The sequence below is a fragment of the Amycolatopsis viridis genome (genome assembly GCF_011758765.1).
GTDB lineage: Bacteria > Actinomycetota > Actinomycetes > Mycobacteriales > Pseudonocardiaceae > Amycolatopsis_E > Amycolatopsis_E viridis.
Window position 1 is genome coordinate 2,807,416 of sequence record NZ_JAANOU010000001.1, and the last position, 54,792, is coordinate 2,862,207.

Here is a 54,792-nt window from a genome sequence, read left to right on the forward strand (position 1 = left end):
ACGAGCGTGCCGACGGTGGAGCCGCCGACCCAGTACTCCCGCCGCCCGGGGTGCGCGGCCGCGTGCACGATGGCCTTCGCCGGGATCTCCGGCTGGTAGATGGGCGGCACCGGCTGGGCGCGGCGGGGCAGCCGGGACAGCACCCAGTCGAACTGCGGGGTGTTCACCCCGGGCATCTGCACCATCGTGATGCGCACGTTCGACTTGTCGTGCAGCAGCTCGCACCGCACCGATTCGGTGAAGCCCTGGATGGCGTGCTTGGCGCCGCAGTAGGCGCTCTGCAGCGGGATGCCCCGGTACGCCAGCGCGGACCCGACCTGGACGATCGCGCCTCGATCGCGCGGCAGCATCCGCTTCAGCGCCGTGCGGGTGCCGTTGACGTACCCCAGGTAGGTCACCGCGGTGACCCGGCGGAACTCCTCCGGCTCGATGTCGGTGAACCGGGCGAACACGCTGGTGAACGCGTCGTTGACCCACACGTCGATGGGGCCGAACGCCTGCTCGACCTGATCGGCTGCGGCGTCGAGGGCCTGGTGGTCGGCGACGTCGACGGGCAGCGGGAGCGCCTGCCCTCCCGCCCGTTCGACCTCGGCGGCAGCCGCCTTCAGGCCGTTGTCCCCGCGCGCGATCAGGGCGACCCGGTCGCCGCGCTCGCCGAACGCCCGCGCCGCCGCCCGGCCGATGCCGCCACTGGCCCCGGTCACGACCACCACTCGTCCCTGATCCACTGCCGGCTCCCTCCTGGGTCTCTTCCGCACCGGTCCTGGTGGTACCCGCGGACGGCTGCCGGCATGCCTGATCCGCACGTCCGGCGGCGTGTGCCGGACTTGTCCACTGTGGAGCGCTGCTCCGGGCTGCGACAATCGCGCCATGCAGCTCAGTGATATCGTGCTTCCCCGCAGTTCCGCGTGTTCGGCCGCCCTGGAGGTGGCGACCACGTACGCCTCGCCGGCTCTGGTGAACCACTCGTTGCGCTCCTACGTCTGGGCCGCGGCCTACGGCGACGCGCACGGGCTCGACCACGATCCCGAATTGCTGTTCGTCGCCGCGGTGCTGCACGACATCGGGCTGGTGGCGGAGTTCGACAGCCACACCGTGCCGTTCGAGGTGGCCGGGGGGAGCGTCGCGTGGGTGTTCGCCGCGGGAGCGGGCTGGGCGCGGGACCGGCGGCAGCGGGTGGCCGAGGTGATCATCCGGCACATGTGGGACGAGGTGGATCCCGGTGCGGACCCCGAGGGCTTCCTCCTGTGCCGCGCCACGGGCGTGGACATCTCCGGCCGCAACGCCGGGGACTTCCCGGACGAGTTCCGGGCCGAGGTGCTGCGGCGGTATCCGCGGCTGGACCTGGCCGAGGAGTTCGTGCGGTGCTTCGAGGACCAGGCGAAACGCAAGCCGGACAGCACGGCCGCGGCCATGGCCCGCAGCGGCCTCGCCGCCCGCATGGCCCGCAACCCGCTGGAACCGCAGGCCCCCGAGGAGTAGACACCGGAGCAGCAACGCACGCGCGAGGCCACCCGGCCGCCCGGGCCGGCCCGGGCGGTGCGGACCACACCTGACCGCGGTTTGGTCCGCCCGCCCACGGGAACGCTGCCCGGGCCGGGAGCGGGAGGAGACACGATGGCTGGATCCGGGACGGGCGCCGCGCGCCCGCGGCGCCTCTGGCTGCGCATGTTCGGCACAGGCCTGGGGTTGTGGCTGCTGACCGTGGTGGTCATCTTCCTCACCGGCAACCCGAACCTGATCCCGACCCTGGTGCTGCTGGGCAGCTTCCTGGTGCCGGTGACGTTCGTGGCGTGGGCGTTCTCCCGGCGGCACAGCGGGGAGCTGACGGCCGAGCTGGTGCTGTCCACCTTCGTCACCGGCGGGGTGCTCGGCGTCCTGGCGGCCTCCGTGCTGGAGACCTACCTGCTGCACCCGTCACCGTGGTTGTTCCTGGGTGTCGGGCTGATCGAGGAGGCCGTGAAACTCGCCGCGCTGGCGGTGCTCACCCGGCGGCTGGCGCACAAGGACGTCCGCGACGGCCTTGTCCTCGGCGCCGCGGTCGGGTTCGGGTTCGCCGCGTTCGAGTCCGCCGGGTACGCGTTCACGGCGCTGTTCACCGAGCGCGGGCTGTCCGTGGCCGACCTGGTGGAAACCGAGCTCCTCCGCGGGCTGCTCGCGCCGGTCGGGCACGGCCTGTGGACCGCGATCCTCGGTGGCGTGTTGTTCTCCTCCAGCGTGCGCGAGCACTTCGCGCTGACCGGGCGGCTGGTGGTCTCCTACCTCGGGGTGTCGGTGCTGCACGCGTTGTGGGACTCCATGCACGGCATCGCGTTGCTGCTGACCCTGGTCCTGACCGGGACGCCGGCGCAGGACCAGCTCCTGGCGCAGGGCTACCAGCCCCAGCCGACGCCCCTGCAGGCCCACCTGTTCACGCTCCTGAGCTGGGGCGGGCTGGCGGTGGTGGCGTTGCTGGGCCTGGTGTGGCTGCATGCGGTGCGGCGGCACGCGGACCGGGTGGACACCTCGCGCGTCTGGTGGCGTATCCCCACACCCGGGCCGCGGTGACACCGGTACGGCCGCCGTCCGGCGGGTATGCCCCCGGAGGTGAGTCGACGCACTCCCGGGAAGGAGCAGGGGCGATGGCGACGAACGGCGCGATCGAGGTCCGCATCGGGGAACCGGGCAAGGTTCTGGTCATCGAGATGGGCCGGGTGACCATCGACGTCCCGCGCTCGGTCGGGTTCTTCGGCGGCCTCGCCGCGGCCGTCGGTCTCGGGCTGATCGAGCCGCCGCTGGCCGTGTTCGTCGCGGCGGTGCCGGCGTTCAAGGCACTGACCGACACCGCGCTGCCGATGGCGGTCCGGGCGGTCGGTGAGGTGCTGGAAGGCGCGGCCAAACCGGTCGGCAGCGACGCCGACGGCGTCGTCGCCCTGGCGGATCAGCACCGCCGCGCCGGCGTCGTCGACCTCGGGCACCGGCGGTGACCGCGCGCCGGTGAACTACCCGGGCCGGTGCGCCACGGCCATCGCGATGAGCATGCCGAGGCGCTGACCCGGGTCGGCGAGGTCCAGGCCCGGCGCCGCGGTGGTGATGCGGCGCAGGCGGTTGCGCACCGTGTTCTGGTGCACCGCCAGTGCCGCGGCGGCCCGGGCCAGGTCGCCCTGCGATTCCAGCCAGGCGCGCAACGTGGGGACGAACTCGGTGCCGTGCGTGGCGTCGTGCTCGGCCAGGCGGGCCACCGGGCCGCGGGCGGGGATGCGGCCCGCGGCCGCTGCGGAACGCAGGCGCTGGAGAAGCACCTCGGGCCAGGCGTCGTCGTAGCAGACGGCGCCGTCGCGCCCCAGGGTGAGGCATTCGTCGGACTCGCGCCGGCCGGTGGGCAGGTCGGCGACCGAGCACTCGCCCGAGATGCCCGCCACGATCCGCAGGTGCCGCGGCAGACCCTGGACCAGCCCGCTCACCCAGCGCACCGCCGGCGCCGGATCCGCCGCGGGGAGCACCGTGTAGACGGTGTTGCCGAACAGGGTGCTCCGGCCCACCCGGGACCAGCCGAACCCGGTGGTGGCGCGCTCGAAGGCGAGCAGCAGGCCGGCGTTGCGCTCGGCGTCGGCGTGGGCCTGCACCGCGACGACCCGCAAGCCCGAGCCCGGCAGGCCCAGCTTCCCGGCGGTGGCGTCGGCGTCCGCGTCGCCCTCCAGGAGCTGGATCACCAGCTCGGACTCCACCTGCCGTTCCAGATCGGCGCTGACCCGCCAGCGCAGCAGGTGCAGCGCCACGGTGCGCGCCCCGTCGGCGAGAATGCGTGCCCGGGCGGCGTCCAGCGGCGCGCGGCGCGACACCCACAGCGACCCGAGCAGCTCCCGGCCGGCGCGCACCGCCACCACGGAGCGGCCCTGCAACCCGTGCTCGGCCGAGGCGGGAACGTACACCGGCTCGTCGGAGCGGGCGAGGTGGGTGAACACGCCCCGCTGTTCGAGCAGGGCCCGCACCCGGTCTGGCACCCGCCGGCCGAGGATGGTGTCCTGCCGTGCCCGGTCGGCCTCGTGCTGCTGGCTCGAATACGCCATCACCCGGGACAGCTGGTCCTCGATGGTCACCGGCCCGCCGACCGCCGCGGCGATCGTGTCGGCGAGCGCGGACAGGTCCGCCGGGCCGCGGCCGGACTCGGTTTCCCGGCCCTCCAGCACCAGGCCGTACACCACCCCGGCCACCTGGCTCCAGGACACGCTCGGCTCGACCACCAGCAGTGCGACACCGGCAGCGGCACGCAGCAGTTCGGCCGACGGGGTCTCCGTGGTGCGCGCGACGAGCACCCGGGCCCCGGCCTCCCGGGCCAGGCGGACGGCGTCGGCCAGGGTGGGGACCCCGACCGCGAGGAACACCTCGCCTGCCCCGGACCCGGGCCGGACCGGATCGTGCAACGCGACGCTGCGCAGCTCGGCCTCGCGATCCGCGGCGGGACCGAGCAGCCGGGCGCCGTAGGTGCCCAGGATGGTGATCAGCCGGTCGAGCTTGATCATGTCCGCGCCCCGCTCCCACGCTGCTCACCGGGTTGTGCTGATCCTACAAGCACCGTGGCCGAGATTGTCCGGTTTCCACACGCCCGGCCGCCCGGAACTCGGCGATGCTCGGTGGCAACAGGGGCTGCCGAGGAGGATGAGCATGAGCGAGGCCGGTCAGGACGCGGGTCCGCGCACCGCGGTGGTGGTCGGTGCCGGGATCGTGGGCTTGTCGACGGCGTGGTTCCTGCAGGAGCACGGCGTCCGGGTCACGGTGCTGGACCGCGACGCCGTCGCGGCCGGGGCGTCGTGGGGCAACGCCGGGTGGTTGTCCCCGGCGCTCGCGATTCCGCTGAACGAACCGTCGGTGCTGCGCACCGCGCCGGCCGCGCTGGTCCGGCCGGACGCGCCGCTGCACGTGCCGTTGACCGCCGACCGGGCGCTGTGGTCGTTCCTGCTGCGCTTCGCCGCCCACTGCACCTGGCCCGCGTGGCGCCGGGTCGTGCGCGGCAACCTGGCGCTCAACCGTGAATGCCTCGACACCTTCGACACGCTCACCCGCGGCGGTGTCGCGGCGGGCACCGTCGAAGCGCCGATCACGGCCGTGTTCGGATCGGCAGGGCAGGCCGGGCACCTGCTGGCCGAGCTCCGGCGGTTCACCGCGGCGGGCGCGGAGGCCGCGCACACGGTCCTGACCGGGGCCGAGGTCCGCGACCGCCTGCCGCAGCTGTCCGCCGCGGCCGGTGCCGGGATGGAGCTGGCCGGTCAGCGGTACGTGGATCCGGGCCGGTTCGTCCAGGCGCTGGCCGACTCGGTGCGCCGGCGCGGCGGCACGATCCGGACCGGCTTCGACGTCCGCTCGATCCGTCCGCAGCGGTACGCGGTGACGGTCGTCTCGCGGGAGAACGTCAGCTTCTCCGCCAACGTCGCCGTGCTCGCGACCGGAGCCTGGATGGGTTCGCTCGCCCGTGGGCTGGGGGTCCGGGTCCCGGTGCGGGCCGGGCGCGGGTACTCGTTCACGGTTCCGGTCGCCGAGCCGCCGCGGCAGCCGGTGTACCTGCCGGGCATCCGCGTGGCCTGCACGCCGTACCAGGACGGGATGCGCGTCGCCGGGACCATGGAGTTCCGCGGGCCGGACGACCCGGCCGACGAGCGGCGGGTGCGGGCGATCGTGCGGTCGGCGGCCCCGTATTTCGACGGCGTGGACTGGGCGGCGCGCACCGATGTGTGGGTGGGGCCGCGGCCGGTGAGCAGCGACGGGCTGCCCATCATCGGCGCGACCGCGGAACCGGGCGTGTTCGTCGCGGGCGGTCACGGCATGTGGGGTCTCACCCAGGGGCCGGTCACCGGGAAGCTGCTCGCCGAACACATCGTCACCGGAAAACAGCCGGATGCCCTGCGCCCCTTCGACCCGTTGAGGTGAGCCGTGGACTCCACCATGGACTCGGAGCTGGAGTTCCTCCGCGCCGAGAACGCGCTGCTGCGCACCGAACGGGACGTCCTGCTGCGGGTCGCGGCCGGGTTCGCCGAGGACGCGAACGCGACCCTGCTCCGGCGGCGGCGTCCCACCCCACCCGACGAACGAGGATCTGTTGTGGACACCAGGGACAGTGTGGACAGTGTGGACAGGGTGGGCCGTGTCGATGCGGTGTGGCTGACCGAGGAAGCCTACGCGCGGCTGCGCGACGAGCTCGGCGAGCTTCGGGTCGCGGACGAGGCGGGCGGTGACGAGCCGGACCGCGTCCTGGAGCTGCGCCGGCGGCAGGCGCGGATCGGGGAGCTGGAGGACCTGTTGCGTCGTGCGGTGGTCGGGTGGATCCCCCCGGACGACGGGGTCGCCGAACCCGGCATGGTCCTGACCGTGCGGTTCGACGGCGAGGAGGTGACCGAGACGTTCCTGCTCGGCGTGCGCGACGGGGCGGGCAGCGACGACCTGGAGGTGTTCTCGCCCGATTCGCCGCTGGGCCGCGCGGTGGCCGGTGCCCGCCAGGGTGAGTCGCGGACCTACACGGTGCCCAGCGGTGCGACCGTGCGGGTGACGCTCGTGGCCGCAGTGCCCTACGGCCGGCACCTGTCGCAGCAGCGGTAGCGCGGCCGCCGCGCTGCTAGGGGGACAGGCCCGCCAGTCGCGTGTGGACCGCCGGCCAGGCGGCGCTGTCCGGGTCGATCAGCTCGAAGTGCCCGGTCCCCGGCAGCGTGACCAGCTCCGCCGCGGGGTGGGCCGCCGCGTAGGACCGGCTCAGCGCGGCGGGAACCACGGTGTCGGCCTCGCCGTGGAGCAGGACGACGGGGGTGTCGGGGGAGTGGAGCAGTCGCGGGTCCAGGTCGCGGTGGTCTGAGGGCGGGCCGCCGAGGAAGTCCACGACCGCGTCGTCGTCCAGGCGTGCCTCGTGCGCCATCGCCAGGTCCGCCACCGGGGCGAGGGCGAGCGTGCCCAGCAGCCCGGGCGGCGGACAGGTGGCGGCCGCCCACAGGGCGAGGTGACCACCGGCGGAATGTCCGATGAGGATGGTCGCGGTGGCGGACAGGCGTGCCGGCAGGACCGACACCGCGGCCCGGACGTCCGCGATGGTGTGCCCGGGCCGCCCGGGCGTGCGGCGGTACTCGGGTGCGACGACCGGCCTGCCCGCGTCCCGCAGCGCGCGGCAGAGGATGCGGGTGTGCGTGCGGTCGTACCCGGGCCGCCAGAAGCCGCCGTGGAGGAGCACCAGCAACGGTTTCCCGGCCGTCGCCGGTCGCCACACGTCCGCGGCCTGGTGGCCGTGGTGCAGCTCCGCGTCCGGCTCGGGTGCGGGGCGGGTGAGGATGGATCGGTCCACGGTTTCCCTCCGCACCGGCGTCTCAGCGTGGACGGACGGTGCGCCGGCAGCCGGGGAGCCGCCAGCCGCTTCCCGGCGTCCGGGCCCGCACGGCTGTCGCGCAGCACCCGGCCCCACTGTCGCGTCGGGACGGCGAAGCCGCACAGCCGGAACCGACCCGGCCGAGTCCGGCCCGACGGCGCCTCCCCGTCGCCGGCCCCGGCGCGGGCGCCAGGATAACCCGCGCCCGGCAGCCCCTCAAGGGGCGAGGGAATCGCCGCCGGCGGGCGGGCGACGGGCATTTCACGGCGGCCCGACTCCGGACGCCGTAGCCTCACCGTATCGGTGACGCCGAGCGGAACGGGGACGACGATGACGACGACTCGGGAGTTCGCGGAACGGCAGACCTCCGGTGCGGTCCGGTGCTCGGACGCCGAACGCGACCGCGTGGGCGCGCGATTGCAGGAGGCGGCGGGCGAAGGGCGGTTGTCGCTGGGCGAGGTCGAGGACCGGATGGCGAAGGTGTACGCCGCGCGGTACCGGCACGAACTGGACGATCTGGTCGCCGACCTGCCACCGGTGGCCGGCGCCGCCACCGGCTGGGGCGGCGTGCTGGCCGCCGCGCGCCAGCAGCTCGCCGCCGACTGGGCGGCCATGCGCCAGGGTGGTCTGGCCACGCGCCGCACCCTGGCGTACGCGGCGGTGGTCCTGACCCTGGTGGCGCTGGCGATGATCGCGTTCGTGCTGGTTCTGCACGGCATCAGCGGAGGTCCGGAACCGCACCACCACTTCGGGCGGCACTGACCGGCCCGGCGGACCGGGCCGTCTTGCGCGGACGGTCGTCGCGGACGCCGAGCAACGCGGCGGCACCGAGCAGCGGGCCGGCGGCGAGCAGGGCGAAGGCCGAGTAGAACGAGCCGGTGGCGTGGAAGACGGGCCCGACCGCGGCGGGCACGAGGACGCTGCCGAGCTGCCACACCGCGTTGACGCCACCCGCCGCGGATCCGGCGAGCCGCCCACCGGCCAGGACGGGGATCATCGCCGCGGTCAGTGGGCTGTAGGCGTAGGCGGCGATACCGAGCACCGGCGCGACCGCGAGGAACGCGCCGTAGCTGCGCATCGCGCCGAACACCAGCAGGGACGCGGTGAACAGCACCAGGATCACCATGATCGGCAGGCGCATGCCGAGCCCGAGCCGGTCGGTGACCCAGCCGACCAGCGGCTTCACCGCGACGGCGACCCCGGAGAAGATCACCACGACGACTCCGGCATCCACCGGCGAGATGTGGCTGCCCTTGATCATCAGGGTGTTGGACCATGTGACGAAACCGTAGGTCCCCCACAGGCCGCCGAACCCGGCGAGACCGAGCAGCAGCAGGTCCTTGTTCCGCAGCAGCGGACGCACGTCGGGCAGGGCCCGCCGGGTCCCCGCGGTGCGGACGGCGCCGTTGCGCAGGAACGCCACGCACAGCACGGCGAGCACCACCGTGACGCCGCCGAACAGGTGGTAGGAGGCGCCCCAGCCGGCGTGCTGGACGAACGTCGGCACCACGGCGTTGGCGATGACGGTGCCGAGCGAGGTGGCGGTCATGAAGACGCCGCTGCCCAAGCCGATCTCGCGCGGGGGCAGCCAGGTGGTGATCAGCTTCATCCCGGCGGAGAACTCGACACCGGCGAAGAGCCCCACGAGGCCCTGTACGGCGAGGCCGAGCGGGACGGAGGTGGTCGAGCCGAACACGATCATCAGCGTGCCCGCGGCGAGCAGGCTGATGCCGAGCACGAGGCGGCTGCCCAGCCAGTCGGTGAGGAACCCGCCCGCCGCGTTGGAGATCACGTAGCCGATGTAGTAGCAGGTGGCGAAGATCCCGAGGGCCGCCAGCGGGACGTGCCAGGAGTCGCTGACCGCGGCGGAGGCGGGGCCCCAGGTCGAGCGGTCGACCGAGGTCATGGTGAAGCTGGCCCAGCACAGCAGCAGCACGACCCACCGGTAGCGGGAGGGCGCGGGGGAACTCATCGTCGAGACTCCGATCGGGAAACGGGGGGTCACAGGATCGCATCCTGGCGCAGCAGCTGCGCCCGGATGGCGGAGACGTCGTGCCGGGTGCCCGCGGCGTACTGCGCCGCGGCCACGCCGGCCGCGTGGCCGGTGGCGAAGGCGGTGCCCATGACGCGCACCGACGCGTAGGCCTCGGCATCGGAGCTGGTCAGCCGACCGACACCCCACAGGTTGTGCGTGTCCGCCGAGCGGATCGCGTCGTAGGGCACGTCGTACCAGCCGCGGCCGGCAATGGGGACGTAGCGGGTCACGCCCGGGCCGGCGTGGTCTTCGACCGGCCAGCCGCAGCGGGCGATCGAGGTGTCCGGCCGCTTGCGCGCGCCGAGCACGTCGGCGCCGGTGACGGTGTCCCGGCCGGCGAGGTGCCTGCCCTCCCGGATGCCCAGCTGCGGGCCGGTCTCGATCAGGTACGCCCCGGCCCAGCCGGGCAGGTGCTTGCGCAGCGCGTCGAGGTAGCGCCACGCCTGGCGGCGTGCGCTCGCCTCGTGCCGGCTGAACGCGGCCGCGTCGAGCACGTCGGCCTGTTCGTCGACCAGCAGCGCGATGACCTCCCTGGTCAGCGGGAGGTGGACGGCGATGCCGTAGTCGCGGGGGAGGTCGGCGCCGGTGGCGCGGTGGTAGGCGGCGACGGCGGCCCGCAGGCCGTCCCGGGACAGGTCGGCGTCCTCGGTGACCCCGCCGAAGCGGCACACCAGTGTGCTGGTCTGGCGCCGCTCGACCGGCTCCACGCGGACAGCGGCGCCCGCCTCGGCCAGCAGCGCTCCGTCGCCGCTGGCGTCCACGAAGGCCGCGGCGGTGATGTGCTCGCGGCCGCCGCGGTGGTGCAGTTCGACCTCGGTGACCTCGTCGTCGCGGCGGCGCGCCCCGATCAGCGTGGTGTGCAGCCGGACGTCGACCCCGGCTTCGGCGGTGACGGTGTCGCAGGCGAGCTTGGTGGCCTCGGTGTCCAGCAGGACGATCCGGTTGCCGGTCCAGCCCATCACCTTCTCCTCGTACGCACCGAGGTCGCGCAGCTGCCGCAGCACCCGCTCGCCGACCCCGGCCACGACGCGCTCGCCGCGCTGGTCGAAGAAGCCGCAGTAGGTCAGGACCGAACTGATCGTCGCGGCGCCGCCCAGGAACGGGTACTGCTCCACCAGCAGCACCCGCGCCCCGGACCACGCGGCGCCCACCGCGGCGCCGATGCCCCCGGCGCCACCGCCGACGACCACGACGTCGTAGGAGTTGCTCATCGCCTGCCTCTCTCTCGGGTGGAGCCAGTACACGATGGGCGGCGGCGATGCGGCCAATATCATTCGGGCACCCGGGGCATAACGAAAAGGTATGGGGCAATGGAGCTGCGGCAGCTGCGGTACTTCGTCGCGATCTTCGAGCGGCGGTCGATCTCGCGCGCGGCGGAGCACCTGCGGATCTCGCAGCCCGCGCTCACCCGGCAGCTGCACCAGCTCGAGCGGTACGTCGGCACGCCGCTGTTCGACCGCGTCCCCGGCGGCGTCAGCCCTACCCCGGCGGCGACGGCGTTGCACGAGCACGCCCGGCTGGTGCTGCGCCTCGCCGACGCCAGCCGGGAAGTTGCCCGCTCCGCGGGTCCGGTCCGCGAGGCGGTCCGCGTCGGCCTGCCGCCCGGGGTGCCCGCGAGCTGGATCGAGCGGGTGATCGGCGCGGTGGCACGGGAGGTGCCCGGTGCGGCGCTGACGGTCACCGACGCCAGCAGCGTCGACCAGGTGCGGTTGCTCCGGGAAGGCCATCTGGACCTCGGCCTGATCCACCAGCGGCCGCCGGCGCCGTTCGCCGCCCGGCTGGTGCTCGAACAGCAGCTCGGGCTGGCGGTGCGGCCCGGTCACGAGCTGGCCCGGCGGCGCCGCTGCGACCTGGCCGACCTCGACGGGCTGCGGATCCTCGCGCACAGCCGGGACCAGGTGACCGCCGAGCACGACCGGGTGCTCGCCGAGGCGGAAGCCCAGGACATCCACCCGGAGTGGGTGTTCGCCTGGTTCACCGAAAACGCCTACGCCTGCGTCCTGGCCGGGGACGCGGCCGCCGCGCTGCTGACCCGCCCGAGCGCGGAACGCCTGCTGCCCGGGTGGCGCTGGATCCCGTTCGGCCCGACGGGTTTCGCCCTCCCGCTGTGGCTGGCCCAGCACCCCCAGACCCGGACGGTGGTGGCGGCGGTGGCCGACGTCGTCGCCGCGACTCCCGCCGGCGACCCGGGCTGACCGTCCATTCGGGACAGTCGTGTCCGTGGTCCCGGTGTGGTGTCAGGGGCGCGGGTTTCCGGCTTGCCAGCCTGGGTCGCGGCCGATGAAGGCGATCAGCTTGTCCTGTGCGGACGCATCCTCGGCGACCGGCACGGCCGGCCCGAACTGCCCGCTGCCGCGCAGGATTTCCTCCATCGGCCGCATCGCCTCGAGCGCGGCGGCGCAGCGCTCCTGGCCCAGGTCCGGTTCGCGGCCGAGCGCCTTGGCCAGGTCCCAGGTGTGCATCCACACGTCACCGGTGTAGAACTGGTCGACGGCCTGGTCCACCGGTTTGTCCCCGGTGTGCGGGTTGCTGAGCACGCGCCCGGCCGGGTCGTCGAGGATGGCCTGGATGTCGGCGGCGTGCTGCTTCCACGCGGCGCGCGGGTCGGCCCCGACGTCGAGCGCGGGAAGTTCGATCCCGGCTCCCCGGAGGAAGGCCCGGGACCACTCGACCAGGTGCTTCACCACGTCGAGCGCGGTCCACCCCGCCACCGGGGCGGGCCGCGCCCAGTCGCCGGCCGAGGCGGACTCGACCAGCTCGGTGAACCGGCCCGCGTCGTGCGCGTGCTGCTCGGCGGGACTGTTCGGCGTCATCTCAGGCACCCTTCGCGAGCAGCTCGTCGAGCTTGTCGTAGCCCTCGGTGACCCCGGTCTCCATGCCGCTGGCCAGCATGCCGTCCCGGGTTTCGAAGTCCTGCACCACGCTGAGCACCCGCAGCCGGGTACGGCCGCCGTCGAGCGTCTCGAACGTCACCGTCTCCAGTGCGACTCCGTCCGGCTCGCCGGCGTAGGTGAACGTCCACACGATCCGCTCGTGCGGGCGCACCTCGTGGAAGCTGCCGAAGAACGCGGCGATCTCCTCGCCGTCGCGGTCGTTGGCGAACGCCCACGCGCCCCCGGTGCGGGCGTCCCACTGGGTGATCCGCGTGGTGAGCGAGCGCGGGCCGACCCACTGCGCGTAGAGCTCGGGGTCGACGTGGGCGCGGAACACCTGCTCGGGTGGCGCGTCGAACTCGCGGATGATCTCGATGGTGGGGACCTTCTCGGCCGCCACGATCCGGGTTTCCCGCTGTTGTGTGGTCATGATGCGTCCTCGCGTGTGTGTCGATGGTCCTCGGTCATGCGGTCCAGCAGGTCGTCCAGGCGCCGGTAGCGTTCCTCGGCCGTGCGCCGGTAACGCTCGATCCACTTCGTCATCAGGTCGAGCACCTCCGCGTCCAGGTGGACGGGCCGCCGCTGGGCGACCTTGCTGCGTGTCACCAGCCCGGCTTCCTCCAGCACCTTTACGTGTTTGGAGATCGCCTGGAGGCTCATGGCGTACGGCTCGGCGAGCTCGCCCACGGTCGCGTCCGCCGCGGCGAGCCGGGCGACCAGGTCCCGCCGGGTCGGGTCGGCCAGTGCCGCGAACACCCGGTTCAGCTGCTCGGTGTTCTCGTTCACCCTGCTTCCTCAACTACTTGGTTGAGAACCACCGTAGGAGCCGCCACCGGTGTTGTCAACCTGTCGGTTGAGAACCTCGGTGCCGCGCCGCGACACCCCCTGTGCGGGTGAGTCCGCGCCGTGCCCGGCACGGCCGGACCCCGCGTGAGCTGCGAAAACCTCTTGTGTAACACCTGCCACACCAGAACCGTCCGTTTACATGCGTCACGCATGTCACGCACACTGCGCTGGTGCTGGAGGGGGTGGCTGCGGTGGGGCGGATCGTGACGCGGTTGTTCGTGGGGCTGGTCGTGCTGGTCCTGTGCGCCGCGCCGCAGGCGTCCGCGGAGCCCGCGCCGGTGCCGGGGATGGACGTGTCCGGACACCAGGGCGAGGTGAACTGGCCGGCGGCCTGGGCCGCGGGTGCCCGCTTCGCCTACGTGAAGGCCACCGAGGGCACCGGGTACCGCAACCCGTACTTCGCGCAGCAGTACAACGGGTCCTACCAGGTCGGGATGATCCGCGGCGCCTACCACTTCGCGCGGCCGGACATCTCCGGCGGTCCCGCCCAGGCGGACTTCTTCGTGGCGCACGGCGGCGCCTGGTCCCCGGACGGCAGGACCCTGCCGCCGATGCTGGACATCGAGTACAACCCGTACGGCCCGGTCTGCTACGGGCTCTCCCGGGACGGGATGGTCGAGTGGATCCGGTCGTTCTCGGCGCAGGTGCACGCCCGCACCAGCCGGTGGCCCATGCTCTACACCACCACCGACTGGTGGAAGACCTGCACCGGTGACTCCGCGGCGTTCGGGGACACGCATCCGCTGTTCATCGCCCGCTACGCCAGCAGCCCGGGCGCGCTGCCCAGCGGCTGGCGGTACTACACCATGTGGCAGTACTCGGATTCCGGTGCGCTGCCCGGCGACCAGGACACCTTCAACGGCTCGATGGACCAGCTGATCAAGCTCGCCGGCGGCGACCCGGCCCGCGGCGCCGTGGACCCGGCCCCCGCGCCGCCCACCACGACCACCGCGCCCAAGACCACCACCCCGACCACCACAACAACCCCGCGCACGACGACTGTGCCGACCACAACCCCGGTGCCGCCCACAACCCGGGTGCCGACCACAACCACGGTGCCGCCCACCACGACGACCACCGCCGCGCCACCGCACTCCGGCGCGGCGAGCAGCAGCGCGTGGGCCGACGCCACGACGCGGACGGAAACCACCGCCACTTCGGTGTCCGCAGCCCCGCCGGGCACCGCGGCGGTCGTCCCGCCGTCCGCCGGTGCGGAGCAGCCGGCGGAACCGATCAGCGGACTGGTCTGGGCGGGCGGCCGTGGCGGGACCCCGCCGGCGTCCCTGCGGGACGGCCACCACGCCGAGGAGCTCGTCGCGCGCGTCGACCCCGGTGCCGCGCCGGACAGCAGCCTGGCGCCCGCGGAGTCCCGTGCGCTCGCGAGCACCGGCACGAGCCCCGCGCGGGGGATCGTCTTCGGCGGCGCGCTCGTCCTGCTCGGTGTGATCCTCACGGTCCTGGCCCGCGCCGTCGCGCCCCGCTGACCCACCCCACCGCCCGCAGCAGCAAACACACCGCCCGCAACGGCAAACACGCCGCCCCGAGCGGCGAACACACCGCCCCGAGCGGCAAACACACCGCCCCGAGCGGCAAATACGCCGCGGATCGGCGAACACGCCGCGCGCAACGGCGAACACGCCGCCCCGATCAGCAAACACACCGCCCGCAACGGCAAACACGCCGCCCGGAGCGGCGAACACGCCGCGCGGAGCGGCAAACACGCCGGCGGGAGCGGCTCAATCGGGCGTGTTTGCCCGCTAGCGCGCCGTGTTTGCCGGTGAGCGCGCCGTGTTTGCTCTTCGGGTCCCGGTCACGTCCAGCTGTCCATGATCTCGCGTCCCTGCGGGATGACGAGGTCGAGCAGGCCGGGGAACCGGGCGTCGAGATCGTCGCGGCGGAGCCGGTTCAGCCGCCTGGTCCCTTCGTCGCGCTGGTGGATCACGCCTGCCTCGCGCAGGGTCCGGAAGTGGCCGCTCTGCGTGGACTTGCTGACCGGGAGCGCGAAGGTCGTGCAGGCCAGTTCGCCTTCGGGCTCGACGGTGGCCAGCCGGGCGACGATCGCCAGCCGGACCGGATCGCTCAGCGCGGTCATCACGGTGGGGAACTCCAGCTCGTCCCGCGCGGGGTGCACGAGCTGGGTTGCGGTGCGACTCGCCATGACGTCCATCCTAACGAACATGTTCGGTTCCTGCGAACATCTGCTATGTTCGGGTCACTCGAACATGACGGCGGAGGTACGACATGCCGAACGACACACCACTTCTGGGAGCACCGGCCGGGTCAGGGGCCCAGCGAGACTCGTCCGGGCGCGGCTCACGAACCGGCCGGCCGAGCGCGTGGCGGTTCTGGGCCACGGCCTACACCCTGCTGATCCTGCTCACCGGGACGAACCTGCCGACACCGCTGTACCGCGGCTACGAGGCGAAGTTCGGCTTCTCGCCGTTCGTCGTCACGCTGATCTTCGCCGTGTACGTGGCCGTGCTCATCCCGTCCCTGCTGGTGGCCGGCCCGCTCTCGGACGCACTCGGCAGGCGCCGGGTTCTGCTGCCTGCGGTGGTGCTGGCCGTTGCGGGGTCGCTGGGCTTCGTGTTCGCCACCAGCACGGGGTGGCTGTTCGCCGCCCGGGTCCTGCAGGGTCTCGCGGTCGGCGCGGCATCCGGGGCGTTGACCGCTGCGCTGAGCGAACTCGAACCGTCTGGCAACCCGCGGAAAGCGGCGCTGGTCTCGACCGTGGCGTCGGTCGGCGGACTGGGTCTCGGCCCGGTGCTGGCCGGATTGCTCGCCCAGTACGCACCGGCGCCCGATGTGGTGCCGTTCGTCGTCGAGATCGTGCTGCTGATCCCGGCCGCCGTCACCGTCATCTCGATGCCGTCTGCGCAACCGAGGACGCGCTGGCGGCCGCGCCGGCCGCAGATCCCGCCCACGATGCGAGCGGTGTTCGCGACCAGCGGGACCGCGAGTTTCCTGGCCTTCGCCGTGATCGGGCTGTTCCTCACCCTCATCCCGGCCTACGTGGCCGCACTGACGAACAGCACGAACCTCCTGCTCGGCGGGGGAACCGTCGCTCTGACGCTGGCCTTCTCGGCGGTCGTCCAGGTCCTCGCCCACGGACGCCCGTCCCGCCGGCTGCAGCTCGCGGGCCTGCCGATCCTGGCCCTGGGGCTGGGTCTGCTGGTGCTCGTCGGGCGTGTACCGTCGCTGGTCCTTCTGCTGACCGCTACCGCGCTCGCCGGTACCGGTCACGGGCTGGTGTTCCTCGGCGGACTCACCGCGGTCAACAAGGCGGCGCCGGACGGCAGCCGCGGCGAAGTGCTCTCCAGCTTCTACGTCATCCTCTACGCCGGCGTCGGGTTTCCCGTCCTCGGCGTCGGCATCCTCGCCACCGCGGTCGGTCTCGCCACCGCCGTGAGCTGGTTCGCCGCCGTCGTCGCCGTGCTGTGCCTGCTCGTGCTGCTCGCGCTCGGTCGCCGCCAGGCACCCGCCGACGCGGGCAACTGACTCCGCCCGGACCCGAGGAGATCCCATGGACACCACCGGATTCGACGCCGCCTACCGCAGCCTGCTCACCGCTGCCGCGTCGATCGCGGACCCGGCCGCTCACCCGGGACCGGCGCGGGAGGACATCGACTGGACGCTGAGTCACCTCGCGCTCAGCGACCCGATCCTCACCGCCGCGGCCCGTGACGTCCTCGACGGCCGCCCCGCGGTCGTCGACAACCGGGACGCGATGGACGCGAGGGCGCTCGCGGAACTCACCGCCTCGACCAGTCATCAGGACCGCGTTGCGATGGTCCGCGCCCATGCCCAGGAGCTCGGCGCGGTGCTCCGGGCCATTCCCGGACACGCCGCTGCTACGCCGGTGATCATGCGCTTGTGCACGCGCGACGGGCACTCCCTTCCCGAACAGATGGTGCCCTGGCGGGACCTGATCGAGCTCCGCGTGCACAACCACCTGCCCGGCCACACCGCACGGCTCGCGGCCCACGCCCTGGCCCCCGCCGATGGTGCGCGGCCCACGCGGTCAACCCGCTGATCGACACGGGCGAGGGGGCCTGCCACGGCCCGCGGGCGTTGCCCGCGCCGGGGACCCCGTCGTCCAGCATCCGGGCGGTGCTCGCCGCACTGTCCGATGTGGCCCACCGGGGTGCCCGCATCGTGGGAGCGCTTTCCGCGGCCCGGTGCCGTCCCGCACGATCGGGGCAGGTTATCCGGCATCCGGCACTGGGGTGGTTCACGGTGACACGACTCTTCCGCACGATCGGCCGCGCGCTCGGCAGCCTCGGCCACGCGATGGTGCCGGTCAGCGCGCCCTACGACCTCGGGTTCGCACTGCCCCGGCCGGACCACCCGCCGGCCGGGTACCCGGGCGACCGGCTGAGCGTCCCGCTCTCGCCGCGGGAGCGGGACGCGTTCCACGTCCTCACCGCGGACCTGGCGCTGTGACCGGTCACCGTCGCCGGCGCCGGGCCGGGGTCACAGCGCGGGCAGGCGCTGCGGCAGGCCGATGAGCGGTGCGAGCGGGTCGCCGGTGCGGTGCACCCGGTCGAGGACGGTGCGCAGCGTCCACCGGTCCGGCCGCAGGTCCGGGTCGTCGAGTTCGTCCCAGGTGACCGGCACCGAGACCGGCGCGCCGGGGGCCGGGCGCGGGCTGAACGGGGCGACCAGGGTCTTGTTGATGGCGTTCTGGGTGTAGTCGAGGCGGGCGCGGCCCTCGCGCTCCTTCTTGTACCACCGCCAGCTGACCAGGTCGGGCAGGACGCGGCCGACGACGCGGGACAGTTTCTCCACCCAGGCGCGGGTGTCGGCGAAGCTGTAACCTGCCGCGACGGGCACCCAGATCTGGATGCCGCGCTGCCCGGTGACCTTGGGCATGCCGGCCAGGCCGAGGTGGTCCAGCGCGGTGCGGTAGAGCCGGGCCAGCGTGAGCACGTCGTCGAACGCGGTGGTGGGGCCCGGGTCGATGTCGATCAGCGCCCAGGTGGGCTGGTGGACGTCGGGCAACCGCGAGGTCCACGGGTGCAGTTCGACGGCGCCGAAGTTGGCCATCCACACCAGGGCGGGCACGCTGTCCAGCACCGGGTAGCACTGGGTCTCGTCCTCGTCGGCCTCGGTGTTGTGCCAGCGGGTGAGCCAGGCCGGGGCGTGGCCGGGCACCTCCTTGTGCCAGAAGCCGGGCCGGTGCACGCCGTCGGGGTAGCGGTGCGCGTTGACCGGCCGCCCGGCGAGGTAGGGCAGCATGACGGGGGCGATCTGCGCGAAATAGCGGACGAGGTCGCGTTTGGTCACCGGGGGTTCGTCGCCGCTGCCGGGGAACAGCACCTTGTCGAGGTTGGTGAGCTTGAGCCGGCGGCCGGCCAGCGACCAGGTGCCGGAGGTGCCGATCCGGTCGAGCGCGGCGAGCTCCCCGGCCGTGGGCGGGTCCCAGTGCGGGAGCGGGGGAGCCAGCGGCACCTCGGCCTCGGCGGCCGGCGCGTCGCTGCGCCACATCGCCGCGGGCGCCGCGGCCACCTCGTCGTTGGTGCGCCCGGACTTCACCGACCGCGGCAGGTCCTCGGGATCCCAGCCCGGCTGGGCGGCCTCGTCGTGCTTGTGGATCAGCAGCCACTGTTCCTTGCCCCGCCGCTCGGTGCGGACGAGCGCGAACCGGCCGGCCAGCTTCTCGCCGTGCAGGTCGAAGTGCAGCTCGCCGTCCTCGATCGCCCGGGCCGGGTCGAGGCCGTCGGCGGGTTGCCAGGTGCCCCGGTCCCACACGATCACGTCCCCGCCGCCGTACTGGCCCTTCGGGATCACGCCTTCGAAGTCGGCGTACTCCAGCGGGTGGTCCTCGACGTGGACGGCCAGCTGCCGCACGTCCGGGTCCAGCGTGGGGCCCTTGGGCACCGCCCAGCTGGCGAGCACGCCGTCCACCTCGAGCCGGAAGTCGTAGTGCAGGCGGCGGGCGCGGTGCCGCTGCACGACGAACCGGCCCCCGGCCGCCTCCGCCGTCGCCGAGCCGGCCGGCTCCGCGGTCACCGAGAAGTCCCGCTTGGCCCGGTAGGACTCGAGCCGGTCCGGATTCCGCCGTCGTGCGCTCACCGCCCGGGACTACCCCTGACCGGCATCGCCCATACCGCCGTGGGAACGCCGCGAGGTCAGTCGCCTTGAACACACCGGACGGGTCGGGAGTGGGCATGCATCACGGCGAGGACACCGGCGGCGACGGGGTGAGCGTGTGGGTGCCGCCGGATGAGCGGCCGCCGCCGCTGGTGCGCCTCCGCCGATGGCGGCGGAGGCGCTTGCCGACCTGGGCGAGGACCACCTGGTGGCCGTGCAGCTGGTCGGGACCGAGCTGGTGACCAGCGCCTCCGGTGGTCATGGACCCCGGTGACACGGTGACGGGTGGCCGGGGGTTGCGGACGGTCGACAAGGTGTCGCTCGACCGGGGCAGCCACCCCTCGGGCGGGGGAAAGACGTGTGGGCGGTGGTCGGCTGCACCGCCTACGGCTGGCAGCCGTGCTCGGCCCTGGAGCAGCCCGTGCCACGTTGGGCGCCGCAGCCGCGCCTGCCGCGGCGAACCCGGTGCCGCCGCGGCAGGCGCTGCCGTCGGGTCCGCTCAGCCCAGTGCCGTGCGGGCGGCGCGCACGATCCCGTCGGCGTCGAGGCCGTAGTGCCGGTACAGGTGGGACGGCGGCCCGATGAGGGCGTACTCGTCGCGCAGCCCGTGCCGCACCACCCGTGCACCGTGGCCGTGGCCGGCGACGACTTCCGCGACCGCGCCGCCGAGCCCGCCGAGGACGCTGTGCTCCTCGACGGTGAGGATCACGCCGGACCGGGCGGCCGCCCGCGACACCGCGTCGGCGTCGAGCGGTTTGACGGTGTGCATGTCGAGCACTCCGGTGGAGATGCCCTCGGCCTGGAGCGTCGCCGCGGCGGACAGCGCGGGGTGCACCATCGAGCCGGTCGCGATGATGGTCAGGTCGCTGCCCACCGAGTGCTCGATGGCGCGGCCGATCGTGAAGCCCCGGTCGTCGCGGTCGTAGACGTCGGGGTCCTGGCCGCGCCCGATCCGGAAGTAGATCGGCCCGGGCCAGTCGGTGGCCGCCCGCAGCGCGGACCGCAGCTGCGCCGCGTCGGCCGGGGCGATCACCGTCAGGCCCGCGATGCTCCGGGTGATGGCGAGGTCTTCGGTGGCGTGGTGGGACGTGCCGTAGTAGCCCAGGGTGATGCCGGCGTGGTGACCGATCAACCGGACCGGGAGCTGGGTGTAGGCCACGTCCGTGCGGATCTGCTCACATGCCAGCAGCGCCAGGAACGAGGCGAAGGTGGCCACGTGCGGCTGCCAGCCGGTGGTGGCCAGTCCCGCGGCGGTGGACACCATGTGCTGTTCGGAGATGCCGAACTGGACGTAGTGGTCCGGGTGCCGCTCCTGGAAGCGGACCAGGCCGTTGGAGTACTTCAGGTCCGCGGTGCCGGCGAGGATCGGATGCCCCTCGTCCACCAGGTCGGCCAGGGTGTCGGCCAGGGCGTGCAGGCCCGGCGCGCGGTCGAGGAGGGTCAGCAGGTGCCAGGATTCGGGCTGCAGCCCGGGTGCGATGCTCACCGGCCCCTCCGGAGTTCCTCGATCGCGTTGCGTTCGTCCTGTTCGGCGAGCCAGCCCAGGTGCCAGCCGAATTCGGCTTCCATGTACGAGATCCCCTTGCCCTTCACCGTGTCGGCGATGATCACCACGGGAGACGTGCGGGCGGTGTCGGCCACGACGCTGCGCAGGAGCGCGAGCAGGGCGGCCACGTCGTGCCCGTCGACCCGGTGCGCCTGCCAGCCGAAGGCGCGCCACTTGTCCTCGAGCGGTTCGATTCCGGTGACGGTGTCGATCCGGCCGTCTAGCGAGTGGTCGTTGCGGTCCACGATCGCGATCAGGTTCGACACCTGGTGGTGGGCCGCCCCGAGCGCCGCCTCCCAGATCTGGCCCTCGTGCAGCTCGCCGTCGCCGAGGAGGACGAAGACGTTCGAGTCGTAGCCCCGCATCCGGGTGCCCAGGGCGATCCCGGTGCCGGTGGAGAGCGCGTGGCCGAGGGAGCCGCTGCTGAAGTCGATGCCGGGGATCCGGGTCATGTCCGGGTGGTCGCCGAAGGCGTTGCCCAGCCGGGTGTACTCGTCCAGCTCACGGGGGTCGAAGAACCCCCAGTCGGCCAGGAGCGGGTACAGCGTCGCCGCGGCGTGTCCCTTGCCGAACAGGAAGCGGTCCCGCTCGGGCCAGTCCGGCTCGCCGCGGCGCAGCCGCATCACGCCGTAGTAGAGCGTCGCGAGGATCTCGGCGCACGAGAAACCGGAGGCGTAGTGACCGGTCTTGGCGATGGAGATCAGCCGGACCGTTTCCAGGCGGGCGAACAGCGCGCGCTCGCTGATCGTGTCGATGAGGTCCGCGAGGTCGCGCTGCGGATCGTGTTTGACGACTGTCATGAGAGCGCAAAGTACCGCCTAACGGTCAACCTGTCCATACAACGAGAATCTTTTCTGTTGGTCGTCTTGTCCGCACAGCGGTAACATCCCGAGGTGGCAAATGACGGAAGCGTGATGCTGGTGCGCAAGGTGGCTCAGGTGCTCGACCACCTCGCGCAGGGAGAGGCGACAGCGGCTGAGCTCGCCGAGGCGCTGGGGGAGCCGCGCAGCTCGGTCTACCGGCTGCTGTCCAGCCTGCAGGCCGAGCGCCTGGTGGAGCAGGGATCGCGGCGGGGGCAGTTCCGGCTGGGGGTCAAGCTGCTCACCCTGGGCACGGCGGTGGTCGCGAGGTTCGACGAGCGCGAGTTCGCGCAACCGGTGCTGGAGCGGTTGCACGATCTGACCGGCGAGACCGTCTTCCTCTGCGTCCGGCGGGGCGATGCCGCCGTGTGCATCGAGCGGCTCGCCGGCAAACGGGTGCAGTCGCTGGCCCTGCAGCTGGGCGGTTCCCTGCCGTTGCACGCGGGCGCCGCCTCCCGTGCCCTGCTGGCCTTCGCGCCGGAGACCGAATGGGAGGCCTACCTGGAACGGAACGTGCCGTTGTCGCGGTTCACCGCATCCACTCCCTCCGAGCCGGCCGCGCTCCGCAAGGTGCTGCGCCAGGCTCGTGCGGACGGCTTCGCGGTCAGCGACCAGGACGTGACGATCGGCGTGGCCGCGATCGGGGTGCCGGTCGTGGACTACCGGGGCGAGGTCCGCGCCGCGGTGTCGATCAGCGGCGTGCGCGAGTCGATCCTCGGCGAGGACTTCTCCCGCTGGCGGGACCTGTTGCTCGACGCGGGGCAGGAGGTGTCCCGCGCCCTGGGCTCCGAGCTCGCCGGCAAGAACATCGCGCGGTTCGACTGACTCGGCACTCCGGCCGCGCGCAGGCTGAAATTCTCACCCACTAGACGAGACGTCCTTTGTATGAGAATGTGTCTCCCAACGTGGGGCGTGCAGCCCCGGTCCCTGACGGTTGAGGGAGGCCATTCATGGTCAACGGTGACCTGTCCGGTCGGGTCGTGGTCATCACCGGTGCTGGCGGCGGCATCGGGCTCGCCTGCGCCCGGCACGCGCTGGACGCGGGCGCCCGCGTCGTGGGCGCCGACGTGCAGACCGGGCAGCTCGGCGAACTCGCCGGCCCGGACCGGTTGCGCGCCGTTCCCGCCGACCTGCGCACGTCCGCCGGCGCCGAGGCGATGATCGCGGCCGCGCTCGACGGATTCGGCCGCGTCGACGTGCTGGTGAACAACGCCGGGATCGCCCCGGTGCGGGAGGGGTTCCTCGGCATCACCGACGCCGACTGGGCGTCGACGCTCGAGCTCAACCTCATGGGCTACGTCCGGGCGGCCCGCGCCGCACTGGCGGTGATGCGCGACGCCGGTTCGGGCGTGCTCATCCACATCGCCTCGGAGGCGGCGCGCATGCCCAACCCCCGGCTGCCCGACTACAGCGTGTCCAAGGCCGCCGTGCTGATGCTGTCGAAGGTGCTCGCCGCCGAGTTCGCGCCCTACGGCATCCGGTCCACTGTGGTCTCACCCGCGTTCGTGCGGTCACCCATCTACGACCGTCCCGGTGGTATCGCGGACAGTCTCGCCGAGGAGTTCGGTGTGGACCGGGAGACGGCCTTGCAGCGGTACGTCGAGCTGAACGGGATCCCGCTCGGCCGGCTCGGCACCGTGGACGAGGTCGCCGCGATGGTGACCTTCCTGGCTTCCGACCGCGCCGCCTTCGTGACCGGCGCCAACTTCTGCATCGACGGCGGCGTGACGCCGGTCGTGTGACCCCACCGCAGGCCGGGTGCCCGGCCCGGTCCCCGAACAGACAAGGAAAATCAATGATGATTCCTCGCACGCTGCCCGTGCGCCGGCCGCTGCGCCGCGCCGGCGCCCTGGTCGCGGCCGGCCTCACGGTCCTCGCCACGCTCGCCGGGTGCGCGTCCGGTGCCGGTTCCGCCGGCGGTGACCGCACTGTCGGCGTCACGCTCAACGCCGCGTCCAACCCGTTCTTCCTCGCCGAGGGCAAGGCGATCGAGGCGGCGGCCGGACCGGGGGTGCGGGTCTCCGTCCAGTACGCCAACGCCGACGTGGCCACCCAGAGCAACCAGATCGACACCTTCATCCGCCAGCGCGTCAGCTCGATCGTGGTCGACGCGGTCGATTCCGACGGGATCGGTCCCGCGGTACTGCGGGCCAAGCAGGCGGGCATCCCGGTGGTGGCCATCGACGTCGCGGCCGCGGGCGCGGACGCCACCGTCGCCAGCGACAACGTCCAGGCGGGCCGCGACGCGTGCGGCTACCTCGCCGAGCAGCTCGGCGGCCGGGCGAAGATCGCGATCGTGGACGGGTCGGCGGTGTCCGCCATCGCCGACCGCATGACCGGGTGCCGGCAGGCCCTCGCCCAGGCTCCCGGGATCGAAGTCGTCGCCACCCAGCGCGCCGACCTGACCCGGGACAAGAGCATGACCGTGGCGAGCAACATCCTCACGGCCCATCCCGACGTCGCCGGGTTCTTCGGGGTCAACGACCCGACCGCGATCGGCATCGCGCTCGCCGCGCAGCAGAAGGGTGTCCGCGTGAAGATCGCCGGTGTGGACGGTGCCCGCCAGCTCACCGACCTGTTCGGTGACGGCCTGATCATCGGCACCTCCGGGCAGGACCCGGCGAAACTGGGCCGCACCGGGCTGGACCTGGCGACGCGCCTGGCGCGCAAGGAACAGGCTCCGTCGGCGCCGGTGCTGATCCCCACCGTGCTGGTCACGCCGCAGACCCTCGGCTCCTACCCGAGCTGGGGCTGACATGGCACGCGAGGAAATCGCAGCGGGTACGACCGGCACAGCCGACGCAAGCGGACCAACCGACACAGCCGTGGTGCGGCTGGACGGCGTCACCAAGTCGTTCGCGGGCAACCCGGTGCTGCGCGGTGTCTCCCTCGGCCTCGTGCCGGGCGAGGTGCACGTGCTGGCCGGGGAGAACGGGGCGGGCAAGTCGACGCTGATCAAGGTGCTGACCGGGATTCACGCCCCCGACGGTGGCCGTGTCCTGGTCGACGGCGTGCCGGTGACCTTCTCCGGCCCGGGGGACGCCCGCGGGCGCGGGCTCACCGTCGTCCACCAGGAACTGAGCCTGGTGCCGGACCGCACGATCGCCGAGAACATCGTCCTGGGCCGGGAGCCGCGCCGCCGCGGCGGGCGGTTCGACCGGCGCCAGGCCCGGGCGCGCGCGGCCGCCGCGCTGGCGCGGGTCGGCGCGGCGCTCGACCCGGACACGCGGGTGGCCGACCTCAACACCGGGCAGCAGCAGCTGGTCGAGATCGCACGTGCCCTGGCCGACCGTCCACGGGTGCTGGTGCTCGACGAGCCCACGGCCGCCCTGTCCGACGAGGAGGCCCGGGCGCTGCTGGGGATCGTCGCGGAACTGCGCGACGCGGGCCTCGGACTGCTCTACATCAGTCACCGGATGGCCGAGATCGACCGGATCGCCGACCGCGTCACCGTCCTGCGTGACGGCCGCGTCGCCGACACCATGTCCCGCGCCGCGATGACCGAGGACCGGATCGTGACCTCCATGGTCGGCCGGCCCGTCGAGAACCTGTACCAGCACGGTGAGCGCCGCCCCTCCGCGCAGGTGCGCCTGCGGGTGGAGCGGATCAGCTCGCGCACCGTGCGGGAGTCCTCGTTCGAGGTGCGGGCCGGGGAGGTCGTCGGGCTGGCGGGCATCGTCGGTGCCGGCCGCAGCGAGCTGTGCCGGCTGATCGCCGGTTTCGACCGCAGCGACGGGGGCGCTGTCACGGTGGACGGCCGGCCGGTCGATCTCCGTCACCCGGCCTCCGCCGCGGCGTCGGGGATCGTGATGCTGCCGGAGAGCCGCAAGACCCAGGGCCTGTTCCCCGCGATGTCGGTGGCGGACAACGTCTGCACCGGCACCCCGCTCGGCCGGCGTCCGCTGGGGCGGACGTCGGCGGGGGCGCGGCGGGCCGCCGCGCGCTCCTACGCCGACCGGATGCGGATCAAGGCGGCCGGTCTGGACCAGCGCGTCGCGGAACTGTCCGGCGGCAACCAGCAGAAGGTCCTGCTCGCCCGCTGCCTCGCCCGCGGTCCCGCGGTGCTCATCCTCGACGAGCCGACGCGCGGCGTCGACATCGGCGCGAAGGCCGACATCTACGCCCTGGTCAACGAAGTCGCCGCCCGCGGTGTCGCCGTCGTGCTCATCTCCTCCGAACTGCCCGAGGTTCTCGGGCTCGCCGACCGCGTGCTGGTGATGAGCGGGCGGGCGATCGTCGCCGAACTGACCGGCGCGGCGATGACGGAGGAAGAGGTCATCCGGCACGCGACCGGCTCGGCGAGCGTGCCCGCCGAACTCACACAGAGGTGATCAGATGGAAACGACGTCAGTGATCGAAGCAGCCCCACCGGACCGGCAGGACCCGCGGCGGAGGCTGCGCCGGCCGGGGAGCGTGGCCGACTGGCTCGGCGTGCTGTCCGCGTTGCTCGTGCTCGTCATCGTGTTCGCGATCGCGGCGCCCTACTTCTTCACCGTACCCAACCTGCTCGACATCGCCCGGCAGATCGCCGTCACCGCGGTCCTCGGGGCCGGCCTGACGTTCGTCATCATCACCGCGGGCATCGACCTGTCGGTCGGCTCGGCCGTGGGTGTCACCGCGTTCGTGGCGGTTTCGCTGTCGTTGCACGGTGTCACCGCGCTGGTGGCGCTCCCGGCCGCCCTCGCCGCCGGCGTGGCCGTGGGCCTCGTCAACGGTGTGCTCGTGGCCGGTCTCGGGCTGGCGCCGTTCATCGTGACGCTGGCCGCGCTCACCTACCTGCGCGGTGTGACCTACGTGGGCACCGGCGGAACCACGCTGTTCTCCACCGACCTCGGTTACGCGGCGGTGGGCAGCGGGGTGGTGCTGGGCGTCCCGACGCCGGTACTGGTCATGATCGCGGTGTTCGCGATCGGCGGTTACCTGCTCAACCGGACGGTGTTCGGGCGGTGGGTGTTCGCGGTGGGCGGCAACCCCGAGGCCGCGCGGCTGGCCGGCATCCCGGTCCGGCGCGTGCTCGTGTGGGTCTACGTCCTGTCCGGGCTGTGCGCGGCGATCGGCGGGGTGATCGCTTCGGCCCGCTTGCAGAGCTCGGTGCCCGACCTGGGCACCGGATACGAGCTGTCCGCCATCGCGGCCGTGGTGCTCGGCGGCACGTCGCTGATGGGCGGGCGCGGCTCACTGACCGGCACCTTCCTCGGTGCCGCCATCATGGGTGTGCTGGTCAACGGGATGACACTGCTCGACGTGTCCTCGTTCTACCAGCAGATCATCCAGGGCGCGGTCATCGTCGTCGCTGTCGCGCTGGACCGCCTGCGGTCCCGCCGGGCCGGAGCGGGCCCGGCATGAGCCCCATCCACGCAACCAACTGGAGAGAACAACAGTGACAACTCCAACCACGCTCGTCGTCGGGGCACACGGTGTCATCGGCGGGGCGGTGGCGCAGCGGCTGCGCGACCACGACCGGCGGGTGGCGACGCTGGCCCGCCGCGGCCCGGTCACCCTCCCCGACGGCACCGTGATCGACGACCACGTGCAGGTCGACCTGCTGGACCGCGACGCGACGATCGCCGCGCTGGCCGGCCGGGCGGACATCACCGACGTCGTGTTCGCCGCGTACGTGGAGCGCGAGACCATGGCGGCGACGGTCGGCCCAAACGTCGCCATGCTGCGGCACCTGCTCGACGCGCTGCACGCGAGCGCCTCGACGGTGCGCCACGTCGTGCTCATCGGCGGGGGCAAGTCCTACGGCGAGCACCTCGGCCACTACAAGACTCCGGCCAAGGAGAGCGATCCGCGTTTTCTCGGGCCGATCTTCTACAACGACCAGGAAGATCTGCTGTGGTCGGACGCGGGCCGGGCGGGTTACACCTGGACGGTGCTGCGGCCGGACGGCGTGCTGGGGGTCAGCCTCGGCTCGCCGATGAACATGGTCACCGGGCTGGGGGTGTTCGCCGCGGTCAGCAAGTACCAGGGCGTGCCCCTGCGGTTCCCGGGCACGCCGGGGGCGTGGACGGCACTGCACCAGGCCACCGACGCGCGGATCATCGCCGGCGCGGTCGAGTGGGCGCTGGACAGCGAGGCCGCGCGCGGGGAGGTCTTCAACGTCACCAACGGCGACCACTTCCGCTGGCAGCACCTGTGGCCGGAGATCGCGGCGTTCTTCGCGATGCCCGCGGCGCCGCCGCAGCCGATGTCCCTCGCCGAGCAGATGGCGGACAAGGACAGCACCTGGGACGCCCTGACGGCCGAGCACGGCCTGCGGCCGCTGCCGCTGTCCGCCGTGGCGGCGTGGCCGTTCATCGACGGCTGGCTGGCCAACGAGGCCGACATGGTGCAGAGCACGATCAAGATCCGCCGTGCCGGGTTCGCCGAGTGCATCGACACCCACGACAGCTTCCTGGACAACCTCGACCGGATGCGCGCCCTGCGCCTCATCCCGTGACCGCTCGCGACCCTCAGGAGACGATGATGACGACGACCGACCCGGCGGCGATCGCGCAACGGTGGCTCGACGAGTTCGGCAACGTGCTCACGCGCGGAGCCGATCTGTCGGGGCTGTTCGCGAACGAGTGCTACTGGCGCGACCTGGTGGCGTTCACCGACGACATCCACACGGTGGCGGGGGACCGGGTGCCGGTGGAGCTGGCCGCCCGCCAGCCCGTCGCCAAGGCCTCCGGGTTCCGGGTCGCGGCCGGCCGCACCCCGCCGCGGTTCGTCGAGCGCAACGGGATCCGCGCGGTGGAGGCGATCTTCGAGTTCGAGGCCACCGCGGGCAGCGGCGCGGGTGTCGTGCGGCTGGTCGAGGAGCCCGGGCGCGGCCACGTGGCGCGGAACCTGCTGACCACGGTGGACCAGCTGGCCGGCTACCCGGAACGGACGGGCGAGAACCGGCCGGTCGGCCAGCGCGACTCGGCGAAGTTCGGCGGCCCGAACTGGCTGGACCGCCGGCAGGCGGCACAGGCGTACGCCGATCACGATCCCGACGTCCTCATCGTCGGCGGCGGGCAGAGCGGCCTGGCGCTCGCCGCGCGCCTGGGACAGCTCGACGTGGACGCGCTCGTGGTCGACACGCACGAGCGTCCCGGTGACAACTGGCGCAAGCGTTACCACGCGCTGACGTTGCACAACGCCGTCTGGCTCAACGACCTGCCGTACCTGCCGTTCCCGCAGACCTGGCCGGTGTTCGTGCCCAAGGACAAGCTGGCCGGCTGGTTCGAGTCCTACGTGGACGCGATGGAGATCAACTTCTGGGGCGGCACCACCTTCGAGGGGGCCGGGTACTCCGCCGCGAGCGGCACCTGGGAGGCGCGGCTGCGCCGTGCCGACGGCAGCACGCGGGTGCTGCGCCCCAAGCAAGTCGTGATCGCGACGGGCGTGAGCGGCCTGCCCTTCGTCCCGGACCTGCCCGGCCTCGGCGAGTTCGCGGGCGAGGTGGTGCACTCCAGCGCCTACCAGGACGGCGCCGCCTACGCCGGCCGGCGGGTCATCGTGGTGGGCACCGGCAACAGCGGGCACGACGTGGCGCAGGACCTGCACGCCAACGGCGCCTCGGTCACCATGATCCAGCGCAGCCCCACGACGGTGATCAGCATCGACCCGAGTGCCGCGCTGGCCGACGCCGCCTACCTGACCGCACCGACGCTGGAGGACAGCGACCTGATCGGGCTGTCGGTGCCGTACCCGGACCTCGTCGTGGGCGCGAAGGAGCTCACGGCGCGGATGAAGGAACTCGACCGCGACCTCGTCGAGGGGCTCAACCGGGTCGGTTTCCGCACCGACTACGGCCACGACGAGACCGGGCAGCAGATGAAGTACATGCGCCGCGGCGGCGGGTACTACCTCAACGTGGGGTGCTCGGACCTGCTCATCTCCGGCGAGATCGGCCTGGTGCAGTGGTCGGACGCGGACCGGTTCGTGCGTGCGGGGCTGCGGATGTCCGACGGCTCGGTGATCGAGGCGGATCTGGTCGTCCTCGCCACCGGGTACCAGAGCCAGCAGGAGGGCTTGCGGCACCTGATGGGCGATGAGGTGGCCGAGGCCGTGGGACCCATCTGGGGTTACGACGACGAGGGCGAGATCCGCAACATGTGGCGGCACACCCCGCACCCGGGACTGTGGTTCACCGCGGGCAACTTCCAGATGTGCCGCACCTACTCCAAGGTGCTCGCCTTCCAGCTGCGGCGCGCGCTGGACCAGGCGCGGTGACCGGGCAGTGGCTCCGCGGGCTCGCCCGCGGAGCCACTGCCGGATCCGGTCAGGATTCCAGGGCGGCGACGAGGGGGGCCAGCTCGGGCATGCCGGCCGCGCGCTCGAGCGACTTCTCGAGCACTTCGTCGTGGGTCGGCCGCGCGCGGGCGAGCGCGCGCTGCCCCTCGGCGGTGAGCTCGGTGTAGATGCCGCGGCGGTCGTCGGCGCACAGCACCCGCGTCAGCAGCCCGCGGTCCTCCAGGCGGGTCACCAGCCGGGTGGTCGCGCTGCTGGACAGCGCGGCCGCCCGGGACAGCTGCTGCATCCGCATGTGCCACCCGTCCTGGCGGTTGAGCGCGTCCAGGACGGTGAATTCCACCACCGACAGCTGGTGCTCCCGCTGCAGTGACCGTTCGAGTTCGGTTTCGATCAGGTTGTGCAGGGCGGCGAGGGTGCGCCAGCCCCGGGCGCGGACTTCCACGGCGTCATCGGCGATGCCCATCGCGGCCTCCTCGGTGTCACTCACCTCAGCTTACCGTGTCTTGCGCCGGTAGAGCGCGCATGCAAATACCAGTCATGCGCTCGCTCCCGGGCAACGGCACCGGGCTGACGGCTTTCGCGGGCTCAGGCCCCGGCCGGGGCCCGATCGCACGGCGACGTGTTCTTCAGAGCAGAATTGCTGATCCCTGCTGACAGAACGGGCTTACGTTTCCGGCATGCCCGCAGCGTCGCGAGAGGTCGCGCCCGTCGCCGTCAAGGAAGGAGCGGTCACCCGATGACCCCTACCCAGCCGGATCCGTCCCCGGAGCTCGACGAGCTCTACCGCGGCTTCGCGAAGGAACTGCTCGTTCCACTGTGGACCGAGATCGGCGACCTGATGCCGGCGAGCCCGGTGCCGGCGATGCGCCCGCACGCCTGGCGCTGGCAGACCCTGCTGCCGCTCGCGGAGAAGGCCGGTGAGCTGGTCCCGGTCGGCCGCGGCGGCGAGCGGCGCGCCATCGCGCTCGCCAACCCCGGCCTCGGCGGCGCACCGTACGCGACACCCACGCTGTGGGCCGCGATCCAGTACCTCGGTCCCGGCGAGAACGCCCCCGAGCACCGGCACACGCAGAACGCGTTCCGGTTCGTCGTCGAGGGCGAGGGCGTGTGGACCGTGGTCGACGGCGACCCGGTCGCCATGCGCCGCGGCGACTTCCTGCTCACACCGGGCTGGCACTTCCACGGCCACCACAACATCTCGTCCGAGCCGATGGCGTGGATCGACGGGCTGGACATCCCGTTCGTGCACTACACCGGCTCGGCGTTCTTCGAGTTCGGGCCGGAGCGGGTGTCCAGCACCGAGACCCCGGCCCGCTCACGGGCGGAGCGGCTGTGGGCCCACCCCGGCCTGCGCCCGCTGTCGCAGACCGCGCCCGCGGTGCACTCGCCGATCGCCGCCTACCGGTGGGAGCACACCGACGCCGCGCTGACCGACCAGCTCGCGCTGGAGGACGAGGGCCACCCGGGTGTGGTGGAGCCGGGTCACGCCGCGATCCGCTTCACCAACCCGACCACCGGCGGCGACGTGATGCCGACCATCCGCGCGGAGTTCCACCGGCTGCGCGCCGGCGCCCGGACCGCGCCGCGCCGGGAGGTCGGTTCGGCCGTGTGGCAGGTGTTCGAGGGCTCCGGCACGGTCCGGGTCGCCGATCAGGAGTGGCGCGTCGACCACGGCGACCTGTTCGTCGTGCCGTCCTGGGCCGAGGTCACCCTGGCCGCCGGCACGCAGCTGGACCTGTTCCGCTTCAGCGACACCCCGATCTTCGAACGACTGCACGCCGATCGCGTGCAGGTGGGAGGACAGCAGTGAAACTGGCGACCCTGCGCACCGCCGAGGGCACCCGCGCGGTCCGCGTCGAGGGCGAGCGCTACGCCGAGCTCGGCGCGCCCGACGTCGGCGCGTTCCTGGCCCAGGAGGACTGGCGCGCCCAGGCCGCGGCCGTCACCCCGGAGCGGCCGCTGGCCGGTGCCGACCTCGCCCCCGTCGTGCCGCGGCCCGGCAAGATCTTGTGCGTCGGGCTGAACTACCGCAACCACATCCTGGAGATGGGCCGCGAAATCCCGCGGTACCCGACGCTGTTCGCCAAGTACCCGGAGGCGCTGATCGGCCCGGGCGACCCGGTCGCGCTGCCACCGGAGTCGGCCGCGGTGGACTGGGAAGCCGAGCTGGCGCTGATCATCGGCGCGACCGTGCGGCGCGCGGGTGACGCCGAGGCGGCCGCGGCGATCGCCGGATTCAGCGTCCTCAACGACGTCACCGCGCGGGACTGGCAGTACCACTCGCCGATGTGGTTGCCGGGCAAGACGTTCGAGGGCACCACCCCGTTCGGCCCGTACCTGGTGACGCCCGACGAGCTGCCGGGCGGCACCGCACCCGCGCTCGAACTGAGCTGCGCGGTGGACGGCGAGCAGGTGCAGAAGGCGAACACCGGCGACCTGGTGTTCGACCCGGTCCAGCTCGTCCGGTACGCCTCGACGATCCTGACGCTGCGGCCCGGTGACGTGATCGCCACCGGCACGCCCGGCGGCGTCGGCCATGCCCGCAAGCCGCCGCGCTACCTGTCGCACGGCGCCCGGCTGGTCACCGAGATCAGCGGCCTCGGCCGGCTGGAGAACGTGGCCCGTGATGAGCAGGCGTGACTGGATGGACGAGGGCACCCGGCTGGTCCTGCGGGTGATCGGCGAGCTGCCCGACGGCGCGTTCGACGCGCCGACGCTGCTGCCCGGCTGGACCCGCCGCCACCTCGTCGCGCACCTGCACTACAACGCCGAAGCGTTGCGGCGCCTGGTGAGCTGGGCGCGCACCGGGGTCGAGTCCCGGATGTACGCCGGCACCGGGCAGCGCAACGCCGAAATCGAAGCGGGTGCGCACCTGCCCGTGCCGGAACTGCGGCGGCTGGTCCGCGGATCGGCGGACGCACTGGCCGCGGACCTGGACGCGCTGCCGGCCGGAGCCTGGTCGAACGAAGTCGTCACCGCGCAGGGCCGCACCGTCCCGGCCACCGAGATCGTCTGGATGCGCACCCGCGAGGTCGCCGTGCACGCCGTCGATCTCGGTGCCGGCGTGGACTTCGCGGACCTGCCTGCGGACCTGGTCCGGGCACTCATCGACGACACGCTGACCCGCCGGATCGCGCAGGGGCACGGTCCGGCACTGGCGAGCTGGTTCACCGGACGCACCGCCCAGGCCCCTGATCTGGGCCCCTGGTTGTAGGAGGAGATGCAGATGAGCGGCACCGAGGTGGTGGTCGTCGGTGGTGGCATCGGCGGACTGGCCAACGCCTACGCCCTGGCCGCGGCCGGGCACCGGGTCCGGGTGCTCGAGCGGGCGCCGGAGTTCGCCGAGGTGGGTGCGGGGTTGCAGCTGGCGCCGAACGCCACCCGGATCCTGCGTGAGTGGGGCCTGCTCGACGAGGTGGTCGCCCGCGGCGTGCTGCCGCGGCGGCTCGTGCTCAAGGACGCGCTCGACGGCGCGGAACTGACCTCGCTGGACCTCGGGCCCGGGTTCGTCGGCCGCTACGGCGCGCCGTACGTGGTGATCCACCGCAGCGACCTGCTGACGATCCTGCACGATGCCTGCCGGGATGCCGGGGTCGAGCTGCTGGCCGATCACCAGGTCGACGACGTCGAGGTGCGTGCCGACGGTGTGCGCGTGCGGGTGGGGGAGCGGGAGTTCGCCGGGGACGCGGTGCTGGCGGCGGACGGGTTGTGGTCGTCGCTGCGGTCGCGGCTGTCCGCCGATCAGCCGGTGTGTTCCGGGTACGTGGCCTACCGGGGTACCCGCCCGGTGGCGGAGGTGACCGGCCTGGACGCCGACGTGCTGACCGATGTGGTCGTCCACTTCGGACCACGGTGCCACCTCGTGCAGTACCCGTTGCGCGGTGGTGAGCTGCTCAACACGGTGGCGGTGTTCGCCTCGCCGGCCTACGACCGGGGCGATGCGGAGTGGGGCGGGCCGGACGAGCTGGACGCGGCGTTCGAGGGCACGTGCGACGCGGTGCGGCGCGGCTTGGCGTGGCTGTGGCGGGATCGGCGGTGGCCGATGTACGACCGGCTGCCCGCGCGGAACTGGGTGGACGGCCGCCTGGCGCTCACCGGGGACGCCGCGCATCCGATGTTGCAGTACCTGGCGCAGGGTGCGTGCCAGGCGCTGGAGGACGCGCACAGCCTGGCCGGTGAGGTCGCCAAGCAGCAGGCCGCGTCGGCGCTGGACTGGCCGTCCGCGCTCAGCGCCTACGCGCAGGCCCGCCTCGACCGGACCGCGCGGGTGCAGTCCAGCGCCCGCGTGTGGGGCGAGCTGTGGCACTGCGACGGGCTGGCCCGCCTGCTGCGCAACCAGTACCTGGGCGAACGCCGGCTGGACGACTACCGCTGGACCGACTGGCTGTACCGGCCCTGACTGCTCCGTTCGGAGCGGTGGCGGGACCGGAACGGGCTCCGGAAACGGTTTCACCGGGGCCGGAACATGCGCGGATGACCGGGTGCTCGACGGCCGGGCGGTGGTCGCCGCGCGCGGGACGCCGGTCAGGGTTTTCCCGCCGGGTCCCGCGCGCCGGGCGAGGTCCGCGGCCGCAGGAACGGGCGGCGGCAGGTCTCGCCCGTGCGCGCCAGCAGCACCACGCCGACAACGGCGACCAGTGCGGCCGGTCCCCACGCGGCGGCGTGGCCGGGTTCCAGCCGTTCCCCGAGGAGCAGCCGGGCCGCCGGGATCGCCGCCAGCGGGTCGAGGACCGTCAGCGCGGGCAACGACCAGGCCAGGGCGCCCCGCGAATACGCTTGCTGGCTGCCGATCTGCGCCACCACGGCGACCACGATCGCCGCCGCCACCAGGAACCAGAACGCGCCGTCGGTGAGGGCGTGCCCGCTGCGGCCGGCCTCCTTGAACGCGGACGAGATCAGCACGGCGGCGCAGCCGGCCGCGATCCCGGCGCACACCCCGCACACCACGGCAGCGGGAGCGGCGCCGCGGCGCGTGCGCGCGGCGAGCCCGACCAGCACCAGCACCCCGGCGACCACGCCCAGCACCACGACCGGGTTGGGCAGGTGGTCCGGCCGCCCCTGGGCCGGGCGCGCGGTCAGCAGGAACGCCGTCAGCCCGCCCACGGTGCACACCGCGCCGAGCACTTCACCACGCCCGGGCAGGCAACGGTCCCACACCGCCCGCACGGCCAGCGCGATCACCATCGCGCCCGCCAGCAGGGGCTGCACGATCGATACCGGCGCGAACGCGAGCGCGGCCACCTGCACGAGACTGCCGGAGGCGGTCGCGGCCTGGCCGCCGAGCCACATCGGGCGGCGCACCAGTGCCCGCAGGTCGACGTCCCGCCCGGAGAGGGACTCGTGCTGCAGGACCGATCCCACCGCGAACAACACGGCCGCGATCACCGCGAGCACGGTGCCGGTGGTGTAGGCGCCGACCCCGGCCAGATGAGGAGCGTGCACGCCCGCTGGTCTTCCCGACCGGCAACGCGCCGAAACGCGCCGGTCAGTGCTCGGCGGGCGGGAACATCTCGCGGAGCGTGACCGGGGTCAGGTTGCGCTGCCGGACGAGGTCGGCGATCTGGTCGAGCAGGCCGAGCACCGTGGGGTGGTTGGCGTGGCCGAGCAGGATCGTCCCCGGTTGCAGGTACCGGCGGGCCTGCGACATCAGGTAGTCGGGGGTGACCAGCTTCGAGTCGCCGTAGGAGCCGTTCCACATCACCGTGTTGCGGTAGCCGAGCTCGGCGGCGACACCGTCGACGTGCGGGTTGTGGAAGCCGAACGGCGGCCGGTAGTACGGCGTGGTGCGGGTGCCGAAGGTGGTGCTGACCCACTCGTCGTTGCGCTCGAGCTCGGCGCGGATCTGCGCGTCGGTCATCGGGCGGAGGTCGTGGTGGTTGTAGGTGTGGTTGATGATCTGCACCTGGCCCGCCTCGATCAGCGGGGTGAGCGTGGCGGCGTGCGGTGCCCACGCGTGGGCGTAGAGACCGTTCGGGCTGAACGTGAGGTGGATGCCGGTGCGGTGGGCGAAGGCGACGTAACCGGCGACCACCTCGTTGCTGTAGCCGTCGTCCACGGTCAGCGCGATCTGGTTGCTCCCGGCCGGTCCCTTGCTCAGCACCCGGGTCGGCCCGTCGGCGCCGGTGTCGGCCGGCACGTCCGGATCGCTGCCGCTCGGCGGCCCGGGTGAGGTGGTGGCGGTCGGGGACGGTGCGGTGCCGGGCCGGTCGTCGGCACACCCGGTGACGGCAACGGCGGCGCCCAGCGCCAGCAGTCCGAAGAACGCCCGGCGCTCCACCGGGTTCCGGGGTGCACGCATACCGCCGACTCTACCGATCACCCCGCCGCGGCACGGGAACCCGGCGGAGCCGCGTTCTCAGCGTCCGCTCAGCAACCCCGGACCCGGACGGACCATTGTGGACGATGGTGACAGCGCGCACACCCGGCGCCACCCGGGGTCCCCGGGTACTCATCCCTCACCGGTGGATTCCGGCAGGAGCCGGTGCCGCGCGTGCCGCACCAGCAGACCGTCCGCACCCGTGCCGACCTCACCGGTGACGCGGAGCAGCCGGCCGACCTCCAGGCCGCGGGCGGGTGGCGCGAACTCGACGGTGACCTCGCCGGTGGCGTCGACGAGGCGCCCGAGCATCCGCGGCTCGTGGTAAGACCCCGCCCGCGCGGGTGTAGGCACGACGACCTGGCGGTAGGGCAGGGTCACCAGCAGGGGACAGCACGCCGAGTGCGACGGGATTGGACAGTCGCCCGGTGTGCCGCCGGCCGGTGATCAGCGGACGCCCGAGCAGGATGCGTTTCAGCACGTACCGGAGTGACTCCTCGGGCGGGCGCGGTACCGCTCAAGATTTCGTCAAGGATTCCGCCCGCTGGACGACGTCCCTCGCCAGGGGTATGGACCGCGGCCCACCGGGCGGGGCCGGGCAGTCCTAAGACGACGGTGCGGCGCGGAACCGGAACCGGTCCACCAGACGCCATCCGGTGCCCGGCACCGCCAGCCACGCCTCCGTCAGCCGCGCGCGCAGCGGAAGCCCGGAGTCCACCGCCCGCGCGAGCGCCGCGCCGTCGGGGGCGTCCATCGCGATGGTCACGTGCGCGTCGACGGTGTCGCCGAACCGGCCGTCGTAGGGCCGCAGCCGCGGCCACCGGCGCCGCAGGCGGGCGATCAGCTCGTGCAGCGGTTCGGCGGGTTCCGTCCGCAGGAACACGAACCCGTCCCGGACGTGGCAGCGTGTGAACCGCACCTCGAGTTCGCTCTGCTGCCCGAGGAGGTCCGGCAGGGCCGCGGTGGTGGCCACGTCCAGGTCGGCGGCGGGCAGGAACGGGTACAGCAGCGTCAGGTGCGCGGGCAGCCCGCGCCGCGCGGCGGTCGACTGCGCGGCCACGCGCGCCAGCAGCGGGTCGGCGGCCGGTACCGGGATCGCGAGCGCGCTGCGCCCGTCGGTGGTCATGACCCGTTCCTACCGCTTCCCCCCGCCGGACGCGAAACGGCGGCGGCGGGCGGCGGGTTCAGGCGCCGGTTTCGTCGGTGCGGGCGCCGTCGAGGATGGTGTCCAGCAAACCGGGGTAGCGGGTGTCGAGGTCCTCCCGGCGCAGCGTCAGCAGGTTCTCCCGGCCGGACGGCTCCTGGATGATCACCCCGGCGTCGCGCAGGACCCGCCAGTGGTGGGTCATCGTCGACTTGGCGGGGATGCCCAGCTCGGTCAGCACGCTGCCGCAGTTGTGCTCACCGCCGCCGTCGAGCACGCGCACGGCCGCCAGGCGCACGGGATGCCCCAGCGCCGACAGCACGCCGTCAATGCGGATCTGGTCACGGGCCGGATGACGATACCTCACGGTACTACCATACCGCGATACGCGAACAATCGTAGGTATCCCCTTGCCAAGCGATACGACTGTACGCAATTATTCGTACAGTCGTACTTCGGTTGGCCGGTGTCGCCCAGCCGTTTCCTCTCGAGATTCCGGAAGGTGTCCTGTCACATGTCCGCTGTTCCGAGCCCGCCCGCCGGGCGGAAGCTGGGGTGGATCCTGGCCCTGCTGGCGCTGGCGCAACTGATCTACGCGCTCGACCTGAACATCGTCTTCGTCGCCCTCCCCGAGATCGGTGCGGAGCTGGGCTTCCCCGGGCAGACCCAGCAGCTGGTGGTGAGTGCCTACGTGGTGTTCGCCGGCGGGTTCCTGCTCTTCGGCGGACGGGCCGCCGACCTGCTCGGCCGCCGCCGGGTCTTCGTGTTCGCTCTGGCCCTGTACGCGGTGTCGTCGCTGGCCGGTGGCCTCGCGCCGACCCCGGCCACGATCATCGTCGCGCGCGCGGTGCAGGGGATCGGGGGCGCGCTGCTGCTGCCGTCCACCCTCTCGCTGATCAACACGCTGTTCCCGGAGGGCCCGCAGCGCAACCGGGCGCTCGCGGTCTGGGGCGGCGCGGGCGCGAGCGGTCTGACCATCGGCGCGCTGCTGGGCGGCGTGCTCACCGAGAACTTCGGCTGGCCCGCGGTGTTCTACGTCAACGTGCCGCTGGCCGGCATCGTGGCGCTGGCCGCGCTGGCGGTCATCCCGCGCGACCCGGCCCGCGGGGAGAAGCGCCGCTTCGACCTGCCCGGTTCGCTGACCGTCACCGCAGGTGCGACGCTGCTCGTCTTCGCCCTGGTCCAGGGGCCGGAGCAGGGCTGGGGGAGCTCCCTGGTGGTCGGCGCGTTCGTGCTGGCCGCGCTGTTGCTGGTGGCGTTCGCGGTGATCGAACAGCGCAGCGCCGATCCGCTGATGCCGTTCCGGTTGTTCCGCAACCGCAGCCTGACCATGGGCATGACCGTCACCTTCATCTACATGGCCACCTTCGGTGTGCTGCCGTACTTCCTGACGGTGCTGATGCAGAGCGTGCACGGCTTCAGCGCCCTGCAGACCGGCCTGGCCTTCCTGGTTCCGTCGCTGGCCATCGCGACCGGCACCCAGCTGGGCGAACGGATGACCACGCGGATGGGCCTGCGCCCCACCCTGCTGATCGGGTTCGGGGTCGGTGTGGTCGGCACCGCCGTGATGGCGATCGGGTTCGACGCCGGTGCCGGTTACGGCATGCTCGTGCCCGGGCTGATCGTCTCGGGTGTCGGGCAGGGCGTGGTGTGGACGGCGATGTGGATCGCCGCCGCCACCGGAACGGCGCCGAACGAACAGGGTGTGGCCAACGGCATCGCGTCCACGGCCCTGAACATCGGCAACGCCATCGGCCTCGCGGTGTTCACCGCGCTCGCCGAGATCGGCACCGGTGGCAAGACCGGCGAGAACCTGCGCGAGGCCACGGCGCACGGCGAGTTCGTCGTGGTGCTGCTGACCGCGGCCGGCATGGTCGTCGGGTTCCTGGTGAGCCTCGCCCTGCCGCGGGCGAAGGCACCGGCGCCGGTGCTGCCCGAGGCGCCGAGCCCGGACCCCATCGCCTCCTGACCGCGACGGCGGTCCGGCCGGCCACCGCCCGGCCGGACCGCCGCTCGCGGTTCAGGCGGTGGTGCGCCGGTAGTGCTCGGCGATCTCGTCACTGGTGGTCAGCCAGACGCCCTCGTGGCCGGCGATGTAGGCCAGCGCCTCGTCGAGGTAGCGCGCCCGGAACGGCTGGCCGATGACGAACGGGTGCAGTGCGAGCGCCATCACCCGCCCGCTCGACGCCGAGTCCGCGTAGAGCTGGTCGAACTGGTCCTTGATGATCTGCAGGACCTCCGGACCGGTGAATCCTTTGGTGACGAACATGAGCAGGTCGTTCACCTCGAGCGTGTAGGGGACGCTCAGCAGGCCGGGCACGTTCAGCCGGTAGGGCTGGTCGTCGTTGGTCCAGTCCAGCACGTAGCTCAGGCCGAGTTCGGCCAGCAGCCGTGGCGTGTTCATCGTCTCGGTCAGGCCGGGACCCATCCAGCCCTGCGGCCGCTGCCCGCTCGCCTTCTCGATGGTGGTGACGATGTCGGCGAGGATCTCCCGCTCCTCGTCGATCTCCAGGTTCGCGTGCAGCCGCGAGTTGGTCTGCCCGTGCGCGAGCCAGGCCCAGTTCCGGGCGCGTCCGGCCTCGATGACCTGCGGGTAGTGCTCCGCGACCTCCGAGTTGAGCAGCGTCGATGCCCGGATCCCGTACCGGTCCAGGGTCTCGATCACGCGCCAGATCCCCACGCGCATCCCGTAGTCGCGCCAGCCGTAGTTGAGCGGGTCGGGCACCAGGGTGTTGGTCGACGCCCAGATGCTGGTCGACGGCTTGTCCACGTGGAAGTGCTCGATGTTGAGGCCGACGTAGAAGGCGACGCGCGCACCGTTGGGCCAGGTGATCGGCTCGCGATCAACGATCGGCTGGTAGTCGAAGAGTTCTACGTTCATGCTTCCAGCCTGCAACCTTCACATCAGTGTAAAGGTCAAGCGGCTGCAATTCGCTAAATGTCAGACGTTGAGCAACCTGCTTACTTACTGCTAGTCTGCGAGCTCTCTGCTGGTGCAAGTGTCAGCCCGAACCAACGGGAGGGGAAGCCGATGCCGGTCGCACTCGGACCGCTCGAGGGTGTCCGTGTGGTGGACATGACCACGTCCTACGCGGGGCCCACGGCCGCGATGTACCTCGGTGACCTCGGTGCCACGGTCATCAAGGTCGAGCGCCCGGGGACGGGGGACGACGCGCGTGGCTGGGGGCCGCCCTTCGTGGCCGGGGAATCGGCCTGGTTCGCCTCCGCCAACCGCAACAAGCAGTCCGTCGTGCTCGACATCCGCGCGCCGGAGGGGCGCGACGTGCTGTTGCGGCTGGTCGACACCGCCGACGTGTTCCTGCACAACGTGAACCCGGCCAAGGCCGCCGCTCTCGGCATCGCCGGTGAGCAACTGCGCTCCCGCAACCCGCGCCTGGTCTACTGCGCGCTGTCGGGTTTCGGGCTGGACGGCCCGGACAGCAGCCTGCCGGGCTACGACCTGGTCGCGCAGGCCCGCTCCGGACTGATGTCGGTGACCGGGGAACAGGGACGCAGCCCGCAGCGCGTGTCGACCGCGTTGTCCGACGTGGTCACCGGGATGTGTGCGGCCATCGCGGTCAACGCCGCCCTGGTCCGGCAGCGGGTCAGCGGCGCGGGCGAGATCATCGACGTCTCCCTGCTCGACGCCGACCTCGCGCTCATGGCGCCGCGGATCGCCGCCTTCCACGCCGGTGAGCCCGAACCGGCACCCAGTGGCGGCACCGATTCGGTGCTCGCCGTCTACCAGCCCTTCGAGACCGCGGACCGCACGATGGTGGTCGCCGTCGGCAACGACCTGATGTGGCAGCGCCTCTGCGGCGCGCTCGACCTGGCGGAGCTGGCCGCCGATCCCGCGCTGGCCACCAACGCGGGCCGGCGCGAGCAGCGGGCTCGCGTCACCGAGGCGATCGCCGCCCGCCTCGCCACCCGGCCCGCGGCGGACTGGCTGCGGATCCTCGGCACCGCCCAGGTGCCCGCCGCGATCGTGCACACTCTGTCCGAAGTGGTCAAGGACCCGCAGGTGGTGGCCCGCGGCGCGGTGCTCCCGGTACCGGGCTCGGGCGACGAGCTGGTCACCGTTCGCAGCCCGTTCCGCCTGTCGTCGGTGGCGCCGCGCAACGAACGGTTCCCGGCGCTCGGCGAGCACACCCGCCAGGTCCTGCGCGGCCTGGGCTATCACGAGGAGGACATCGCGCGGATGAAACGCAAGGGCGTGGTTTCCGACGGCCCCGGTGACACCCGGACCGTCGAGGTCGGCGTGGCCGGTGAGGCGGCGGCGTCATGAGCGACCTGCTCGCGCAGCGCAGCGGCGCGGTGGTGACGCTCACCCTCCACCGCCCGGCGGCGCTGAACGCCCTCACCGGCGCGCTGCTGGCCGACCTGCGCCGGGCGGTGGAGGAGGCAGCCGACGACCGGACGGTCCGCGCGGTGGTGATCACCGGCAGCGGGGAGAAGGCGTTCAGCGCCGGAGCCGACCTGAACGAGATCTCGGTACTGGGATCGGATCTGGACAAGGCACGGGAGGTGATGGCGGCGGGGCAGGACGCGTTGCGCGCCATCGAGCGCGCCCCGGTTCCGGTCATCGCCGCCGTCAACGGGCTCGCGCTCGGCGGCGGGTTCGAGCTGGTCCTGGCCTCGACCTTCGCGGTGCTGTCCACCCGGGCGTCGCTGGGGCTGCCCGAGGCGGCCCTGGGCCTGATCCCCGGCTACGGCGGTACCCAGCGGCTCCCGCGCGCGGTCGGGCACCGGGTCGCCGCGCACCTGATGCTGACCGGGGCCCGGCTGTCCGCCGACCGCGCCTACGAACTGGGCGTGACGCCGGTGCCACCCGTGGCACCGGAGGAGCTCCTGCCCACCGCGACGTCGATCGCCGAGACGATCGCCGCGCGCGGCCCGCTCGCCGTGCGCGCCATCCTGCACGCCGCCGAGGCAGCCCGGGACGTGCCGCTGGAGGAGGGGCTGACCACCGAAACCGAGCTCGCGGCGCGGGCGATCGCGAGCCCGGAATCCACCGAGGGGGTGGCCGCGTTCACCGAGCGCAGGTCCCCCGTGTTCCCGGACCCGGAGGACTGAGGATGCCCGCCGAGCCACTCGACTTGGACATCGACCCCGACGCGTACCACCGCCTGCACGCGTCGCTGGACGAACCGGCGGCGGATGCGGCGCTGACCCCGCGCGAGCGGGAGGTCCGCGACCGCACCAGGGAGGTGGTGGCGGCGGAGGTCGCGCCGCGCGCGGCGATCCTGGACGCCACGCACGCCTTCGCCCACGAGGGCGTGCAGGCGCTGGCCCGGGCCGGCCTGTGCGGGCTGCTGTTCCCGGAACACCTCGGGGGCAGCGGCGACAGCACCGTCGCCTACGCGGTGGCGATGGAGGAGGTCACCGCCGGGTGCGCGGCGACCAGCCTGGTGTTCATGACCCAGACCCACGCCGCCTACCCCATCCTGCTCGCCGGCACGGACGACCTGCGGCAGCGGTACATCCCCGGGCTGCTCGACGCCTCGCGCTACGGCTCGCTCGCCATCACCGAACCGGACGCGGGCTCCGATGTCGCCTCGCTGAAGACGACCGCCACCGAAACCCCGGACGGCTGGTCGATCACCGGGCAGAAGACCTTCATCACCACCGGCGACAAGGCCGACGTGATCGTCTGTTTCGCCACCGTCGACCGCGCACTGGGCCGCCAGGGCGTGACCGCCTTCGTCATCGACGGTGATCGCCCGGGCCTGACCCGCGGTGCGCCGTTCACGAAGATGGGCATGCACGGTTCGAGCACTGCCGAGCTGTTCTTCGACCGCGTCCCGGTTCCGCGGGACAACGTGCTCGGCGAGGTGGGCGGCGGCTGGTCGGTGGTGATGAGCTCGGTCGTGAAGTCGCGCATCAGCGCGGCCGCGCAGGGCGTCGGCCTGGCCCGCGCCGCCTACGCGCGCACGCTCGCGGCGCTGACCCGGCTGCACGGTTCCCGGCTGCCGGACGAGTGCTCGTTCGAGCTCGCCGGGCTGCGGGGCCGCATCCTGCAAGGCCGGCTCCTGCTGCACGCCGTCGCCCGGCAGGTCGACGCGGACCCGCGGGTGTCCCCGGGCCAGATCGCGATCATGAAGCAGTCGTGCACGGACCTGGGGTTCCGCGCGGCGGTGGACGCCGCCCGCATCCTCGGCCCGTACGGCGACCTCGCCGCGGTGGGGGTCGAGCGCTGCCTGCGCGACGCCAAGGTCACCCAGATCTACGACGGCACCAACGAGATCCAGCGGCTGCTCATCGGCCGCGAAACCACCCGGGCGATGGAGGGTGTGGCGTGACCACAGGAAATTTGCAGGGCAAGGTCGCCATCGTGACCGGCGCGGGCCGCGGGCTGGGCCGGGCGATGGCGCAGGCACTGGCCGAAGCGGGGGCGGCGGTCACCGTCGCCGCGCGCACCCGGTCCGAACTGGACCGCTTCGTCGACGAGGTGAAGGCCTCCGGTGGTTCGGCGCTGGCCTGTCCCACCGACATCACCGACGAGTCCGCGGTGGAGCAGATGGTCACCGCGACGGTCGAGACGTTCGGACGGGTGGACATCCTCGTCAACAACTCCGGCATCGTGGCGACCTCCGCCCTGGTCGACCAGCCGGCGGCGGAGTGGGACCGGGTGATCGCGACCAACCTGCGCGGCACCTTCCTGGCGACCCGCGCCGTCGGCAGGCACCTGATCGCCCAGGGCTCGGGCAAGGTCGTCAACATCGCGTCCAACTTCGCCCTCCAGGGCATCGCGCGGCACGCGGCGTACTCGGCGTCCAAGGGCGCGATCATCGCCTTCACCCGCTCGATGGCCGTGGAATGGGCCCCGCACGGGATCCAGGTGAACGCGATCGCGCCCGGCTACTTCGCCACCGCGCTGAACGCCGATGTGCACGGGAACCCGGACATGCTGGCGCGCGTGGTGCGGGCGATCCCGGCGCGCCGGATGGGGGATCCGGATGAACTCAAGCCGTGGCTGCTGCTGCTGGCCGGCCCCGCTTCGGACTTCATGACCGGCGAGGTCGTCGTCATCGACGGCGGCCAGAGCATCCGCTGACACCCCGGGAGAACGAGTGAGCAACGAGAGCAAGACCGTCGCCGTCCTCGGCGCCGGCACCATGGGCTCGGGCATCGCGACCGTCATGGCGCGGGCCGGGCACCGCACGATCCTGTTCGACATCGACGAGGCCAACCTCCAGCGGGGTCTGGGTACCGTCCGCGGGTTCCTGGACAAGAGCGTCCAGCTCGGCAAGCTCGACGCCGGCGCCGCGCAGGCGGCCAAGGACGGCTTGTCCGGCACCACCGAGCTGACCGATCTGGCGCCGTGCGACGTCGTGGTCGAGGCCGTGTTCGAGGACCTGGCGCTGAAGAAGGACACCTTCGGCCGGCTCGACGACATCGTGTCCGACTCGACCCTGTTCCACACGAACACCTCGACGTTGTCGGTGACCGGCATCGCCAGCGGTTCCCGCCGTCCGGAGCGCGTGGTGGGCACCCACTACTGCAACCCGGCGCCGTTGATGAAGCTCGTCGAGGTCGCCGACGGCCGGCACACCGCGACCTGGGCGCACCGGGCGACCGTGGAGTTCCTCGCCTCGCTGGGCAAGACCAGCGTCGTGACCCAGGACCGGCCCGGGTTCATCGTCAACCGGTTCCTCATCCCGTGGGAGAACTCCTGCATCCGGGCACTGGAAGCGGGCTGGGCCACCAAGGAGGCCATCGACGCCGCCGTGCCGGGCGCGCTGGGGCACCCGATGGGCCCGTTCCGGCTGCTCGACATCGTCGGTCTGGACATCCACCAGCAGGTGTCCACCCGGCTGTACGAGCAGTTGCGCGACGACCGGTTCTTCCCGCCGCCGATGGTCGAGCGGATGGTCGCCGCGGGCGATCTGGGCCGCAAGACCGGCCGCGGGTTCTACGAGTACGACGACACCCGGTTGTTCGGGTCCTGAGGAGTACGGCATGAGTGAGTCCACAGCAGACTTCAAACGGGTCGGCCTGCTCGGCTCCGGCCCGGTGGCCACCGCGATCGCCGAGCTGGTGACCGCCTCCGGGCGCGAGGTGATCGGCACCGTCACCGATCTCGCCGACGCCGATCTCGCCCTGGAGCTCACCGCCGGGGACGCCGCGGGGACGAAGCAACTGCTCGCCGAGATCGCGGCCGTCGTCGGCGAGCAGACCCCGATCGTCACCGGCACCGGGACGCTGTCGGTCACCGACCTCGCGGCCGGCGTACCGAATCCGGAACGCGTCGCCGGGCTGCACTTCCTCGACGCGGTGTCCGGCACCGGCGTGGCCGAGGTCGTCCGCGCCCTGCGCACCGCCGACCCGCTGGTGCAGGCCCTGGTCGCGTTCGCCGGCTCGCTCGAGGGCGTGCAGCCCGTCGTGGTGGACGACCGGCCCGGGTTCCTGCTCAACGCGCTGTTCCTGCCCTACCTCAACGACGTCGTCCAGGAGTTCGACGACGGACTGGCGAGCGCGGAGGACATCGACGTCGCCCTGAAGCTCGGCCTGGGCTACCGCCGCGGTCCACTCGAGACACTCGACCGGATCGGGCTCGACGAGCACCTGCGCACCACCGAGGCCCTGTACGCGGCCACCCGGGACGGCCGGTACGCGCCACCACCGCTGCTGCGCCGGATGGTGGCCGCCGGGTTCCTCGGCGACAAGACCGGACAAGGCTTCCGCACCACGTCAGCGGCAACCGAGGAGGAGTGAGTTGACGATGAGCTATGACGACATCCTGGTCAGCACCGACGGCCCGGTGCTCACCATCACGATCAACCGGCCCGACAACGGCAACAAGTTCCGCCACCAAACCTGTCTGGAACTCTTCGACGCCCTCCAGCGGTTCCGCCTCGATCCGGCGCTGCGCGCCGCGATCCTCACCGGTGCCGGCGACAAGTTCTTCTGCATCGGCGGCGAGCACGACCCGGTGACCTCGCTCGACCAGTCGCAGGTGCTGCCCATCGTTGACGTCTACCAGGCGATCGACACCATCCCCAAGCCGGTCCTCGCCGCCGTCAACGGGTTCGCGGTCGGCGGCGGCAACGTCCTGCACAACGTCTGCGATCTGACGATCGCGGCCGAGAACGCGGTGTTCCGGCAGGTCGGCCCGCTGGTCGGCAGCTTCGACGCCGGCTACGGCTCGTGGTACCTGGAGGACACCATCGGCCGCAAGCGGGCCAAGGAGATGTGGTACCTCAACCGCAAGTACACCGCCGCGCAGGCGCTGGCGATGGGACTGGTCAACGAGGTCGTCCCGCTGGCGGACCTGCCGGCCCGGGCCGCCGAGGTCGCCCACGAGATCGCCAGCCGCAGCCCGCTCGCGATCGGCGGTCTCAAGGCCGCGTTCTCCGCGCGGCACAACGGGGTCTCCGGTCAGGCGCGGATGGCGCACGACCAGCAGCTGACGCTCTACCTGCAGACGCGGGAGGCGCACGAGGTCAGTGCCGCCTTCGCCGAGCGGCGCAGCCCCAAGTCCGAGAGCTTCTGGTCATGACCTGGCGCGGCCCCCTGCTCGACGAGGAGCAGCGAGATCTGGCGTCCCTGCTGGACGCGGTCGCCGCCGACCGGGCGGTCGCGCCGGCCGACGACGCCCCCGAGACGGTCGCCGCCCTGGTTCGCGAGCTCGCCGGCCTCGGTGTCTGGACGTTGGGCACGGCCGAGTCCGCGGGTGGCGCCGGTGCCGGGTGGACGACCACCGCGGTCGCGTTCGAGCGGCTCGGCCGGTCCTGGCCCGCCCTCGGCTGGGCCGCCGTGCAGGCGCATGCCGCGGTGGACGTGCTCGGCGCGGATCCCCGCTTCGCGGATCTGGTGGGCGCGATCCACGCCGGCGAGGCGGGCGTCGCCGTCGTCGACGGCGATGCCGCCCACGTCCGGCTCGCCTGGCAGGGCGAGAGCCTCTCCGGAGCCGTGGACCGGGTGGACGCTGCCGCGCGATCGCCGCACCTGCTGGTCCTGACCGGTGCGGACGAGGCGCTCCTGGTCCCGCCCGCCGCGACCAAGGCGGCCCCGCTGCGCCGCACCGGTCTCGGTGGCGCGCTCACCGTGGCGCTGGACGTGGCGGCCGGTGCCGGCGAGGTGCACCAGCTCACCGGCGTCGCCGCCGCGGCCGCTCGCCACCGGCTCCTCCTCGGCGCGGCGGCGGTCGCCACCGGCATCGCGGGTGCCGCCGCCGACGACGCGGCCGGCTACACCGCCGTCCGCCACCAGTTCGGCCGGGCGCTGCACGACATCCCGGTCGTGCGGATGTCGCTGTTCGAGCAGGCCGCCCGCACGGCGGCCGCGCTGGCCGCGGTCACGTCCGCCGTCCCGGACGAGCTGGCGGCGCTCGCGGTGGCCCGGGAGTGCTGCGACGCCGCCATCGAGGTGGCGGCCGCGGCCGTGCAGGCGCACGGCGGGTACGGCTACCTCGCGGAGTACCCGGTGGAACGGCGGCTCCGCGACGCGGTCTCCCTGCGGGCGGCTGCCGGCACCCACGGCACGGCGGCCCGCACCCCCACCGCTTCGAGAAGGGACGCGCGATGACGACACTCCCGGTCCGCCGGCCGCTGGCGGCGGCACTGGACGGGCAGTACTCACCGATCGACGACGACACCGCGGCACGCTGGCGCGCCGAGGGCTGGTGGGAGGACCGCTCCGTGCGGTCCCTGCTGACCGAGGCCGCGCAGGCCCATCCGGACCGGATCGCCCTGGTGGGCCGCCGCTCCGACGGCAGCCGGGTCACCCGCACCTACCGGGAGTTCGACGAGGGTGCCCACCACGTCGCGAGCGTGCTCGCCCACCTGGGCGTCGGCGTGGGCGACGCCGTGGTCGTGATGCTGCCGAACTGGGTGGAGTACCCGGAACTGGTCTTCGGCATCAACGAGGTCGGCGCGATCTACGCGGGCATCCCGGTGGCCTACGGGCCCCGGCAGGCGGAGGCGATCCTGCGCCGCAGCAAGGCCAAGGTGCTGGTGATCCCGCGCCGCTGGCGCAGCACCCACCACCTGGAGATGGCCCGCGCCCTGCGGGCCGGGCTGCCCGCGTTGCAGCACATCCTCGTGCTGGACGAGGACGGCTCGGACCTGGGCCCGGGGGAGTCGCGGTGGGCCGACCACGCCGGCGTGCCCACCCGGACGTTCCCGGACCCGGACCCGGACCGGATCTGCTACCTCGGCTTCACCTCCGGCACCACGGGTGAGCCCAAGGGTGCGATGCACAGCCACAACACGCTGATCTACTCCGCCCGGCAGCAGGCGAACCACATCGGGGCGAAGGTCTTCGGCGAGCCGATGGTGCAGCTGGTCGCCTCGCCGGCCGGCCACCACACCGGGTTCGAGTGGGGCATCCTGTTCACCACGCTGCTCGCCGGCACCGGTGTGCACGTCGACCGCTGGGACCCGGAGTGGGGCACGCGGATCATCCGCGAGGAGGGCGTGACCACCTTCTTCGGCGCGCCGACCTTCCTGCAGGACATGCTGCGCACGGATCTCGCCGGCGACCCGGCGTGCCCGCTGACCTGCCTGGTGATCGCCGGAGCCCCGGTTCCCCGCAACTTGCCGGCGCAGGCCGGTGCCGCGCTCGGCGCCTACGTCGCCCCCGCGTGGGGCATGACCGAGTGCAGCATCCTGACCTCCTGCACCCCGGCGGAGGGCGAGGCGATCCTGCGCACCGACGGGTCGGTGTTCGCCGGATCCGCGGTCCGGATCGTCGACGCGACCGGGGCCGAGGTCGGCGCGGGGGAGGTCGGGGATCTGGTCATGCGCGGCCCGGGGGTGGTGCACGGCTACTACGACCGGCCCGACGCCACCGACGAGGCGTACCTGCCGGGTCTGTGGTTCCGCACCGGGGACCGGGCGAGCGTGGACGAGCACGGGTGGCTGTCCCTGCGCGGCCGCAGCAAGGACGTCATCATCCGCGGTGGCGAGAACATCCCGGTGACGGATGTGGAGTCCCTCATCTTCGACCACCCGGATGTGCTCAACGTCGCCGTGGTCGGCCTGCCCGACGCGCGGCTGGGCGAGCGGATCTGCGCGGTGCTGGTGCTCCGCCCGGGAAGCCCGGAACCGACAGTGAGCACGCTGGGGGAGTACCTGCTGGGGAGGGGCCTGTCGAAGCACTACCTGCCCGAGCGGGTGGTGGTGCTCGACGAGCTGCCGATGACGCCCAGCGGGAAGATCCAGAAGTTCAAGCTCCGCGAAACGCTGGGCTGACGGGGACAACGGCGGTGGCGGGACCGGTCGGACCGGTCCCGCCACCGCCGTTTTCTAGTCCGCGCGCGGTTCGATCTCGGGTGCGCCGACGACCTCGGCCCACGCCTGCACACCGCCCTGGAAGGCGACGATGCCCGCCTCCGGCAGTGCGATCTCGATGGCCTCGAGGATTTCCTCCGGCGTGGCCCCCGCGGCCAGGGCCAGCTTGATGTGCGTGACGATCTGCGTGTGCGGGGCGCGCATGACCGTCAGGCTCAGGATGAACAGCAGCTCCTTGGTGCGCTTGTCCAGCCGCCGCTCGGTGAGGTAGGCCTGGGACACCATGCCGTCCATCGCCTTGAGCAGGTCCAGGTCCGCGCCGGCCAGGATCTTGTGCAGCCGGAACGCGTACCCCCGCCGCCGCGCGAGCTCGTCGATGTAGTCCTGTGCCTCGCTCACCGCGCGACCTCTCGCCCGGCCGCGAGCGCGCGGCTCACGCCACGGCTGAGGTCCAGCAGCTCCTGGGTCATCAGCGAGCGTGGCCCGCCGGCGACGTGCGGGGTCAGGATGACCCGTTCCGCATCGAGGAGCGGGTTGTCCACCGGGACGGGTTCGCTGCCGTAGACGTCGAGGGCGGCGAAGCGGAGTTCGCCGCGGCGCAGGGCCTGCGCCAGGGCGTGCTCGTCGATCAGCAGTCCCCGGGAGACGTTGACGAGCACCGCGTCGGCCCGCATCTTGCGGAGGAAGGCGGCGTCGACGACGTGCCGGTTGTCCGCCGTGCTCGGGATGTGCAGGCTCACCGCGTCGCTTACGGCGAGGAGGTCGTCGAGCGGCAAGTACTCCAGGCCGTCGACCGTCCGTTGTGGACGGCCGCGGAGCGAGGTCCACACCACCCGGGCGCCGGCGGCGCGCAGGCGCCGGGCGACGAGCAGCCCGACCTCGCCGAGTCCGATGATGCCGACGGTGCTCGCGGACAGCGTCCGTCCGAACGCGACACCGGGCCAGTTGTAGGCGGTGGATCCGGGCGCGGAGGAACCGGCCGCGACGGTCGACTCCCGGGTGGTCCGGTCCAGCCTGGGCAGCTCCCGCAGCGCCGCCATCACGAGCAGCACGGCGTGGTCGGCCGTCGCTTCGAGCGCCGGGCGGGGCACGAAGTCGAGCGTGATGCCGCGCTCGGCCGCGGCGGCGACGTCGATGGTGTCCTGCCGCTCGCCGAGCTTCTGGACGTGCCGCAGGTCCGGAAGCCGGTCGAGCAGCTGCCGGTCGACCCGGGTCCGGCGGACGACGAGCACGCGTGTGCCGGCATCGGGTGCGTAGCCGGTGTCCCCCTTGGCCGGCATGTCGATGGTGACGTCCGGGATGCGGCCTGCGGCGAAGAGCGCGTCCAGATCGACCACCTCGGGGGCGAAGAACGCCTCCAGGCTCCGGCGGGTCGCCTCGTCCGGTCCGCGCATTACGTCGGCGGCGGCCGCGAGCATGTGGTCCCACTCGGGGAAGCTCACGACGGTGGGGTTGACCATCCCATCTCCTGTCTAACCGATTGACTATTCGTCAATTGTCAGACATTAGCAGGGCGGGGTCAAGCGTCCGGAACGCCCGGCGCGCGGGGGAGTCCGGCTTCAGACCCCGGCCGGTGCCGGCCGGCCGGTTCCGCCGGACGGCTGGTCCGCGAGCGCAGCCCTAATGTGCTCCCGCAGGTAGGCGAGGTGTTCGCTGATGGCGGCTTCCGCGGCCTGCCGGTCCTGCGCCCCGATCGCCTGCACGATCCGCTGGTGCTGGGCCACGGTGTGGCGGCCGACCTCCGGCGAGAGGTCGAGGTAGCGCACCGGCTCCGACTCGTGGTGCAGCGCGTAGACCAGCGATGCGAGCACCCGGTTGCCCGACATCCGGGCGATGATGGTGTGGAAGCGCATGTCGAGCTCGGCGATCAGCGGGTCGTCCACCGAGCGCGTCTTCTGCTCGCGCACCACCTGGCGCAGCTCCTCCAGGTCCTCGGCGGACCGGTTCTCGGCGGCCAGCCCCGCGCACGGGACTTCGAGGTGCTGGCGCGCCAGGGACACCTCCTCGAAGCTGACGCTGCCGAGCCGCACCAGGTTCTGCATCGAGGCGCGCACGACCTCGCCGAGGGACTGGTGGTCCACCGGCTGGACGAAGCTGCCGCCGCCCGCGCCGGGCACGCGGCGGATCAGTCCCTGCATCTGCAGCGACGACAACGCCTCGCGGATGGTCGGGCGGCTGACGCCGAACTGCCGCGCGAGCTCGGCCTCCGACGGCAGGCGTTCGCCGGTGCCCAGCTTGCTGCTCAGGATCGCCTTCTTCAGCGCCTGCTCGACCTGTTCACGTGGGCGGAGGATTTTCTCCCCGAGCTCCATGTGTCCGATCCCCTTCCCGGGGTGCACGCATCCCCACCTGCAAATGTACGGCACTTGGCAAGTGAGCGAGAGTTTGCCCTGCGGTCTGCGACTTACCCAATTGGCAAATGTCAGGCAGAGTCCGGCGTGCACCCCGGGTCGGGCCGGCGCCGCGGGAGGTCGGGCGGCGAACGGTCAGGGTACCGGCACCGGCTGGGCCGCGTGACGGACCGACTCCAGGTACTCGATGGTCTCGCTCGTGCTGACCACCTCGGCGTACTTCATGTGCATGTCGAACAGGTTGACCTGGTGGGAGATCTGGCTCCGGTCGGCACAGCATTCGAACGGCACGACGACGTGGAAGTTGTACTGGAACGCGTCCAGGACGGTGGCACGCACGCAGCCGCTGGTCGTCATCCCGGTGACGATGACGGTGTCGCATCCCGCGTGGATCAGGTAGGACGCCAGTGGCGTGCCGAAGAACGCGCTCGGCTTGCCGCCCTTGTTGATGACGATCTCGTTGTTGAGCGGGGTGAGCTCCGGGGGCAGCGCATCGCCGGGCGGAGTGCCCTCGGGGAGCGGGACGGGCCGCGGGTTGAGCTTCCACCGGCCGCGCTCGGCCGGCCGGGGGCGGTGATCGGGTTCGGGGTAGGCCTTGGTGAAGAACACCGGGATGCCGGCTCGCCGCGACGCGGCGAGGAGTTCCGCGTTCGCCGCCAGGGCCGGCTGGCCGGTGGGCGAGAATCCGGTCGGGTAGGTGGAGTCGACGAACGCCTTCGTCATGTCCACCACCACGAGCGCGGGCGACGTACCCGCCGTGAGCGGCCGGTCTTCGGGCGCGAACTCGCGGCCGAAGGTCTCGAGATCCGCCGCCGGGATCACGCCGGACCACGGTTTGGGGTTCCCAGGTGTCGGCACAGGCCCTCCCTCAAGCTAATTGTCTGACATTCGAAGACTAGGAAGCAGACGGCCGGTTAGTCAACGGTGGATTCCGCGTCGAGGTCCCGCGCGACGTACTGGACCACCCGGGTGCAGTCGAGGTCCGCGTACCCGTCCTCGGCCGCCTGCTGCCACGCGGCGTGCGCGCGGGTGGCCACGGCGGGGTTTAGGCCCGCGTCCTGGGCCGCTTCCAGGAACAGGCTCAGGTCCTTGACCACCGAGGCGAAGCTGAACCCGAAGTCGAACCGGCCGGTCAGCACCTCCCGCGGGAACTTCTCCAGGGTGGCCGAGTTGCGGCCACTGCTGGCGTTGAAGACGTCGATCGCCTGCGCGAGGTCGACGCCCAGCCGGGTCAGCACGACCGCCGCTTCCGCGGTGGCCAGCAGGGCGGACAGGCCGAGCATGTTGTTCGCGCTCTTGACGGCCTGGGCCAGCCCGGGCTCGCGGCCGACGTCGAACAGGTGCTCGCCCAGCAGCTCGAGCACCGGACGTGCGGTGCGCACCGCCTCCGCCGGGCCGGACACGATGAAGGTCAGGGCGCCGCGTTCGGCGGCCACCACCCCGCCGCTGACCGGGGCGTCGACGAGCTGCACGCCGGTGCCGGCCAGTCGCTCGGCGCACTTCTTGCTGGTCACGATCCCCGAGGTGGAGGTGTTCACGATCGTGAGCCGCTCCGGGGTGCGCCCGGCGAGCAGCTCGGACACCGTGCCCTCGACCGCGGCCGGCCCGGGCAGGCTGAGGATCGCGAGCTCGCTGGCCTCGAACAGCGAGCCCGGATCGCGGTGCACGGTCACCGACGGCAGTCCGGTCAGCCGCTCGGCGGCGACGGGATCGCGGTCGTAGACCCCGATCTCGTGCTCGCCGTGCGCGGCCAGCCGCCGGATCATCGGCTGCGCCATCCGGCCGGCGCCCACGAAACCGACCCGCTCCGGGTAAATGTCGGACATTAAGTTCTCCTGTCGAAGTCAGGCGTTGTGAGCCAGGTTATATTGTTCTACACTCGCCGCCAACCTTGGCAGACAGAGAGGCGGCAGGATGACTACCGACACCGCGCACGGTCAAGCCACCGTGCCGATCCGGAGGATCGCGCTCGCGAGCTTCATCGGAACCTGCATCGAGTACTTCGACTTCTTCATCTTCAGCACCGCATCGGCGCTCGTCATCAACAAGTTGTTCTTCCCGGCGCTGGATCCGCTGGCCGGAACCCTCGCCGCGTTCGCCGCGTTCGGTGTCGCGTTCTTCATGCGCCCCTTCGGCGGGATGCTGTTCGGGCACTTCGGCGACCGGATCGGCCGCAAGCGGATGCTGGTGCTCAGCCTCCTGATCATGGGCGTCGGCACCGCGTCCGTGGGGCTGCTGCCGACCTACGCGCAGATCGGCGTGTGGGCGCCGATCCTGCTCGTCGTCAGCCGCATGCTGCAAGGTCTCGCCGTCGGCGGGGAGTGGAGCGGCGCGGTCCTCCTCGCGGCCGAGCACGCACCCCCGTCCCGGCGCGCGTTCTTCAGCAGCTGGCCGCAGGTCGGGATCCCGGCCGGACTGGTCATGTCCTCCGCGGTCTTCTACTTCGTGGGCCTGATGCCCAAGGACGCGATGATGAGCTGGGGATGGCGGCTGCCGTTCCTCGCCAGCGCGGTCCTGGTCGGGATCGGTCTCTACGTGCGCCTGCGGATCGACGAATCGCCGGCCTTCCGGGAGGTGCGGGAGCGCGGCGAGGTTGCCAAGTTCCCCGCGCTCGAGCTCGTGCGCACCGCCAAGAAGTCGGTCGTCATCGCGCTGCTGGCGCACGCCGGGAACAGTGTCGTGTTCTACATGGCCTCGGTGTTCGGCCTGAAGTACGCCGCGGAACGGGGGACCGGCAGCAGTGGCATGCTGCTCGCCCTGATCGTGGCGGCCGCACTGCAGGTCGTGACGATCCCGTTGTCGGCGGTCCTGGCCGACCGGTACGGCCGTCGCCCGGTGATGGCCGTGGGTGCCGTCCTGACGGTCATCCTGGCCTTCCCGGTCTTCTGGCTGCTGGGCGCCGGGCACTTCCTGCCCAGTCTGGTGGCGCTGGTGCTGGCGATCTCTGT

The 54,792-nt window shown here is 72.6% G+C and carries 57 protein-coding genes (2 of these 57 cut by a window edge); 33 read left to right on the forward strand and 24 right to left on the reverse strand.

Going from position 1 to position 54,792, the window contains the following annotated elements; genetic code table 11:
- A protein-coding gene (locus FHX46_RS13865) for an SDR family oxidoreductase (protein WP_313886127.1) crosses the window boundary here: on the reverse strand, positions 1–728 show its 5' portion. 280 nt of this gene lie to the left of the window's left edge; the window shows 728 of its 1,008 coding nt (coding positions 1–728); it begins with the start codon at positions 726–728; the stop codon falls past the left edge of the window.
- A 142-nt stretch (positions 729–870) separates the two neighbouring features.
- On the opposite strand from FHX46_RS13865, the gene FHX46_RS13870 reads away from it, so the two are divergent.
- The 3 genes from FHX46_RS13870 to FHX46_RS13880 all read left to right on the forward strand — a co-directional run bounded on the left by FHX46_RS13870 (position 871) and on the right by FHX46_RS13880 (position 2,966).
- Positions 871–1,482 (forward strand): HD domain-containing protein, encoded by a 612-nt coding sequence (locus FHX46_RS13870; protein ID WP_167114183.1) that lies wholly within the window; start codon positions 871–873, stop codon positions 1,480–1,482.
- A gap of 135 nt (positions 1,483–1,617) precedes the next feature.
- Positions 1,618–2,547 carry a PrsW family intramembrane metalloprotease gene (locus FHX46_RS13875; protein WP_167114186.1) on the forward strand — a complete coding sequence of 310 codons (930 nt, stop codon included), beginning with the start codon at positions 1,618–1,620 and terminating at the stop codon, positions 2,545–2,547.
- 74 nt (positions 2,548–2,621) lie between these two features.
- Positions 2,622–2,966, forward strand: coding sequence for a hypothetical protein (locus FHX46_RS13880; RefSeq protein ID WP_167114189.1), 345 nt, complete (start codon positions 2,622–2,624; stop codon positions 2,964–2,966).
- 15 nt (positions 2,967–2,981) lie between these two features.
- On the opposite strand, the gene FHX46_RS13885 is transcribed toward FHX46_RS13880, so the two are convergent.
- Positions 2,982–4,502 carry a PucR family transcriptional regulator gene (locus FHX46_RS13885; RefSeq protein WP_167114192.1) on the reverse strand — a complete coding sequence of 507 codons (1,521 nt, stop codon included), beginning with the start codon at positions 4,500–4,502 and terminating at the stop codon, positions 2,982–2,984.
- A 142-nt stretch (positions 4,503–4,644) separates the two neighbouring features.
- On the opposite strand from FHX46_RS13885, the gene FHX46_RS13890 reads away from it, so the two are divergent.
- Both FHX46_RS13890 and FHX46_RS13895 read left to right on the forward strand, forming a co-directional pair.
- The gene (locus FHX46_RS13890) at positions 4,645–5,904 is read left to right on the forward strand and encodes an NAD(P)/FAD-dependent oxidoreductase (RefSeq protein WP_167114195.1); all 1,260 of its coding nucleotides are present in this window, start codon (positions 4,645–4,647) and stop codon (positions 5,902–5,904) included.
- A gap of 3 nt (positions 5,905–5,907) precedes the next feature.
- A complete protein-coding gene (locus FHX46_RS13895; RefSeq protein ID WP_313886128.1) occupies positions 5,908–6,570 on the forward strand; it encodes a GreA/GreB family elongation factor in 663 nt (220 codons plus the stop codon).
- Positions 6,571–6,586: 16 nt separating this feature from the next.
- Here the strand turns inward: FHX46_RS13895 and FHX46_RS13900 are convergent, their stop codons facing one another.
- Positions 6,587–7,300, reverse strand: a complete 714-nt coding sequence (locus FHX46_RS13900; RefSeq protein WP_313886129.1) for an alpha/beta hydrolase — start codon at positions 7,298–7,300, stop codon at positions 6,587–6,589.
- Between the two features lie 351 nt (positions 7,301–7,651).
- Between FHX46_RS13900 and FHX46_RS13905 the strand changes: the two genes are divergently transcribed.
- Positions 7,652–8,083, forward strand: coding sequence for a DUF1707 SHOCT-like domain-containing protein (locus tag FHX46_RS13905; protein ID WP_167114201.1), 432 nt, complete (start codon positions 7,652–7,654; stop codon positions 8,081–8,083).
- On the opposite strand, the gene FHX46_RS13910 is transcribed toward FHX46_RS13905, so the two are convergent.
- Positions 8,040–9,293: an MFS transporter gene (locus FHX46_RS13910; RefSeq protein WP_167114204.1), complete on the reverse strand. Its 1,254-nt coding sequence runs from the start codon at positions 9,291–9,293 to the stop codon at positions 8,040–8,042. The genes FHX46_RS13905 and FHX46_RS13910 overlap by 44 nt on opposite strands.
- A gap of 29 nt (positions 9,294–9,322) precedes the next feature.
- Positions 9,323–10,567: an FAD-dependent oxidoreductase gene (locus FHX46_RS13915; RefSeq protein WP_167114207.1), complete on the reverse strand. Its 1,245-nt coding sequence runs from the start codon at positions 10,565–10,567 to the stop codon at positions 9,323–9,325.
- Positions 10,568–10,666: 99 nt separating this feature from the next.
- On the opposite strand from FHX46_RS13915, the gene FHX46_RS13920 reads away from it, so the two are divergent.
- Entirely contained in the window at positions 10,667–11,551 is an 885-nt protein-coding gene (locus tag FHX46_RS13920; RefSeq protein WP_167114210.1) for a LysR family transcriptional regulator, read from the forward strand.
- A gap of 42 nt (positions 11,552–11,593) precedes the next feature.
- Here FHX46_RS13920 and FHX46_RS13925 read toward each other — a convergent pair whose 3' ends face one another.
- Genes FHX46_RS13925 through FHX46_RS13935 form a run of 3 tightly spaced genes read right to left on the reverse strand, consistent with a single transcriptional unit; the run spans position 11,594 to position 13,015 of the window.
- Positions 11,594–12,169 carry a TIGR03086 family metal-binding protein gene (locus FHX46_RS13925; protein WP_167114213.1) on the reverse strand — a complete coding sequence of 192 codons (576 nt, stop codon included), beginning with the start codon at positions 12,167–12,169 and terminating at the stop codon, positions 11,594–11,596.
- Between the two features lies 1 nt (position 12,170).
- Entirely contained in the window at positions 12,171–12,659 is a 489-nt protein-coding gene (locus FHX46_RS13930) for an SRPBCC family protein (RefSeq protein WP_167114216.1), read from the reverse strand.
- Positions 12,656–13,015, reverse strand: coding sequence for an ArsR/SmtB family transcription factor (locus tag FHX46_RS13935; RefSeq protein WP_167114219.1), 360 nt, complete (start codon positions 13,013–13,015; stop codon positions 12,656–12,658). The genes FHX46_RS13930 and FHX46_RS13935 overlap by 4 nt, the downstream gene beginning before the upstream one ends.
- A gap of 230 nt (positions 13,016–13,245) precedes the next feature.
- Between FHX46_RS13935 and FHX46_RS29025 the strand changes: the two genes are divergently transcribed.
- Complete coding sequence (locus tag FHX46_RS29025) at positions 13,246–14,559, forward strand: lysozyme (protein ID WP_313886130.1); 1,314 nt, start codon at positions 13,246–13,248, stop codon at positions 14,557–14,559.
- Between the two features lie 326 nt (positions 14,560–14,885).
- Here the strand turns inward: FHX46_RS29025 and FHX46_RS13945 are convergent, their stop codons facing one another.
- The gene (locus tag FHX46_RS13945; RefSeq protein ID WP_167114222.1) at positions 14,886–15,233 is read right to left on the reverse strand and encodes an ArsR/SmtB family transcription factor; all 348 of its coding nucleotides are present in this window, start codon (positions 15,231–15,233) and stop codon (positions 14,886–14,888) included.
- 83 nt (positions 15,234–15,316) lie between these two features.
- On the opposite strand from FHX46_RS13945, the gene FHX46_RS13950 reads away from it, so the two are divergent.
- The 3 genes from FHX46_RS13950 (at position 15,317) to FHX46_RS13960 (ending at position 17,518) form a co-directional block, all read left to right on the forward strand.
- Positions 15,317–16,573 (forward strand): MFS transporter, encoded by a 1,257-nt coding sequence (locus FHX46_RS13950; protein ID WP_167114225.1) that lies wholly within the window; start codon positions 15,317–15,319, stop codon positions 16,571–16,573.
- Positions 16,574–16,598: 25 nt separating this feature from the next.
- Positions 16,599–17,108 carry a hypothetical protein gene (locus FHX46_RS13955; RefSeq protein ID WP_167114228.1) on the forward strand — a complete coding sequence of 170 codons (510 nt, stop codon included), beginning with the start codon at positions 16,599–16,601 and terminating at the stop codon, positions 17,106–17,108.
- A gap of 203 nt (positions 17,109–17,311) precedes the next feature.
- Positions 17,312–17,518: a hypothetical protein gene (locus FHX46_RS13960; RefSeq protein ID WP_313886131.1), complete on the forward strand. Its 207-nt coding sequence runs from the start codon at positions 17,312–17,314 to the stop codon at positions 17,516–17,518.
- Between the two features lie 30 nt (positions 17,519–17,548).
- On the opposite strand, the gene ligD is transcribed toward FHX46_RS13960, so the two are convergent.
- From ligD to FHX46_RS13980, 3 genes are all read right to left on the reverse strand, one after another.
- The gene (ligD, locus tag FHX46_RS13965; protein WP_167114231.1) at positions 17,549–19,150 is read right to left on the reverse strand and encodes a non-homologous end-joining DNA ligase; all 1,602 of its coding nucleotides are present in this window, start codon (positions 19,148–19,150) and stop codon (positions 17,549–17,551) included.
- A gap of 517 nt (positions 19,151–19,667) precedes the next feature.
- Positions 19,668–20,654 carry a transketolase family protein gene (locus tag FHX46_RS13975; RefSeq protein ID WP_167114234.1) on the reverse strand — a complete coding sequence of 329 codons (987 nt, stop codon included), beginning with the start codon at positions 20,652–20,654 and terminating at the stop codon, positions 19,668–19,670.
- Complete coding sequence (locus FHX46_RS13980) at positions 20,651–21,514, reverse strand: transketolase (RefSeq protein WP_167114238.1); 864 nt, start codon at positions 21,512–21,514, stop codon at positions 20,651–20,653. Before FHX46_RS13980 ends, FHX46_RS13975 begins: the two co-directional genes overlap by 4 nt.
- Before the next feature lie 93 nt (positions 21,515–21,607).
- Here FHX46_RS13980 and FHX46_RS13985 point away from each other — a divergent pair, with 93 nt between their 5' ends.
- From FHX46_RS13985 to FHX46_RS14015, 7 genes are all read left to right on the forward strand, one after another.
- Positions 21,608–22,399, forward strand: coding sequence for an IclR family transcriptional regulator (locus tag FHX46_RS13985; protein ID WP_167114242.1), 792 nt, complete (start codon positions 21,608–21,610; stop codon positions 22,397–22,399).
- Between the two features lie 125 nt (positions 22,400–22,524).
- Positions 22,525–23,316, forward strand: coding sequence for an SDR family NAD(P)-dependent oxidoreductase (locus FHX46_RS13990; protein WP_167114245.1), 792 nt, complete (start codon positions 22,525–22,527; stop codon positions 23,314–23,316).
- 53 nt (positions 23,317–23,369) lie between these two features.
- Entirely contained in the window at positions 23,370–24,329 is a 960-nt protein-coding gene (locus tag FHX46_RS13995; RefSeq protein ID WP_167114248.1) for a substrate-binding domain-containing protein, read from the forward strand.
- Positions 24,330–24,399: 70 nt separating this feature from the next.
- Positions 24,400–25,905, forward strand: a complete 1,506-nt coding sequence (locus FHX46_RS14000) for a sugar ABC transporter ATP-binding protein (protein WP_313886132.1) — start codon at positions 24,400–24,402, stop codon at positions 25,903–25,905.
- A gap of 4 nt (positions 25,906–25,909) precedes the next feature.
- On the forward strand, positions 25,910–26,920 hold the full coding sequence (locus tag FHX46_RS14005) for an ABC transporter permease (protein WP_167114254.1): 1,011 nt from the start codon (positions 25,910–25,912) through the stop codon (positions 26,918–26,920).
- A gap of 34 nt (positions 26,921–26,954) precedes the next feature.
- Positions 26,955–28,016, forward strand: coding sequence for an SDR family oxidoreductase (locus FHX46_RS14010; RefSeq protein WP_167114257.1), 1,062 nt, complete (start codon positions 26,955–26,957; stop codon positions 28,014–28,016).
- A 26-nt stretch (positions 28,017–28,042) separates the two neighbouring features.
- Positions 28,043–29,779 carry a flavin-containing monooxygenase gene (locus FHX46_RS14015; RefSeq protein ID WP_208400144.1) on the forward strand — a complete coding sequence of 579 codons (1,737 nt, stop codon included), beginning with the start codon at positions 28,043–28,045 and terminating at the stop codon, positions 29,777–29,779.
- Between the two features lie 49 nt (positions 29,780–29,828).
- Here the strand turns inward: FHX46_RS14015 and FHX46_RS14020 are convergent, their stop codons facing one another.
- The gene (locus FHX46_RS14020; RefSeq protein ID WP_167121457.1) at positions 29,829–30,263 is read right to left on the reverse strand and encodes a MarR family winged helix-turn-helix transcriptional regulator; all 435 of its coding nucleotides are present in this window, start codon (positions 30,261–30,263) and stop codon (positions 29,829–29,831) included.
- A gap of 273 nt (positions 30,264–30,536) precedes the next feature.
- Here FHX46_RS14020 and FHX46_RS14025 point away from each other — a divergent pair, with 273 nt between their 5' ends.
- From FHX46_RS14025 to FHX46_RS14040, 4 genes are read left to right on the forward strand one after another with little or no spacing between them, the layout of a single operon-like run.
- Entirely contained in the window at positions 30,537–31,610 is a 1,074-nt protein-coding gene (locus FHX46_RS14025) for a cupin domain-containing protein (RefSeq protein WP_167114263.1), read from the forward strand.
- The gene (locus FHX46_RS14030) at positions 31,607–32,440 is read left to right on the forward strand and encodes a fumarylacetoacetate hydrolase family protein (protein WP_167114266.1); all 834 of its coding nucleotides are present in this window, start codon (positions 31,607–31,609) and stop codon (positions 32,438–32,440) included. Before FHX46_RS14025 ends, FHX46_RS14030 begins: the two co-directional genes overlap by 4 nt.
- Positions 32,427–33,014, forward strand: coding sequence for a maleylpyruvate isomerase N-terminal domain-containing protein (locus tag FHX46_RS14035; RefSeq protein ID WP_243871269.1), 588 nt, complete (start codon positions 32,427–32,429; stop codon positions 33,012–33,014). Before FHX46_RS14030 ends, FHX46_RS14035 begins: the two co-directional genes overlap by 14 nt.
- 12 nt (positions 33,015–33,026) lie before the next feature.
- Positions 33,027–34,199 (forward strand): FAD-dependent oxidoreductase, encoded by a 1,173-nt coding sequence (locus FHX46_RS14040; RefSeq protein ID WP_167114270.1) that lies wholly within the window; start codon positions 33,027–33,029, stop codon positions 34,197–34,199.
- Positions 34,200–34,324: 125 nt separating this feature from the next.
- On the opposite strand, the gene FHX46_RS14045 is transcribed toward FHX46_RS14040, so the two are convergent.
- From FHX46_RS14045 to FHX46_RS14065, 5 genes are all read right to left on the reverse strand, one after another.
- Positions 34,325–35,242 carry a DMT family transporter gene (locus FHX46_RS14045; protein WP_313886133.1) on the reverse strand — a complete coding sequence of 306 codons (918 nt, stop codon included), beginning with the start codon at positions 35,240–35,242 and terminating at the stop codon, positions 34,325–34,327.
- 43 nt (positions 35,243–35,285) lie between these two features.
- Positions 35,286–36,098, reverse strand: a complete 813-nt coding sequence (locus FHX46_RS14050) for a polysaccharide deacetylase family protein (protein ID WP_167114272.1) — start codon at positions 36,096–36,098, stop codon at positions 35,286–35,288.
- 150 nt (positions 36,099–36,248) lie between these two features.
- Positions 36,249–36,497 (reverse strand): hypothetical protein, encoded by a 249-nt coding sequence (locus FHX46_RS14055; protein ID WP_167114275.1) that lies wholly within the window; start codon positions 36,495–36,497, stop codon positions 36,249–36,251.
- A gap of 223 nt (positions 36,498–36,720) precedes the next feature.
- Positions 36,721–37,242: a 2'-5' RNA ligase family protein gene (locus tag FHX46_RS14060; protein WP_167114278.1), complete on the reverse strand. Its 522-nt coding sequence runs from the start codon at positions 37,240–37,242 to the stop codon at positions 36,721–36,723.
- Between the two features lie 58 nt (positions 37,243–37,300).
- Positions 37,301–37,627 carry an ArsR/SmtB family transcription factor gene (locus FHX46_RS14065; protein ID WP_167114281.1) on the reverse strand — a complete coding sequence of 109 codons (327 nt, stop codon included), beginning with the start codon at positions 37,625–37,627 and terminating at the stop codon, positions 37,301–37,303.
- A 147-nt stretch (positions 37,628–37,774) separates the two neighbouring features.
- On the opposite strand from FHX46_RS14065, the gene FHX46_RS14070 reads away from it, so the two are divergent.
- The gene (locus tag FHX46_RS14070; protein WP_208400146.1) at positions 37,775–39,229 is read left to right on the forward strand and encodes an MFS transporter; all 1,455 of its coding nucleotides are present in this window, start codon (positions 37,775–37,777) and stop codon (positions 39,227–39,229) included.
- Positions 39,230–39,280: 51 nt separating this feature from the next.
- Here the strand turns inward: FHX46_RS14070 and FHX46_RS14075 are convergent, their stop codons facing one another.
- Positions 39,281–40,141 (reverse strand): polysaccharide deacetylase family protein, encoded by an 861-nt coding sequence (locus FHX46_RS14075; RefSeq protein WP_167114284.1) that lies wholly within the window; start codon positions 40,139–40,141, stop codon positions 39,281–39,283.
- A 150-nt stretch (positions 40,142–40,291) separates the two neighbouring features.
- Between FHX46_RS14075 and FHX46_RS14080 the strand changes: the two genes are divergently transcribed.
- From FHX46_RS14080 to FHX46_RS14120, 9 genes are read left to right on the forward strand one after another with little or no spacing between them, the layout of a single operon-like run.
- Positions 40,292–41,545, forward strand: coding sequence for a CaiB/BaiF CoA transferase family protein (locus FHX46_RS14080; RefSeq protein ID WP_167114287.1), 1,254 nt, complete (start codon positions 40,292–40,294; stop codon positions 41,543–41,545).
- Complete coding sequence (locus FHX46_RS14085) at positions 41,542–42,333, forward strand: enoyl-CoA hydratase/isomerase family protein (protein ID WP_167114290.1); 792 nt, start codon at positions 41,542–41,544, stop codon at positions 42,331–42,333. Before FHX46_RS14080 ends, FHX46_RS14085 begins: the two co-directional genes overlap by 4 nt.
- Positions 42,334–42,335: 2 nt before the next feature.
- Complete coding sequence (locus tag FHX46_RS14090) at positions 42,336–43,559, forward strand: acyl-CoA dehydrogenase family protein (protein ID WP_167114293.1); 1,224 nt, start codon at positions 42,336–42,338, stop codon at positions 43,557–43,559.
- Positions 43,556–44,314 (forward strand): SDR family NAD(P)-dependent oxidoreductase, encoded by a 759-nt coding sequence (locus FHX46_RS14095; protein WP_167114296.1) that lies wholly within the window; start codon positions 43,556–43,558, stop codon positions 44,312–44,314. The genes FHX46_RS14090 and FHX46_RS14095 overlap by 4 nt, the downstream gene beginning before the upstream one ends.
- Positions 44,315–44,330: 16 nt before the next feature.
- Positions 44,331–45,209 carry a 3-hydroxyacyl-CoA dehydrogenase family protein gene (locus FHX46_RS29030; RefSeq protein WP_167114299.1) on the forward strand — a complete coding sequence of 293 codons (879 nt, stop codon included), beginning with the start codon at positions 44,331–44,333 and terminating at the stop codon, positions 45,207–45,209.
- A 10-nt stretch (positions 45,210–45,219) separates the two neighbouring features.
- Positions 45,220–45,975: a 3-hydroxyacyl-CoA dehydrogenase family protein gene (locus FHX46_RS14105; protein WP_167114302.1), complete on the forward strand. Its 756-nt coding sequence runs from the start codon at positions 45,220–45,222 to the stop codon at positions 45,973–45,975.
- A 7-nt stretch (positions 45,976–45,982) separates the two neighbouring features.
- Positions 45,983–46,759: an enoyl-CoA hydratase-related protein gene (locus FHX46_RS14110; RefSeq protein WP_167114305.1), complete on the forward strand. Its 777-nt coding sequence runs from the start codon at positions 45,983–45,985 to the stop codon at positions 46,757–46,759.
- The gene (locus FHX46_RS14115; RefSeq protein WP_167114307.1) at positions 46,756–47,787 is read left to right on the forward strand and encodes an acyl-CoA dehydrogenase family protein; all 1,032 of its coding nucleotides are present in this window, start codon (positions 46,756–46,758) and stop codon (positions 47,785–47,787) included. Before FHX46_RS14110 ends, FHX46_RS14115 begins: the two co-directional genes overlap by 4 nt.
- A complete protein-coding gene (locus FHX46_RS14120; protein ID WP_167114310.1) occupies positions 47,784–49,454 on the forward strand; it encodes an AMP-binding protein in 1,671 nt (556 codons plus the stop codon). Before FHX46_RS14115 ends, FHX46_RS14120 begins: the two co-directional genes overlap by 4 nt.
- Positions 49,455–49,508: 54 nt before the next feature.
- Here the strand turns inward: FHX46_RS14120 and FHX46_RS14125 are convergent, their stop codons facing one another.
- From FHX46_RS14125 to FHX46_RS14145, 5 genes are all read right to left on the reverse strand, one after another.
- Entirely contained in the window at positions 49,509–49,892 is a 384-nt protein-coding gene (locus tag FHX46_RS14125; RefSeq protein ID WP_167114313.1) for a carboxymuconolactone decarboxylase family protein, read from the reverse strand.
- Positions 49,889–50,953 carry a 2-hydroxyacid dehydrogenase gene (locus FHX46_RS14130; protein ID WP_167114316.1) on the reverse strand — a complete coding sequence of 355 codons (1,065 nt, stop codon included), beginning with the start codon at positions 50,951–50,953 and terminating at the stop codon, positions 49,889–49,891. Before FHX46_RS14130 ends, FHX46_RS14125 begins: the two co-directional genes overlap by 4 nt.
- 99 nt (positions 50,954–51,052) lie before the next feature.
- Complete coding sequence (locus tag FHX46_RS14135; protein WP_167114319.1) at positions 51,053–51,805, reverse strand: FadR/GntR family transcriptional regulator; 753 nt, start codon at positions 51,803–51,805, stop codon at positions 51,053–51,055.
- Positions 51,806–51,979: 174 nt separating this feature from the next.
- Positions 51,980–52,702: a cysteine hydrolase family protein gene (locus FHX46_RS14140; RefSeq protein WP_167114323.1), complete on the reverse strand. Its 723-nt coding sequence runs from the start codon at positions 52,700–52,702 to the stop codon at positions 51,980–51,982.
- Between the two features lie 56 nt (positions 52,703–52,758).
- Positions 52,759–53,670 (reverse strand): NAD(P)-dependent oxidoreductase, encoded by a 912-nt coding sequence (locus FHX46_RS14145; RefSeq protein WP_167114326.1) that lies wholly within the window; start codon positions 53,668–53,670, stop codon positions 52,759–52,761.
- An 88-nt stretch (positions 53,671–53,758) separates the two neighbouring features.
- Between FHX46_RS14145 and FHX46_RS14150 the strand changes: the two genes are divergently transcribed.
- A protein-coding gene (locus FHX46_RS14150; RefSeq protein ID WP_167114330.1) for an MFS transporter crosses the window boundary here: on the forward strand, positions 53,759–54,792 show its 5' portion. The gene runs 295 nt beyond the window's last position; the window shows 1,034 of its 1,329 coding nt (coding positions 1–1,034); it begins with the start codon at positions 53,759–53,761; its stop codon lies beyond the right edge, outside the window.

What these genes read in the sequence shown, in the direction of transcription:
- FHX46_RS14080 (WP_167114287.1), top strand. Translation starts at nt 40,292, where the DNA reads ATGCCGGTCGCACTCGGACCGCTCGAGGGTGTCCGTGTGGTGGACATG.
- FHX46_RS13910 (WP_167114204.1), bottom strand. Translation starts at nt 9,293, where the DNA reads ATGAGTTCCCCCGCGCCCTCCCGCTACCGGTGGGTCGTGCTGCTGCTG.
- FHX46_RS14035 (WP_243871269.1), top strand. Translation starts at nt 32,427, where the DNA reads ATGAGCAGGCGTGACTGGATGGACGAGGGCACCCGGCTGGTCCTGCGG.
- FHX46_RS13990 (WP_167114245.1), top strand. Translation starts at nt 22,525, where the DNA reads ATGGTCAACGGTGACCTGTCCGGTCGGGTCGTGGTCATCACCGGTGCT.
- FHX46_RS14075 (WP_167114284.1), bottom strand. Translation starts at nt 40,141, where the DNA reads ATGAACGTAGAACTCTTCGACTACCAGCCGATCGTTGATCGCGAGCCG.
- FHX46_RS14120 (WP_167114310.1), top strand. Translation starts at nt 47,784, where the DNA reads ATGACGACACTCCCGGTCCGCCGGCCGCTGGCGGCGGCACTGGACGGG.
- FHX46_RS13925 (WP_167114213.1), bottom strand. Translation starts at nt 12,169, where the DNA reads ATGACGCCGAACAGTCCCGCCGAGCAGCACGCGCACGACGCGGGCCGG.
- FHX46_RS13885 (WP_167114192.1), bottom strand. Translation starts at nt 4,502, where the DNA reads ATGATCAAGCTCGACCGGCTGATCACCATCCTGGGCACCTACGGCGCC.
- FHX46_RS13890 (WP_167114195.1), top strand. Translation starts at nt 4,645, where the DNA reads ATGAGCGAGGCCGGTCAGGACGCGGGTCCGCGCACCGCGGTGGTGGTC.
- FHX46_RS13950 (WP_167114225.1), top strand. Translation starts at nt 15,317, where the DNA reads ATGCCGAACGACACACCACTTCTGGGAGCACCGGCCGGGTCAGGGGCC.
- FHX46_RS13955 (WP_167114228.1), top strand. Translation starts at nt 16,599, where the DNA reads ATGGACACCACCGGATTCGACGCCGCCTACCGCAGCCTGCTCACCGCT.
- FHX46_RS14145 (WP_167114326.1), bottom strand. Translation starts at nt 53,670, where the DNA reads ATGTCCGACATTTACCCGGAGCGGGTCGGTTTCGTGGGCGCCGGCCGG.
- FHX46_RS14020 (WP_167121457.1), bottom strand. Translation starts at nt 30,263, where the DNA reads ATGGGCATCGCCGATGACGCCGTGGAAGTCCGCGCCCGGGGCTGGCGC.
- FHX46_RS14040 (WP_167114270.1), top strand. Translation starts at nt 33,027, where the DNA reads ATGAGCGGCACCGAGGTGGTGGTCGTCGGTGGTGGCATCGGCGGACTG.
- FHX46_RS14085 (WP_167114290.1), top strand. Translation starts at nt 41,542, where the DNA reads ATGAGCGACCTGCTCGCGCAGCGCAGCGGCGCGGTGGTGACGCTCACC.
- FHX46_RS13930 (WP_167114216.1), bottom strand. Translation starts at nt 12,659, where the DNA reads ATGACCACACAACAGCGGGAAACCCGGATCGTGGCGGCCGAGAAGGTC.
- FHX46_RS14015 (WP_208400144.1), top strand. Translation starts at nt 28,043, where the DNA reads ATGACGACGACCGACCCGGCGGCGATCGCGCAACGGTGGCTCGACGAG.
- FHX46_RS13905 (WP_167114201.1), top strand. Translation starts at nt 7,652, where the DNA reads ATGACGACGACTCGGGAGTTCGCGGAACGGCAGACCTCCGGTGCGGTC.
- FHX46_RS14050 (WP_167114272.1), bottom strand. Translation starts at nt 36,098, where the DNA reads ATGCGTGCACCCCGGAACCCGGTGGAGCGCCGGGCGTTCTTCGGACTG.
- FHX46_RS13915 (WP_167114207.1), bottom strand. Translation starts at nt 10,567, where the DNA reads ATGAGCAACTCCTACGACGTCGTGGTCGTCGGCGGTGGCGCCGGGGGC.
- FHX46_RS14115 (WP_167114307.1), top strand. Translation starts at nt 46,756, where the DNA reads ATGACCTGGCGCGGCCCCCTGCTCGACGAGGAGCAGCGAGATCTGGCG.
- FHX46_RS13980 (WP_167114238.1), bottom strand. Translation starts at nt 21,514, where the DNA reads ATGACAGTCGTCAAACACGATCCGCAGCGCGACCTCGCGGACCTCATC.
- FHX46_RS14130 (WP_167114316.1), bottom strand. Translation starts at nt 50,953, where the DNA reads ATGGTCAACCCCACCGTCGTGAGCTTCCCCGAGTGGGACCACATGCTC.
- FHX46_RS14070 (WP_208400146.1), top strand. Translation starts at nt 37,775, where the DNA reads ATGTCCGCTGTTCCGAGCCCGCCCGCCGGGCGGAAGCTGGGGTGGATC.
- FHX46_RS14090 (WP_167114293.1), top strand. Translation starts at nt 42,336, where the DNA reads ATGCCCGCCGAGCCACTCGACTTGGACATCGACCCCGACGCGTACCAC.
- FHX46_RS13875 (WP_167114186.1), top strand. Translation starts at nt 1,618, where the DNA reads ATGGCTGGATCCGGGACGGGCGCCGCGCGCCCGCGGCGCCTCTGGCTG.
- FHX46_RS14025 (WP_167114263.1), top strand. Translation starts at nt 30,537, where the DNA reads ATGACCCCTACCCAGCCGGATCCGTCCCCGGAGCTCGACGAGCTCTAC.
- FHX46_RS13880 (WP_167114189.1), top strand. Translation starts at nt 2,622, where the DNA reads ATGGCGACGAACGGCGCGATCGAGGTCCGCATCGGGGAACCGGGCAAG.
- FHX46_RS13995 (WP_167114248.1), top strand. Translation starts at nt 23,370, where the DNA reads ATGATGATTCCTCGCACGCTGCCCGTGCGCCGGCCGCTGCGCCGCGCC.
- FHX46_RS14005 (WP_167114254.1), top strand. Translation starts at nt 25,910, where the DNA reads ATGGAAACGACGTCAGTGATCGAAGCAGCCCCACCGGACCGGCAGGAC.
- FHX46_RS14135 (WP_167114319.1), bottom strand. Translation starts at nt 51,805, where the DNA reads ATGGAGCTCGGGGAGAAAATCCTCCGCCCACGTGAACAGGTCGAGCAG.
- FHX46_RS14060 (WP_167114278.1), bottom strand. Translation starts at nt 37,242, where the DNA reads ATGACCACCGACGGGCGCAGCGCGCTCGCGATCCCGGTACCGGCCGCC.
- FHX46_RS14110 (WP_167114305.1), top strand. Translation starts at nt 45,983, where the DNA reads ATGAGCTATGACGACATCCTGGTCAGCACCGACGGCCCGGTGCTCACC.
- FHX46_RS13870 (WP_167114183.1), top strand. Translation starts at nt 871, where the DNA reads ATGCAGCTCAGTGATATCGTGCTTCCCCGCAGTTCCGCGTGTTCGGCC.
- FHX46_RS14105 (WP_167114302.1), top strand. Translation starts at nt 45,220, where the DNA reads ATGAGTGAGTCCACAGCAGACTTCAAACGGGTCGGCCTGCTCGGCTCC.
- FHX46_RS13945 (WP_167114222.1), bottom strand. Translation starts at nt 15,233, where the DNA reads ATGGCGAGTCGCACCGCAACCCAGCTCGTGCACCCCGCGCGGGACGAG.
- FHX46_RS13920 (WP_167114210.1), top strand. Translation starts at nt 10,667, where the DNA reads ATGGAGCTGCGGCAGCTGCGGTACTTCGTCGCGATCTTCGAGCGGCGG.